The 57,671-nt window shown below is 50.9% G+C and carries 55 protein-coding genes (1 of these 55 only partly in view); 20 read left to right on the top strand and 35 right to left on the bottom strand.

The features are described 5' to 3' along the window. Nucleotides 1-159 precede the first annotated feature (159 nt). The 8 genes from trxB to H6585_07565 form a co-directional block, all read right to left on the bottom strand. A complete protein-coding gene (trxB, locus tag H6585_07600; protein MCB9448191.1) occupies nucleotides 160-1,104 on the bottom strand; it encodes a thioredoxin-disulfide reductase in 945 nt (314 codons plus the stop codon). A 61-nt stretch (nucleotides 1,105-1,165) separates the two neighbouring features. Then, complete coding sequence (gene trmD, locus H6585_07595; GenBank protein ID MCB9448190.1) at nucleotides 1,166-1,837, bottom strand: tRNA (guanosine(37)-N1)-methyltransferase TrmD; 672 nt, start codon at nucleotides 1,835-1,837, stop codon at nucleotides 1,166-1,168. A gap of 95 nt (nucleotides 1,838-1,932) precedes the next feature. Then, on the bottom strand, nucleotides 1,933-2,523 hold the full coding sequence (locus tag H6585_07590) for a hypothetical protein (GenBank protein MCB9448189.1): 591 nt from the start codon (nucleotides 2,521-2,523) through the stop codon (nucleotides 1,933-1,935). Nucleotides 2,524-2,526: 3 nt separating this feature from the next. Continuing rightward, on the bottom strand, nucleotides 2,527-3,084 hold the full coding sequence (locus H6585_07585; GenBank protein ID MCB9448188.1) for a hypothetical protein: 558 nt from the start codon (nucleotides 3,082-3,084) through the stop codon (nucleotides 2,527-2,529). Nucleotides 3,085-3,121: 37 nt separating this feature from the next. Further along, on the bottom strand, nucleotides 3,122-3,664 hold the full coding sequence (locus H6585_07580; protein MCB9448187.1) for an RNA polymerase sigma factor: 543 nt from the start codon (nucleotides 3,662-3,664) through the stop codon (nucleotides 3,122-3,124). Nucleotides 3,665-3,694: 30 nt separating this feature from the next. Further along, nucleotides 3,695-4,669, bottom strand: coding sequence for a transketolase family protein (locus H6585_07575; GenBank protein MCB9448186.1), 975 nt, complete (start codon nucleotides 4,667-4,669; stop codon nucleotides 3,695-3,697). Between the two features lie 15 nt (nucleotides 4,670-4,684). After that, the gene (locus H6585_07570; protein MCB9448185.1) at nucleotides 4,685-6,022 is read right to left on the bottom strand and encodes a VWA domain-containing protein; all 1,338 of its coding nucleotides are present in this window, start codon (nucleotides 6,020-6,022) and stop codon (nucleotides 4,685-4,687) included. Nucleotides 6,023-6,133: 111 nt separating this feature from the next. Beyond that, nucleotides 6,134-6,976, bottom strand: a complete 843-nt coding sequence (locus tag H6585_07565) for a transketolase (GenBank protein MCB9448184.1) — start codon at nucleotides 6,974-6,976, stop codon at nucleotides 6,134-6,136. 443 nt (nucleotides 6,977-7,419) lie between these two features. Between H6585_07565 and ychF the strand changes: the two genes are divergently transcribed. Next, nucleotides 7,420-8,517, top strand: a complete 1,098-nt coding sequence (gene ychF, locus H6585_07560) for a redox-regulated ATPase YchF (GenBank protein MCB9448183.1) — start codon at nucleotides 7,420-7,422, stop codon at nucleotides 8,515-8,517. 45 nt (nucleotides 8,518-8,562) lie between these two features. Here the strand turns inward: ychF and H6585_07555 are convergent, their stop codons facing one another. Together H6585_07555 and rimK are read right to left on the bottom strand one after the other, a co-directional pair. Further along, entirely contained in the window at nucleotides 8,563-9,831 is a 1,269-nt protein-coding gene (locus H6585_07555; GenBank protein MCB9448182.1) for a cation:proton antiporter, read from the bottom strand. An 11-nt stretch (nucleotides 9,832-9,842) separates the two neighbouring features. Further along, nucleotides 9,843-10,739 carry a 30S ribosomal protein S6--L-glutamate ligase gene (gene rimK / locus H6585_07550; protein ID MCB9448181.1) on the bottom strand — a complete coding sequence of 299 codons (897 nt, stop codon included), beginning with the start codon at nucleotides 10,737-10,739 and terminating at the stop codon, nucleotides 9,843-9,845. Between the two features lie 283 nt (nucleotides 10,740-11,022). On the opposite strand from rimK, the gene H6585_07545 reads away from it, so the two are divergent. Then, nucleotides 11,023-11,901 (top strand): hypothetical protein, encoded by an 879-nt coding sequence (locus H6585_07545; GenBank protein MCB9448180.1) that lies wholly within the window; start codon nucleotides 11,023-11,025, stop codon nucleotides 11,899-11,901. A 652-nt stretch (nucleotides 11,902-12,553) separates the two neighbouring features. Here the strand turns inward: H6585_07545 and H6585_07540 are convergent. From H6585_07540 to H6585_07505, 8 genes are all read right to left on the bottom strand, one after another. Then, nucleotides 12,554-13,186, bottom strand: a complete 633-nt coding sequence (locus tag H6585_07540) for a hypothetical protein (protein ID MCB9448179.1) — start codon at nucleotides 13,184-13,186, stop codon at nucleotides 12,554-12,556. A gap of 234 nt (nucleotides 13,187-13,420) precedes the next feature. Next, nucleotides 13,421-13,870, bottom strand: coding sequence for an SsrA-binding protein SmpB (gene smpB, locus H6585_07535; protein MCB9448178.1), 450 nt, complete (start codon nucleotides 13,868-13,870; stop codon nucleotides 13,421-13,423). A 7-nt stretch (nucleotides 13,871-13,877) separates the two neighbouring features. Next, nucleotides 13,878-14,984 carry a hypothetical protein gene (locus H6585_07530; GenBank protein ID MCB9448177.1) on the bottom strand — a complete coding sequence of 369 codons (1,107 nt, stop codon included), beginning with the start codon at nucleotides 14,982-14,984 and terminating at the stop codon, nucleotides 13,878-13,880. 66 nt (nucleotides 14,985-15,050) lie between these two features. Further along, the gene (locus H6585_07525; GenBank protein ID MCB9448176.1) at nucleotides 15,051-16,340 is read right to left on the bottom strand and encodes a hypothetical protein; all 1,290 of its coding nucleotides are present in this window, start codon (nucleotides 16,338-16,340) and stop codon (nucleotides 15,051-15,053) included. A gap of 6 nt (nucleotides 16,341-16,346) precedes the next feature. Then, nucleotides 16,347-17,411 carry an AI-2E family transporter gene (locus tag H6585_07520; protein MCB9448175.1) on the bottom strand — a complete coding sequence of 355 codons (1,065 nt, stop codon included), beginning with the start codon at nucleotides 17,409-17,411 and terminating at the stop codon, nucleotides 16,347-16,349. A 49-nt stretch (nucleotides 17,412-17,460) separates the two neighbouring features. Then, on the bottom strand, nucleotides 17,461-18,081 hold the full coding sequence (locus H6585_07515) for a hypothetical protein (GenBank protein MCB9448174.1): 621 nt from the start codon (nucleotides 18,079-18,081) through the stop codon (nucleotides 17,461-17,463). Nucleotides 18,082-18,388: 307 nt separating this feature from the next. Next, nucleotides 18,389-20,329 (bottom strand): ABC-F family ATP-binding cassette domain-containing protein, encoded by a 1,941-nt coding sequence (locus H6585_07510; GenBank protein ID MCB9448173.1) that lies wholly within the window; start codon nucleotides 20,327-20,329, stop codon nucleotides 18,389-18,391. Between the two features lie 64 nt (nucleotides 20,330-20,393). Continuing rightward, nucleotides 20,394-22,109: a mucoidy inhibitor MuiA family protein gene (locus H6585_07505; protein MCB9448172.1), complete on the bottom strand. Its 1,716-nt coding sequence runs from the start codon at nucleotides 22,107-22,109 to the stop codon at nucleotides 20,394-20,396. 352 nt (nucleotides 22,110-22,461) lie between these two features. Here H6585_07505 and H6585_07500 point away from each other — a divergent pair, with 352 nt between their 5' ends. The 10 genes from H6585_07500 (at nucleotide 22,462) to H6585_07455 (ending at nucleotide 33,096) form a co-directional block, all read left to right on the top strand. After that, complete coding sequence (locus H6585_07500) at nucleotides 22,462-22,758, top strand: hypothetical protein (GenBank protein ID MCB9448171.1); 297 nt, start codon at nucleotides 22,462-22,464, stop codon at nucleotides 22,756-22,758. Between the two features lie 121 nt (nucleotides 22,759-22,879). After that, nucleotides 22,880-23,788, top strand: coding sequence for a nucleotidyltransferase domain-containing protein (locus H6585_07495; GenBank protein ID MCB9448170.1), 909 nt, complete (start codon nucleotides 22,880-22,882; stop codon nucleotides 23,786-23,788). Between the two features lie 2 nt (nucleotides 23,789-23,790). After that, nucleotides 23,791-25,254 (top strand): B12-binding domain-containing radical SAM protein, encoded by a 1,464-nt coding sequence (locus H6585_07490; GenBank protein ID MCB9448169.1) that lies wholly within the window; start codon nucleotides 23,791-23,793, stop codon nucleotides 25,252-25,254. After that, nucleotides 25,233-26,039, top strand: coding sequence for a methyltransferase domain-containing protein (locus tag H6585_07485; protein MCB9448168.1), 807 nt, complete (start codon nucleotides 25,233-25,235; stop codon nucleotides 26,037-26,039). Before H6585_07490 ends, H6585_07485 begins: the two co-directional genes overlap by 22 nt. Then, nucleotides 26,039-27,436 (top strand): B12-binding domain-containing radical SAM protein, encoded by a 1,398-nt coding sequence (locus tag H6585_07480; GenBank protein ID MCB9448167.1) that lies wholly within the window; start codon nucleotides 26,039-26,041, stop codon nucleotides 27,434-27,436. Before H6585_07485 ends, H6585_07480 begins: the two co-directional genes overlap by 1 nt. Then, nucleotides 27,433-28,182: a class I SAM-dependent methyltransferase gene (locus tag H6585_07475; GenBank protein MCB9448166.1), complete on the top strand. Its 750-nt coding sequence runs from the start codon at nucleotides 27,433-27,435 to the stop codon at nucleotides 28,180-28,182. Before H6585_07480 ends, H6585_07475 begins: the two co-directional genes overlap by 4 nt. Nucleotides 28,183-28,253: 71 nt before the next feature. Then, nucleotides 28,254-29,678, top strand: a complete 1,425-nt coding sequence (locus tag H6585_07470; protein ID MCB9448165.1) for a hypothetical protein — start codon at nucleotides 28,254-28,256, stop codon at nucleotides 29,676-29,678. After that, a complete protein-coding gene (locus H6585_07465) occupies nucleotides 29,665-30,735 on the top strand; it encodes a glycosyltransferase family 4 protein (GenBank protein MCB9448164.1) in 1,071 nt (356 codons plus the stop codon). Before H6585_07470 ends, H6585_07465 begins: the two co-directional genes overlap by 14 nt. Nucleotides 30,736-30,910: 175 nt before the next feature. After that, complete coding sequence (locus tag H6585_07460; protein MCB9448163.1) at nucleotides 30,911-32,425, top strand: B12-binding domain-containing radical SAM protein; 1,515 nt, start codon at nucleotides 30,911-30,913, stop codon at nucleotides 32,423-32,425. Nucleotides 32,426-32,427: 2 nt separating this feature from the next. Further along, on the top strand, nucleotides 32,428-33,096 hold the full coding sequence (locus tag H6585_07455) for a methyltransferase (GenBank protein ID MCB9448162.1): 669 nt from the start codon (nucleotides 32,428-32,430) through the stop codon (nucleotides 33,094-33,096). On the opposite strand, the gene H6585_07450 is transcribed toward H6585_07455, so the two are convergent. The 4 genes from H6585_07450 to H6585_07435 are packed head-to-tail and all read right to left on the bottom strand — an operon-like array spanning nucleotide 33,080 to nucleotide 38,003. After that, nucleotides 33,080-34,618, bottom strand: a complete 1,539-nt coding sequence (locus H6585_07450; protein ID MCB9448161.1) for a glycosyltransferase family 39 protein — start codon at nucleotides 34,616-34,618, stop codon at nucleotides 33,080-33,082. The two genes, H6585_07455 and H6585_07450, sit on opposite strands and share 17 nt — an antisense overlap. Further along, complete coding sequence (locus tag H6585_07445) at nucleotides 34,615-35,610, bottom strand: SGNH/GDSL hydrolase family protein (protein MCB9448160.1); 996 nt, start codon at nucleotides 35,608-35,610, stop codon at nucleotides 34,615-34,617. Before H6585_07445 ends, H6585_07450 begins: the two co-directional genes overlap by 4 nt. After that, nucleotides 35,600-37,057, bottom strand: coding sequence for an O-antigen ligase family protein (locus tag H6585_07440; protein MCB9448159.1), 1,458 nt, complete (start codon nucleotides 37,055-37,057; stop codon nucleotides 35,600-35,602). The genes H6585_07445 and H6585_07440 overlap by 11 nt, the downstream gene beginning before the upstream one ends. Then, nucleotides 37,026-38,003: a hypothetical protein gene (locus tag H6585_07435; protein MCB9448158.1), complete on the bottom strand. Its 978-nt coding sequence runs from the start codon at nucleotides 38,001-38,003 to the stop codon at nucleotides 37,026-37,028. Before H6585_07435 ends, H6585_07440 begins: the two co-directional genes overlap by 32 nt. Before the next feature lie 320 nt (nucleotides 38,004-38,323). On the opposite strand from H6585_07435, the gene H6585_07430 reads away from it, so the two are divergent. The 5 genes from H6585_07430 (at nucleotide 38,324) to H6585_07410 (ending at nucleotide 44,096) form a co-directional block, all read left to right on the top strand. Further along, complete coding sequence (locus H6585_07430) at nucleotides 38,324-39,127, top strand: SDR family oxidoreductase (GenBank protein MCB9448157.1); 804 nt, start codon at nucleotides 38,324-38,326, stop codon at nucleotides 39,125-39,127. A 20-nt stretch (nucleotides 39,128-39,147) separates the two neighbouring features. Beyond that, complete coding sequence (locus tag H6585_07425; GenBank protein ID MCB9448156.1) at nucleotides 39,148-39,660, top strand: shikimate kinase; 513 nt, start codon at nucleotides 39,148-39,150, stop codon at nucleotides 39,658-39,660. A 235-nt stretch (nucleotides 39,661-39,895) separates the two neighbouring features. Continuing rightward, nucleotides 39,896-41,230 (top strand): NAD(P)/FAD-dependent oxidoreductase, encoded by a 1,335-nt coding sequence (locus tag H6585_07420; protein ID MCB9448155.1) that lies wholly within the window; start codon nucleotides 39,896-39,898, stop codon nucleotides 41,228-41,230. After that, on the top strand, nucleotides 41,227-42,588 hold the full coding sequence (locus H6585_07415) for a 4Fe-4S binding protein (GenBank protein ID MCB9448154.1): 1,362 nt from the start codon (nucleotides 41,227-41,229) through the stop codon (nucleotides 42,586-42,588). Before H6585_07420 ends, H6585_07415 begins: the two co-directional genes overlap by 4 nt. After that, a complete protein-coding gene (locus H6585_07410) occupies nucleotides 42,585-44,096 on the top strand; it encodes a glycosyltransferase (GenBank protein ID MCB9448153.1) in 1,512 nt (503 codons plus the stop codon). The genes H6585_07415 and H6585_07410 overlap by 4 nt, the downstream gene beginning before the upstream one ends. Nucleotides 44,097-44,112: 16 nt before the next feature. Here the strand turns inward: H6585_07410 and H6585_07405 are convergent, their stop codons facing one another. Continuing rightward, nucleotides 44,113-44,670: a YqgE/AlgH family protein gene (locus tag H6585_07405; GenBank protein MCB9448152.1), complete on the bottom strand. Its 558-nt coding sequence runs from the start codon at nucleotides 44,668-44,670 to the stop codon at nucleotides 44,113-44,115. Nucleotides 44,671-44,824: 154 nt separating this feature from the next. Between H6585_07405 and H6585_07400 the strand changes: the two genes are divergently transcribed. After that, complete coding sequence (locus H6585_07400) at nucleotides 44,825-45,439, top strand: hypothetical protein (protein MCB9448151.1); 615 nt, start codon at nucleotides 44,825-44,827, stop codon at nucleotides 45,437-45,439. 77 nt (nucleotides 45,440-45,516) lie between these two features. Here H6585_07400 and tnpA read toward each other — a convergent pair whose 3' ends face one another. From tnpA to H6585_07350, 10 genes are all read right to left on the bottom strand, one after another. Further along, entirely contained in the window at nucleotides 45,517-45,954 is a 438-nt protein-coding gene (tnpA, locus tag H6585_07395) for an IS200/IS605 family transposase (protein ID MCB9448150.1), read from the bottom strand. Nucleotides 45,955-46,084: 130 nt separating this feature from the next. Continuing rightward, nucleotides 46,085-46,462 carry a 30S ribosomal protein THX gene (locus tag H6585_07390; protein MCB9448149.1) on the bottom strand — a complete coding sequence of 126 codons (378 nt, stop codon included), beginning with the start codon at nucleotides 46,460-46,462 and terminating at the stop codon, nucleotides 46,085-46,087. Between the two features lie 87 nt (nucleotides 46,463-46,549). Beyond that, the gene (locus tag H6585_07385; GenBank protein MCB9448148.1) at nucleotides 46,550-47,194 is read right to left on the bottom strand and encodes an RNA methyltransferase; all 645 of its coding nucleotides are present in this window, start codon (nucleotides 47,192-47,194) and stop codon (nucleotides 46,550-46,552) included. Nucleotides 47,195-47,503: 309 nt separating this feature from the next. Beyond that, nucleotides 47,504-48,550 (bottom strand): agmatinase family protein, encoded by a 1,047-nt coding sequence (locus H6585_07380; GenBank protein MCB9448147.1) that lies wholly within the window; start codon nucleotides 48,548-48,550, stop codon nucleotides 47,504-47,506. 530 nt (nucleotides 48,551-49,080) lie between these two features. Beyond that, nucleotides 49,081-49,353, bottom strand: a complete 273-nt coding sequence (locus H6585_07375; protein ID MCB9448146.1) for an HU family DNA-binding protein — start codon at nucleotides 49,351-49,353, stop codon at nucleotides 49,081-49,083. Between the two features lie 212 nt (nucleotides 49,354-49,565). Continuing rightward, the gene (locus H6585_07370; GenBank protein MCB9448145.1) at nucleotides 49,566-49,979 is read right to left on the bottom strand and encodes a cupin domain-containing protein; all 414 of its coding nucleotides are present in this window, start codon (nucleotides 49,977-49,979) and stop codon (nucleotides 49,566-49,568) included. Then, the gene (locus H6585_07365) at nucleotides 49,976-50,956 is read right to left on the bottom strand and encodes a methionyl-tRNA formyltransferase (protein MCB9448144.1); all 981 of its coding nucleotides are present in this window, start codon (nucleotides 50,954-50,956) and stop codon (nucleotides 49,976-49,978) included. The genes H6585_07370 and H6585_07365 overlap by 4 nt, the downstream gene beginning before the upstream one ends. After that, the gene (locus H6585_07360; protein MCB9448143.1) at nucleotides 50,943-51,311 is read right to left on the bottom strand and encodes a hypothetical protein; all 369 of its coding nucleotides are present in this window, start codon (nucleotides 51,309-51,311) and stop codon (nucleotides 50,943-50,945) included. The genes H6585_07365 and H6585_07360 overlap by 14 nt, the downstream gene beginning before the upstream one ends. A 49-nt stretch (nucleotides 51,312-51,360) precedes the next feature. Beyond that, a complete protein-coding gene (locus tag H6585_07355; GenBank protein MCB9448142.1) occupies nucleotides 51,361-51,936 on the bottom strand; it encodes a DNA-3-methyladenine glycosylase in 576 nt (191 codons plus the stop codon). Next, nucleotides 51,933-53,837, bottom strand: a complete 1,905-nt coding sequence (locus H6585_07350; protein ID MCB9448141.1) for a RecQ family ATP-dependent DNA helicase — start codon at nucleotides 53,835-53,837, stop codon at nucleotides 51,933-51,935. Before H6585_07350 ends, H6585_07355 begins: the two co-directional genes overlap by 4 nt. A 139-nt stretch (nucleotides 53,838-53,976) precedes the next feature. Between H6585_07350 and H6585_07345 the strand changes: the two genes are divergently transcribed. After that, a complete protein-coding gene (locus H6585_07345; GenBank protein ID MCB9448140.1) occupies nucleotides 53,977-54,648 on the top strand; it encodes a DUF2461 domain-containing protein in 672 nt (223 codons plus the stop codon). 213 nt (nucleotides 54,649-54,861) lie between these two features. Here the strand turns inward: H6585_07345 and H6585_07340 are convergent, their stop codons facing one another. Further along, entirely contained in the window at nucleotides 54,862-56,142 is a 1,281-nt protein-coding gene (locus H6585_07340) for a divalent metal cation transporter (protein MCB9448139.1), read from the bottom strand. Nucleotides 56,143-56,208: 66 nt separating this feature from the next. After that, nucleotides 56,209-56,871 (bottom strand): nitroreductase family protein, encoded by a 663-nt coding sequence (locus tag H6585_07335; GenBank protein ID MCB9448138.1) that lies wholly within the window; start codon nucleotides 56,869-56,871, stop codon nucleotides 56,209-56,211. Between the two features lie 502 nt (nucleotides 56,872-57,373). Between H6585_07335 and H6585_07330 the strand changes: the two genes are divergently transcribed. Next, nucleotides 57,374-57,671, top strand: the 5' portion of a protein-coding gene (locus H6585_07330) for a nuclear transport factor 2 family protein (protein ID MCB9448137.1). It continues 83 nt past the right edge of the window; only the first 298 of its 381 coding nucleotides appear in the window; it begins with the start codon at nucleotides 57,374-57,376; its stop codon lies off the right edge, out of view.

The raw sequence follows: 57,671 nt of genomic DNA, 5'->3' as shown, positions 1-57,671 counted from the left end.
AGGGTTGTTATGACCTGGATTTTCTTTTTTGAAATTAGCACACATACATGTATGTATATAGCATTCCAGAGAAGGAGAATATGCTAGAGGTTAAACTTGATGGAATAAAAAAGAGGACTTCATTTGAAGTCCTCCTGATATTGAATTGGAGTGAGAAGATCAGTCCAGCCCCTTCTCCGTCAGGTATCTTTCAGCGTCCAGTGCAGCCATACAACCGGTACCTGCCGCCGTAACGGCCTGGCGGTATACCTTGTCTGCGGCGTCACCGGATGCAAAGACACCTTCCACGTTGGTTTTGGTGGTGCCCGGTTTCACCTTGATGTATCCGACCTCGTCCATGTCCAGCCACGCTTTGAAAATATCGGTGTTGGGTTGGTGACCGATGGCTACGAAGAACCCTGTTACCTTCAGTTCTTTTTCTTCACCTGTTTTGTTGTCTTTCACCTTCACACCTTCCACAGCTTGTCCGCCCAGGATCTCCAGGGTCTCATGGTTAAACATGACTTCGATCTTGGGGTTTTCCATCACACGTTTCTGCATGGCTTTCGATGCGCGCAGTTCGTCTTTGCGCACCAGCATATACACCTTGTTGCAGAGTTTGGCGAGGTAAGACGCTTCCTCCGCTGCGGTGTCGCCACCGCCTACGATCGCTACATCCTGGCCGCGGAAAAAGAACCCGTCGCACACGGCGCAGGCAGATACGCCAAAACCGTTCAGGCGTTCTTCGGATGGAAGTCCGAGCCACTTGGCCGAAGCGCCGGTTGAGATGATGATGGTATCTGCAATGATTTCCTTTCCGTCATCGAGGGTGGCTTTGTGGGGAGGTCCGCTGAAGTCCACCTTGGTGACCAGTCCGAACCGGATATCCGTATTGAATCGTTCCGCCTGTTTGCGGAAGTCTTCCATCATTTCAGGGCCCTGGGCACCGTCGGGGTAGCCGGGAAAGTTTTCCACTTCGGTGGTAATCGTCAATTGGCCACCCGGCTGCAGGCCTTGGATCATAACGGGTTTCAGGTCGGCCCTTGCGGCATAAATGGCTGCTGTGTAACCGGCAGGACCGCTACCGATGATCAGGCATTTTACTCTTTCAACTTCTTCAGACATGATTGTTTATTTGGGTACGCGAAGATAACAATAAAAGGGGCTGTTTGTTCCGGGGAGTTGGCTACAGCATATCAGGGCGGCGCTCCCGGGTGATCTTTTCTGCTTCCGAGAGTCGCCAGTCGTGGATTGCTTTTTCATTTCCCGATAGCAAAACATCAGGTACCTTCCATCCCTGGAATTCAGGTGGGCGTGTGTACACGGGTGGGGCGATCAACCCGTCCTGGAATGAATCAGACAGGGCAGAGGTCTCGTCGCCGAGTACACCCGGCAGCAACCGGATCACCGCATCGCACAGGGCAGCGGCCGGGATTTCTCCACCTGAAAGCACGAAGTTTCCCAGGCTGATCTCACGGGTTACCAGGTGGTCGCGCACGCGCTGATCCACGCCCTTATAATGCCCGCACAATACCACGATCCACTTTTTCAGTGACAGTTCATTGGCCATGGGCTGGTTCAGGACATCGCCGTCAGGACTCATATAAATCACCTCATCGGGTGTGCCGCCGGCTTTGATTTTATCCAGGCAGGCATGGATGGGTTCGATGCGCATCACCATACCTGCGCCGCCGCCATAGGGGTAGTCGTCTACTTGTCCGTGTTTGTTGATGGCATGTTCCCGGAGGTCGTGCACATGGATTTCGGCCAGTCCTTTGTCCACCGCACGCTTTACGATGGAGTGGGAGAAGGGGCCTTCGAGCAGGCCGGGATGTAGGGTCAGAATATCGATCCGCATCCTGCAAAAGTACGCATCCGGCCTGTGCGGACAAAAGAAAACCCCACAATTGCGGGGCTCATGAAGCTTTAAAAGAAGGGGAATCGGGGATGCTGTTATTCCTTATGTGGAGGTGGTCCCCAGTCTTCATGATGGTCGCCTCCTCCATGCGGTGGCGGACCGTGCATGCCTCCACGGCGTTCCCTGCCGATCTCACGAAGCAGCTTTTTCTTGAACATGTCTTCGGCATGGTACAGTTTGGCAACTTTTCGGATGGGGAGGATTGATTTGAACTGGCTGTGGTATTTCTTTTTGATATCCAACATGGCCTGTTCCGAGTTGAAATCTTCATCCACCATGGTTTCGATTTCCTTGTCGGTCATCTCATCGAAGCTTTTCCTTGCGGCATGCATGGCTTTCATCCGTTCGTCACGGAGTTTGTCCATTTCCTCCTCATACTTGTTGTATACCGGCCAGAACTTCTGGGCTTCTTCAGGTGTGAGCTCCAGCTCGGATGTGAGGAAGCCGATCTTCCGGGCTTCAATTTCCTTGTGGAATTTTTCCATATCGGGAGGCGGTGGCGGGCCGTCATCAGGCATTGCCTCGCCGTCTTGTGCCCACCCAAACATGGGCATCAGGGCCAGCATCAGGATGCCTAGCATCCAGGCAGGTTTTTTAATCTCTACGCGCACAGAGTTTGTTTTCATAACTTAATTGGTTTGAAGTTCATCAAGGATATCAACCATGGTGATGTCATGATTCACCAGGTAGGAAATAATATCTTCATCGTCCTGGTCCGTTTCAGACGGGGTTACTTCCGCCATTTGTTCCTGTTCAATGGAAAGGTTGGAAAGCCAGCCGGCATCTTCATCCTCGTCAAAGGTAAGGATGGCTTCTATGATGTCATCTTCTGCAAATTGGGAAGAGCTGATCACATGTTCAATGGGTACGGAAGGTGTTTCTTTCACACTTGCCACGGCGTTCAATTCCGATGTGGGGATGGATGGCCGGATGAGGCCTATATACAATCCGATACCGGCAATGCATGCTGCGGCAGTCAGTGGAATTGAAATACGCAGTGATTTCCAGAAAGGCCTGGATGCCTGCACGCTCATTCGTTGGCGTGTACGCGCCTCCAGGGTCTCGAAGTAGCCCGCCGGTGGTTCGGGGGCATTTCCCTTCGGTATGCCTGACAGCAATGGAGCATGTTGCTTCAGTGCATCTTCGTGATCGGTATGTGAATGGTTACGCACGCTTTCGTTTTCCATGGTTGCTATTTATTTGATGTCGGAAGATCGTTGTGGTTTAACCGTTTGATAGAAAATCTTCAATTTTTTTTACGGCATGATGGTAGGATGCTTTTAATGCACCCACACTTGTTTCCACTACTTCTGAAATCTGCTCATACGGCATTTCTTCATAATATCTCATATGAAATACCAATCGTTGTTTGGGAGGAAGTGTACTTACGGCTGCTTCAAGTTTACGAATGATCTCATCGCCAGGCAAACCTTTTTCATTGCTTTGAGGTTGATGGTTACCCGGAATTTTGTCGATCGGGATGAGATGCGCCTTTTTTTTCCGATGGTGACTCAGGCATTCATTGGAAGCGATCTTGTACAGCCAGGTGAAAAGCTTGGCGTCTTCCCTGAAAAACTCCATACCCTTCCACGCCTTAATAAAGACTTCCTGGAGAATATCATCGGCGTCGTCATGGCTGTTTACCATACGCCGGATGTGAATATACAGTCGTTGCTGATAGGCTTGCATGAGCAGCGACATGGCCTTGTTCCTTGTCGGCTGCTCCCTATAGAGCGACAGTATTTCCTGGTCGGTGGTTGCTTTCATGCACGGGATCTGGGCACCCGTTTGCCGTGGTTAAACGGCCTTTATCTCAAGTGCTTTTCGGCTGACAGCTTTTTGGGCTGCGCGAACAATGTCCGGAACATCAAGTCCGTATTTGACCATCAGTTCTTCGGGCGTGCCGCTTTCACCAAATGAATCATGCACAGCCACCATTTCCAGTGGCAGGGGCAATCCTCCGGTGAGAACGGCGGCGATGCTTTCTCCTAGACCGCCGGCACGCTGGTGCTCTTCAGCTGTTACCGCACAACGGGTTTTCCTCACTGAAGCTAAGACGGCTTCCGTATCCAAAGGTTTAATGGTGTGGATGTTGATGATTTCCGCAGAAATGCCTTCCTGTTCCAGCAGTGCACATGCCTGCATGGCGGGCCATACGAGGTGACCGGTGGCAAAAATAGAAACATCACTGCCTTCGCTCAGGGTGATGGCCTTACCGATTTTGAAGGGCATATCTGCGGGAATGAAGTTGGCCACTTTCGGGCGGCCGAACCTCAGGTACACCGGACCTTCATGTGCGGCAATAGCCAGGGTGGCGGCTTTGGTTTGGTTGAAATCGCACGGGTTGATAACGGTCATGCCCGGCAGCATCTTCATCAGTCCGATGTCTTCAAGTATCTGATGTGTGGCACCGTCTTCACCCAGGGTCAGTCCGGCATGGGATGCACAGATTTTGACATTCTTCCCTGAATAAGCCACAGACTGCCGTACCTGGTCATATACCCTTCCGGTTGCGAAATTGGCAAATGTGCCGGCGAAGGGAATATAACCTCCGATGGTAAGACCGGCAGCAATCCCGATCATGTTGGCTTCGGCGATTCCTGTCTGCACAAACCTTTCCGGGTAGGTGTCCGCAAAGTCATTCATCTTCAGTGAGCCGGTAAGGTCGGCGCAGAGGGCAACCACTTTGGGGTTTTGTTTGCCAAGTTCACTGAGGCCTTCGCCGAATCCTGATCGGGTGTCTTTTTTTCCGGTGTCGGTATATGTTTTCATGGGGGCTGGGATGACTTATAATTTAACGGGCACAGAGCTTCCGGAATCAATGCGGAAGAACTGCTCGATGGTATTCAGGGTTTGTTTTGAGTTGATGGATCGGTAGATCACGCGGTAGTTTCCGGGTTGCAGGGCAAGCGTTTCTTTCAGCAGGTCTGTCTCAAGGTTGCATACCCATTGCAGTTCATTGTCTTTTTCGAGGTACACGCTTCCATACCCGCGGGAGGGCTTAACAATGGTAACCAGTCCCGGCCGGGGGATTTCAAGGGTTGTGGTGTGGCTTTGGCTGATCCTGACTTTTTCCTGGTAGATGCGCGGCAGGGTCAGTATCTCCAGGTCATACAGTCCGGTGATATATTTTTCCCTCGTGTTGAATTGCTGAACATGCAGGGTTTTTGTTTCTCCCGACTTCCGCACGATGGCTTTGATCTGTTTAACATCTCCGGTGCCACCCACTTTCAGATCGAGGTATCCCTGGGGTGCATCAATGGGGATGATGGTGTGTTTGCCGGGTGTCAGCGTAACGCTGTCGGCTTTTACCGGTGGCAGTGTGTGCACCACAACGCGGTAGCTGCCCAGCGGGTCGATGGTAAGCGTATCCGGGTTGCCGCGATGGTTCATCGTATGCATGAAATTGTAGCGGATGCGGCCGGTGTTCAGGTCGTAAAAGGTCATGTTTACATCTGTTTCGGTCGGGTTGCCGGAAGCATCCAGGAGGTTCACCTGTGCAGTGGTGTTGTTCAGGGCTTGTGATATCACGATGCCGAGTACGTTTTTAAAGGTCTTTTCATCTGCGGCATCATAAAAATTGCCAACGCATTCAAAGCTCTTTTTGAGGTCCACGCCGAGTCCGATTCCGATCACAAAGGGTTTCAGTATGATGCCCTTTTCCTGCAACATCATGGAAACAGCACAGGGATCTCCGCTGCATTCCTCGATACCATCGGTGATCAGAATGATGACGTTTCGGCATCTGCCACAGGCAGGGAAATCGTTGGCGGCCTGTTCCAGCGAAAGGGAAATCGGGGTGGTGCCGCTGGGGGTGATCGTTTGCAATCGTTTCTTGATGGCATCGGCGGTATTGCCTCCGAAGGGAACTTCCAGTTTGGTATCATCGCAGTCTTGCGGTGGGTAAGGCTTTTGGTGGCCATATACCCTGAGGGCCAGTTGGAGGTGATCTACGTACTTCAGGCTATCGAGCATTTCCGACAGAAGGCGTTTGGCGATGTCTATTTTCTTTCCGCTTTGCCAGGAGCCGAACATACTTTGCGAGCCGTCGAATACGAACAGGATGCGTGTGGTAGGAATGTCCTGGTCTTTTCTGGTTTGAGCTTGCAGCGAAAAGGTTGCCAATAAGCACGCGAATGCAATGCAAAAGCAGGTGAGGCGATATGTAGACAGCGAACGAGTCACGTTATCTTCATTACAATGACCGGGCCAAGTACCCTTTTATTGCGAGAAGGATCAATAGTCACCCAGGGTTTCTTCGAGTTGCGACAATGCGTCGGCGAGTTGTTCGTCGTTGGGGGCAACGCCATGCCATTTGTGGCTGCCCATCATGAAGTTCACCCCGAAGCCCATTTCGGTCCGCATCAGGATCACCACCGGTTTGCCTTTTCCGGTTTCTTTTTTTGCTTGCTCCAGTCCGTCAAGTACTGCATCCATGTGGTTGCCCTGCATCGACAAAACCTTCCATCCGAAGCTTTCCCATTTGGCCTTGAGGTCGCCGAGTGCAAGTACCTGGTCGGTAGATCCATCGATCTGTTGACCGTTGCAGTCCACCGTAGAGATAAGGTTATCAACCCCCTTGGCGGCAGCAAACATGGCGGCTTCCCATATCTGTCCTTCCTGGAGTTCACCATCTCCGTGTAAAGAATATACAAGGTGTTGGTCTTTGTTCAGTTTTTTGGCCAGCGCGGCACCGATGGCAACCGAAAGGCCCTGACCCAGTGAACCGGATGCCACCCTCACGCCGGGAAGTCCTTCGTGTGTGGTTGGGTGTCCCTGGAGCCTTGAGTTGATTTTACGAAACGTAGCCAGTTCGGCAACGTCAAAGTATCCTTTGCGGGCGAGTACGCTATACCATACCGGGGAGATATGTCCGTTGGACAGGAAGAAAACATCTTCCCCGATTCCATCCATATCGAATTCCGGTTTCAGGTTCATGGCCTCGAAATACAGGGCGGTGAAGAAATCTGCACAGCCGAGTGAGCCACCGGGGTGACCGGAATTCACGGCATGCACCATGCGAACAATGTCTCTTCTTACCTGGGTTGCTATTGCGTTCAGTTTGTTGATATCTGCCATGCGCTTTCTTCTGGTTTGTCACCTGCACTTTGACGGCAGGAATTGGATTCAATCTGGAAACACCGTCTGAGACGATGGTAATATTCTTCTGGCTATGCCACTATGTTTTGCCTCAAAGACACGAAGACACCAAGATGCACAGTGTGCGTTCACGGATTACTTCTTGGCGGACCCTTGTGCCTTTGTGGCATTCTTTTCAAAAGGTTTTGCCTTCGCTCACCTTCCCGGAAGGTGCATTCCGTAGGTTCAACAGCCGTTTATCGGCCTGCGTATTCTAACTTGAAACACCTCGTCAAAAGTAGCCTTTTTTCATTTGAAGATGCCTGTCGGTTCTGATATTTTTTGAACAAGCAGGAGGATGCTAAAATGTTCTCCGGTACATTCTTTTTTGCGGTGTTCACAAACATCCTTCCTATCTTTGCCGGCCAAACATTATTTGTCATATGTCACTGAAATGCGGAATTGTAGGGCTGCCAAATGTGGGTAAGTCGACCTTGTTCAATTGCTTGTCGAACGCGAAGGCCACGGCGGCGAATTTTCCTTTTTGCACCATTGAGCCGAATGTGGGTGTTGTGATCGTGCCCGATCCCAGGATGGACGTACTGATCAACCTGGTGAAACCGCAGAACACGGTGCCTGCCACGGTGGAGTTTGTAGACATTGCCGGATTGGTCAAAGGGGCGAGCAAGGGAGAAGGATTGGGAAATCAGTTCCTGGGTAACATCCGGGAGACAGACCTGATCATCCATGTTTTGCGCTGCTTTGATAACGACAACGTGGTGCATGTGGATGGTGGTGTGAATCCGGTTCGCGACAAGGAAGTGATTGATGCCGAATTGCAGTTGAAGGACCTGGATACCGTTGACAAACGTTTGGATCGGGCCAGAAAAAATGCCAAGTCAGGTGATAAGGAAGCCGTGAAGGTTGTTGTTGTCCTTGAGGCATACAAATCCCACCTTGAGGCTGGTAAATCTGCCCGATCGGTGGCTTTGAGCAAGGAGGAGATCGCATTGGTTCCCGATCTGCATCTGCTGACCGCCAAACCGGTATTATACGTATGCAATGTGGATGAAGGATCCGTGCAAACGGGAAATGCGCATGTGGAGTCGGTGAAGCAGGCGGTCAAGGAAGAAGATGCGGAAGTGGTGATCGTGGCTGCCGCCATTGAGGAGGAGATTGCGTCCCTGGAAGATCCGGAAGACCGCAAAGCCTTCCTGGAGGAAATGGGACTGAAAGAACCCGGCATCAATATGCTCATACGTGCTGCATACAGGTTGCTTAACCTGATCACATACTTCACGGCCGGAGAAAAAGAGGTACGTGCATGGACGGTGATGCGGGGTGCCAGGGCACCTCAGGCTGCGGGTGTGATCCATTCCGATTTCGAGAAAGGGTTCATTCGTGCGGAAGTGATCAAATATGACGACTTCAGTCGCCTCGGTTCCGAGTTGGCCTGTAAAGAAGCAGGAAAGCTTGCGGTGGAAGGCAAGGAATACGTGGTGGAAGACGGTGACATCATGCACTTCCGATTCAACGTATAGTTAGGTTTACGGGGAAGGTTTTTCTCTTTCCCCGTTCCGGTCATTTTATGAATCCAGCTCTTCGAGTGCCAACCCGGGATCTGCATCGGGTGTGGACGCAATGAGTTCATCTTCATTCGCCCCGGACGTGTCGGGCTTCTTGCCGTAGATCATTCCAAGCGTCATCACCACGCTGCTTGCCAGAATGATGAACAGCAGGATGCCGCTGTCGAAATCCGGAAAGGTGAGTTCTTCGGGAATGGCATAGAAGAGGAGCACGGTGATCAGGCCGCGGGGAGCCACCCAAACGCTGGGCGTTACCTGCTTTCCAAGGAACAAGGCAAGCACCAGGAATCTCACCAGGTAAATGGATCCCAGTAGCACCAGGCTCACCACGATGACCTTGATGCTGAGCAGGCCGGCCAGCGCAATGCTGGCCCCGAAGATCACAAAGAAGAAGGTGCGTACGACGAAGGCGGTTTCCATGGTCAGGTTGTGCAATCCTTTTTCCAGGTCGTGGAATTTCTCCCGGATCAGAAACCGTTGCAGTCCCCACCTGAAGAAGAGAGGGGCATTCCTGACCATCAGTCCGAACATCAGGATAATGATCAATGGGGAGAGATGCGCTTTCTTGCTTATGGCGTAGAGCAGGAGCAGGATTGCAATCAACAGGAACAGTTTGGGGCCGGCTGATATGTATTGGAAAATGGCAATCAGAAAGTAGCCGGCGATTAACGAAACCACGAGGGTGATGGCAAATCCGCCGAGAAAGGCAGTTACAGGATGGGGGCCTTTCAGGCTAACCGGATCCAGAAAGCCCACTATGAAATAAAACAGCATGATGCCGAGGATGTCCGACAGTGTGCTTTCATAGATCAGGAATTCTTTCTGATGTTCTTCCATATGGCTCACGCTGGGAATGATGATGGCACTGCTCAGGATGCTGAGCGGGGTGGCATAGAGTACAGCTTGAGACATGTGCATGCCGGGATGGAAGACCCGGATGATGAGTGCTGCGGCCAGGACGGATACGGCCAGTCCGAGTGCAGATACCGCGGCGGATTTGAGTATGACGGGTACTTTCTTGCGGGTGAGTTCCAGTTCGAGGGCGGCCTCCAGCACGATCATGATCAGCCCCACAATGCCCAGGACTTCGAGGGCGGGGAAGAAGTTGATTTCCCTGAACCCGGCCCAGCGCATCAGGTATTGCAGGCCGATGCCCAGGCCGATCAACATCAGAACGGCCGGGATCCTGGTTTTGCGGGCGATCTGCGAGAAGAGGAATGAAAGGAGGATGATTCCACTGGCGCCGATGATGAAACCGTATGCGTCCATGTTCCCCAAAGTTATGTTTTTTGTATCCGTTTCTTGCCGGCGTTCTTTTCTATATAGGAAATGATCTCTCCGGCAATGTCGATGCCAGTTGCGCCTTCGATGCCTTCCAGTCCGGGAGAACTGTTTACTTCGAGCACAAGCGGACCTCTTTTGCTTTGCAGCATATCCACCCCGGCGATGCGGAGTCCGAGTGCCTTGGCTGCTTTCAGGGCGGCGGCTTTCTGGAGACGTCCCAGTTGAATCACGGTAGCGGTTCCACCCCGGTGAAGGTTGCTGCGGAATTCTCCCTCACGTGCCTGGCGGCGCATGGCACCCACCACTTTTCCATCCACTATGAAGGCACGGATGTCAATACCGGCAGATTCCTTGATGTATTCCTGAACAACAGCACGTGCCTTGAGGCCGTTAAACGCCTCAATTACCGAAACAGCACTTTTATTGGTATCGGCTTTCACCACGCCAAGTCCCTGGGTTCCTTCCAGCAATTTGATAATAACCGGTGCGCCTCCAACGCTTTCAACAATGGTTTCCGCATGTCGTGCATAGTTGGTGAAAACAGTTTTGGGCATGCCCAGTCCGGCCCGTGCCAACAGTTGCAGGCTTCGGAGTTTATCCCGCGATCGGACCAGTGCCTGTGATTCAATGGCGGAGAAAACACGCATCATCTCAAACTGGCGTACCACGGCAGCACCGTAAAAAGTCACGCTGGCTCCCACACGCGGGATCACCGCCTGAACGCCTTCCAGCGGTACGTCTTTGTAAAAGATGGCAGGTTTTTTCTTCTCCAGTACGAGGTTGCATTTCAACGGATCTATCAGGATCATTTCATGCCCCCTTTCCTCACCGGCCTGCATCAGGCGCATGGTGGAATAGAGTTTCCCGTTGCGGGACAAAACGGCGATTTTCATCGAATCCTTCGCTACTTGATATAAACGACTGTTATGATTTTCCACTGTTACGAAAACGCTGATTGCGATCCGCATTCCGAACGGGGTGCAATATCCAAAAAGTATTCGTGAATTCGATCATCGGGACATGAAGCCTGAGAAAAAATATTGGGTTGGGCAGACCGGACTAATTAACAGTGATATGTTAATAATCCATAACATAACATGGGTCGAAGGATATAGGAGGTCTGATACCTTTGTGCCAAACTAACCTTAAATTTAAGTTTTACTAAACTTGGTAATTATGAAAAAGAGCACACTAGTATTGGCATGTTTACTTGGATGTTCTGCGACGTTTGCGCAAGATCTCACCTCCAAGAAAGGAGAAACCATCCTGCCCGAGGCCGGCGACTGGTCTATCGGTGTGGATGCGGCTCCGTTTCTGAACTATTTCGGCAGGTTCCTGTCTAACGCAGGCGGAACAGCCCCCACATTCGAATTCCTGGATGGAAGCCTGATGCACATTGTAGGAAAGCGTTATGTAGATGAAACCACCGCGCAAAGGGCAATCCTTCGTTTGGGTTTCACATCTTCTTCATCGACTGCAATGATCGGCGATGCATCATCCACCACGCCTCCCACATTCCCGAATCTTCCCGCAATGGTAGAAGACAAAATGAAGTCTTCCAACAAACATATCGGTATTGGTGCCGGTATTGAAAAACGCCGCGGCAAAACCCGTTTGCAGGGTTTGTATGGTGCAGACGGTATGATCGTGTTCATGGGTTCGAGCGAGTCTTATGAATATGGTAACGCCATGACGGCCACCAGCAATGCAGCAGCTATTTCCAGCAATTTCGGTACCAACATCACCACCGATACCTACGGAAATGCAGCGCGTGTTACCAAAATGAAAGGCAGCTCCACTTTCGGTATCGTTGTCCGCGGTTTCATTGGTGCAGAATACTTCATTCTGCCCAAGATCTCTGTCGGCGGTGAGTTCGGTTGGGGACTGTTGTTCGGCAAGATGACCGCAACTTCAACCACCACCGAAAGCTCCAACGGTACCAACACAGGTACGCAAACCATAGAATCAGGAAAAGGCGGTGCCTTCGGTATTGATGTAGATCAGAACATGACAGGTACCGGTAACGGAACCCTGCGCCTGAACTTCCACTTCTAATCGAAGACCAATATATTGCAAAGCCCCCTGTCGCATCACAGGGGGCTTTTTTTATTCACTTATCTTTACCTGTAACTGTCTGCCTTCGGTGTTAGGTTCGCAATCACACATAAAATTTGCAATTGCAACCGCCCTGGTTGCCATTGCTGGCTCTTTGGGGCTGAAAGCCTATTCAGCCTACATACTGACCGGGTATATGTTGGCCTTTACCCTTAGGTTTTGTTGGGATTATTTCCTCGGATGGTATGTTGTATCCCGTTATGTCAGGCGCAGGCATCCGGATCTTTTTGAAAAGCATATGTGGCATCCATATCATGAATTCGGACCTGTTTTAAGTATGTTGTCAGCAGGCAAGCCGGAAATCAAGGCCTGCGTTTCATCGGATGAACGGATGTATGGTTTGTGGACCGCCCACAGGTACGCCACGGGGATATTTATGCTTCATGTCGTATGTATGGTTGTCCTCTGTCTTTACACCATCCACGAAAGGGGATTTCATTTCTGATTGTACCGCATCCGGCCCAAATGAACACGCGTCGGTTAATCACGGGACCAAATCACCCTCGTGTCCCAGGTCTCGGCGGTGCCGGTTTTTTAAAACAAAAAAACCACATCCGTTCTTCGAATGTGGTTTTTTCTGACAAGATTCCGGTCAGAAAAGAAAGCCTATCTGCAGTCCTAATTTTCCTGCCGGCTTAATGCCGTTCACCCGGTTATGGGTTGCTACCGTATAGGAGGTGGCGGCCCAATCATTATCAGATCCTGATGCAGCCAGGCCACCTCCGGCCAGCAGGTCTGCCCACAACCTTCTTTGCACAAGCACCCGCAGTCCAAACCCAATTCCCCCGGAGACATTGTATTCTTTGGTGTGTTGGGTCTCATAAAAGGGATAGTTATCTCTTTCTGTTTTTGCATAGCTGCCCGACAGGTAGTAGGCAAAAAACGGAACGACACCCTTTTGGCCCACGCCGGGGGAGATGAAATACTCTCTTCTTTGGAATTCTACAGCTCCGCCCAGTTGATGATACCCCCGGTCATTCCAATCCAAAGTGATACCTGCACTCGTTATCCAGCTTTTGTTGTAATCCGGGTTAAGCCACTCAATGCCCGCCATGAAGGTCTTATCCATAAGATAAATCGGACTGAACACAAATGATTTCCGGTATGTTTTGGCAATGTCCTCCTGGTCCTGTGCATGGGCAAACGGAGCAGAAAAAAAGAACCCGATCAGCAGTGTGAGTGCAGCAATGGCGGTTTTAAGTGATTTGGCATGTGTTGTTTTCATAGCAATGGTTTAAGGTTAGGTGTATGAATGGGTGAATGAATTCCGAATGTAAAAAATCTATGTATAAAATAGAAACAGAAGGGCAGGGGAAGGTGCGGATCAGACGGCAAAGAGGATGCGAATGCCGGCTATCAATGATCCGGTTACCGGTGTTGCAATTTACATGCCATGTTTTTCCTGGCTTGCAAAATATATATCGAAAGAAGTAATTGTATTTTACGGGAAGGGTATCAGCTACCTTTTCATGGCCCGGTCCATCTCCCGTTTGCTGTCTTTCTTTTTGAGGTCTTCCCGTTTGTCGTGCAGCTTTTTTCCTTTGGCCACGGCAATGCCCAGTTTCGCGTAACCCCGGTCGTTGATGAACAGAGACGTTGGTATGATGGTAAGTCCCTGGTCCTGCATCATCTTGGAGATCTTATCAAGCTCCCGCTGGTTAAGCAGCAGTTTGCGGTCGCGTTTTTCTTCATGGTTGGTATAGCTGGCCTGTTCATAAGGCGCGATGTGCATGCCACGTACCCACAACCCTTCGTTGATGAAGGCACAAAAGGCTTCATTGATGTTGGCTTTCCCGGCGCGGATGGATTTGATCTCGCTACCGGTCAGCACCATGCCTGCGGTAAAGGTCTCAAGCAGGTGATATTCGAATCCCGCTTTCTTGTTTTTTATATGGATCTGGTCAGCCATGGTCTGGTCAGTGTCCGATGATGGTCAGACTATAAAGTATTTTCTGAAGTTCCTCCCATGTACGTACGTTGGATTCAAGTTGGGAGCAATGACTGATCTCCACCAGGTAAAAATGGTCTTCGCTTTCGGTGACATACCCTGCGTGAACAATGTCAACAGTGGTGGGTTTGTTCTTGAACATCACATGATCTATGCTGATGGATGTACCATACATGATGCTCTTCTGGGTGGCGATGAGTTCGTCCACATTCAATCCCTGCGTAGAGATGAGGATGTTGGCAAAGCTCGGAAGGCTCATGTTGGAAAGGGCAGGAGGAAGAAGTTTTTTGTCGTATACCAGCACCAGGAAACGTTCGGCCACATCCAGGCTGTCGAAACCCACCAGTTCTTGCCGGTATTGGTGCATGTTCAGTGCTTTCTGAAACCGGTAGAAATATTGAAGGCTGTCTTCGCTGTATGCGGCCAGTACCGAATCCGGGAAATTGCTTTTGAACACATCGAAGGTGTATGATTTTTCGTAATCTTCCACCAGTGATCGCGACAACGAAGTAGACGTGCTGTCTGTGGCGTACACCCTCGTTTGGCTGTTGGGTAAATCAAAATACATGTATTCGGCATTCCATAACAGGTTACCCAGTGCGTTGTTTTGCATGGCTTTTTCCGCTGCATGTATATCCACCTCGAGGCCCGATAAACGCAGTACGTCTCTCATTCCTTTACCGGATTTGACTTCCGACCATTTGCTGCCCGGTTTGCGGAATGCGATCCCGAGCCTTGAATCAATGAAGTATTCACTGGCGGTCAGGTCGCCGGCAACGGCTATTGATGGGTCGAACAATGCCAGCGGGTTGCCACCCAACTTGAGCGACGCACCTCCCGGGCGGTTGGGATCTGATACCACCACAAACACCAGTATGCCCATGGCGAACACCATGAACATGCCCATGAACAACAGCACTCCTTTTCTCATGTATTCCCGCTTTTGCTCATTCCTGATGATCAGGTAGGCGAGCAAGGCGATGAGAAAACCAAGTCCGATGCCGCCCAGCTTAAGCACTTCCACTACGTCCAGGTTGGAGAACATGGAAAGTTGTATGGGGGGAATGATTTGCATGTCTTGTGTGTTACCGCATCAAATGTAGAAAAGAAAAGCTTTGCAGAGAAGCAGCCTCAGGCAGGGTTACTTTGAAAAGATCGCATATCCCAACTTGAGGTAACCCCTGTAGGTGAAGGACCGGTTGGTTTCGGAGTATAAGGGTGGACAAACCTCAGTGCTGGCTGTTAACTTCCACCTGCCTTTGGATATGCCCGCACCCAAAGCGAATCCGCTGGGGTTGGTGAGTGAGCTGCCTTCACGTTCTTCGGTAGTAACAACATTGTTTGTTGTTTTTACGATGGTTTCATGATAGGATGTGGTTCCGAAAAGCATGGTAAAAACGCCGGCTTCCAGTTGAACATCAAAGGTATGCATGGGGATGGTATACAGGAGCTGTGCCGCACCCCTTACCAGCGAACCGTTCATTTCACTTGTGCTGACCGTGTTGTACTGCGACGAGAACTTCTCCACATAGCTTCCTTTGGTATGGTACCGATACCACAGTAGCTCCGCATTGAGAGCCCATCTGTTTTTATACCATGGCAATGATCTTTCATAAAAAACACCACAGGTGAAATCACGGGAGACGGGATAGTTGGTGGCTTCCATGAATCGTATCTCTCCGCTGGGTTCCCTGACGTCGATTTTACTGGCGGAAAGTCCGGCAATGATACCCATCCGTTGGCTGTGACGGATGCGGATCAGTTTGATTTCACCTTGTCCCGGTGCGCAGTTTTCGTAATAGGTTGCGAAGACGGATGCCAGCGATCTTTCGTTGTAAAGCGTATTGTTCAGTTTGTTTACCACCGCCGGACATCCCGCAAAGTATACCATCAGTTGCGATACATATGCCTTGTTCTCTCCGATTCCGATCGTACTTCCCTGGGCGCCGGTTTTGTTTTTGTATACTTTGAATCGACGGAACACCAGCAGGTCATATGTTGAGTCTGTATGGATATAGTAGTGCTTTTTGAAGGTGTTATCGGTGAAAGTGTACAAGCTTTTGGGGCCGGATGCAACTTCGCGCACGAACCCGCGGCTGTGCAGCATGGACTGGTCTTTATTGAAGGTAAGAAGACTTGTTTCCGTCGGCTGCGGGTCGATATCGAAGGAGGCGCTTTTGTATACTTGTCCTTCTGTTCCGAATGCAGCAATATCAGTTGTATTGTAGGTGTCGACCCGTTCCAGTCCGTTGATGACAAAGTGAATGCTTGTGAGCGATTTGTTCCTCGGCCCGATGTCTACCTTGCCCTTGATCGTATCACCTTCATTTGTGATGATGTATCCCGGTTGGTATTGTTGACCAAAGACCGGGCTTCCCGATCCCAAAGCCCAGATAAATCCGAATGCCGGAAGTACGGTATGTAGTTTCATTTCAATTTACTTTTCATCTTCCGCTGCCTGATTACTTCCGTCGGTGACCTGGCCTTTTTCCGAAAGCATGATTGCGATGGGGCGGGTTTGGGGGAAGTGAGCGAATACCAGCACAAGAATTACGGTGATGGGAACGCTCATGATCATGCCGGTGATGCCCCAGATCGCTCCCCAAAAGGAAAGGGAAAGGATGGTGACGAGCGGACTAATGTTCAGCGAATTTCCCATGAGCTTTGGTTCAAGCACGTTGCCCACGAGCAGCTGGATGGCGCCTACAAAAACCAGTACATATACAGCCGGTAAGAACTCACCGAATTGCAACAGGGCGAACACGGTCGGGAACAACGTGCCGATCAGCGAGCCCACGGTGGGAATGAAGTTCAGAAGGAACAACAGGAAAGCCCAGAAGAAAGGAGCCTGCACGCCGATGATCATCAGTACGATGTAGCCCAGTCCGCCGGTGATCACGCTTACAAATGTTTTGAGTCCTACATAGTGGGTGATGCTGTCGCCGATCTGACCGAGCATGCCGTATACAGTTTCAAATTCCGACTTCTTGTCGAACACCGCTTTGAGTTTGGGCATGAAATACGCTTCTTCGATGAAGATAAATAGTACATAAATCACAATCATCACGGCGTTTCCAATGATGTCGGTGAGGGAGTTAAAGATGGATGCGAGCAGCTTTCCGAATTCCATCTTGCCGGCAAGATCCGTTACATATGCTTCAATATCTACATTCAGCCACTGAACAAGCTGGTCGGTCAGCAACCGGATGTTCGACTGGTAGGAAGGATAGGCACGTGCGAGGTTTTGAATGTTGTCGGAAAGGATGCGGGTGATCACCGAGAGGATCCCGAAGATCAGCAGGGAGGCAAGCAGGCTGTTCAACCAATGAGGAACATGTTTACGTATGAACGACGCCCGGTTCAGGAACTTGGTGATCTCCCGGATCAGGAACCAAACCAGCCAGGCGCAGATGAACGGAACCAGCAACGATTGTCCGTAGATCAGGATGACCACAACGGCAATCGAAATGATCAGCAGGTTGGTAAGACGATTGATTTGCATGGTGTCGGTTGATTGGCGCGAAGATATGTAAATTATCCCCGGTTGCCTGTCACAGCTTGTCTTCGTCTTTCCGGATGGCTTTTAATTTGTCGAAGTATATGCCATTTAAAAAACGGTATTGCTCCAATGCCAGCCGGTCGTACCCGGAAGTGAACAATTCGTTTCCCTGGTAAGAATAGGTGCAGGATTTTCGCCCGGCACATTTGATGCAAACCGTATCACGTCCGATGAACACATTGGATGTGACGTTGCTGCTGTCTGCATCGAACAAGGTTTGGATGGAACCGTCTTCAATCATTTGCTGAATGGAACCGTCTATCATGTAAATTTCCACATCCGGTGCATGATGGTCATCGCTGCTGTTCCGGTTATATAACCATGCACCGATCTTCTTTCCGTCCAGGTACCGTCCCCGGCTGATCTCCCTCAAATAGGTTTCGGTGGGCATGTCGGGGCCTTTTTCCCAACTCTTGTATCCGGGGTATTCCCGGTACTGGATCCACATGCCCTGCTTCCGGCCTTGCAGGTCAGTCTGGTTCAGTTGCCCGCCGTTTGCTGCGGCTTCAGAAGAATAATAGGCGGTGGCCAGGCTGTCGTAAAGCTGTTGCGCATGGGTGTGAAAACACGCGAAGAAAGCAGGCAGTATAAAAAGAATCTTTATGTACTTCATGTGAGGGAGAAACATGATGCATAAATGTACAAATTAGGAATTAGGAATTAGAAATTAGGAAAAAACGTTTCGACGTGAGATTCTTTCTTGCCTTTATAAGTAGGTTAGCAAAATCATAAACGAATTTCGAATAATCCTTTAACGCCACAGCGTCCATACAGTAAAGCGATTTACATAACCGCAAGGAGAAATTGACCGTGCAACGCATTCCTAATTTCTAATTCCTAATTCCTAATTCCTAATCTAGATAGCATATCACCATCCAAAGGAATGCTGTTTCGAATAACACAAAAACGAACAACGACTTCTACCCATCCATCTCCTCACTCAGCTTCTCCCATTCTTCCACTTTCTTCTCGAGCTGGGTTTTGAGCTGTGCGTGTTCGGCCAGAGCTTTGGCAGATGTTTCCGCATTGCCGTAAAAGGCGGGGTCTGCCAGTTGGGTTTCGATGCCTTTGATTTTGTTTTCGAGGCGTGTGATTTCCTTTTCCGCTTTCTCGATTTGCTGGCTCAGCTTTTTATTGGCTTGCTTGTCTTCCTGGGCTTTCTTGCCATTTCCTTTGGATGTGTCGGCCGGTTTGGATGTGGTTTTGGATGATTGTGCAATGCCTCCTTCTTCAAAATCGCGGAAGCTTTCCACCTGGTGGGTCGACAGGAATACGTTGATGTCGCCGATCTTGTCTTTGATGCTTTTGTTGGTGAACTCGAACGTACGGTCGGTAAGTCCGTCCAGAAAGTCACGGTCGTGCGACACAAGGATCAACGTTCCGTCATAGTTTTGCAGGGCCGACTTCAACACGTCCTTGGCGCTCATGTCAAGGTGGTTGGTGGGCTCGTCGAGGATGAGCAGGTTGATGGGCTTCAGCAGCAGGCGGGCCAGTGCCAGTCGCGATTTCTCACCTCCGCTCAGCACCTTTACCTTTTTGTCCATGTCATCTTCCTTGAACAGGAACGATCCCAGGAGTCCGCGCAACCTGGAGATGTTCCGCCAATCGTCGGTGGCGATGGAGTCAAGTGTATCATATACCGTCTTGTTCTCATCCAGCACATTCTCCTGCGCCTGGGCATAGTAACCGATCTCCACGTTGTGACCTACTTTCAGCTGACCGGTGAAATTGGTCTGCTGCATGATCATCTTCACCAGGGTCGACTTGCCTTCGCCGTTCCGTCCTACCAGTGCAAGCCTTTCACCGCGGTGTACGGTAAAGGTGAGGTCGTGGAGGATCTCCTTCTCGCCATAGGCCTTAAACAGGTGTTTCGATTCCAGCACAATATCGCCGCTGCGTGGGGCGGGCGGGAAGCGGAAGCGGATCTGGCGGTTGTCGAACTCATCGAACTCCACCCGCTCCATCTTTTCCAGTCTTTTTACTTTGCTCTGTACCTGCTTGGCCTTGGTGTTCTTGGCGCGGAAGCGTTCGATGAAGCGTTCCTGCTGGGCAATGAACTGTTGTTGGTTGTTGTAAGCGGCTTCCTGTTGTTTGAGGCGTTCCTCGCGAAGCTCTACATAGCGGCTGTATGCGCAAGGATAGTCGTAAATACGTCCCTGCACGATTTCCACGGTGCGGTTGGTGACGCGGTTCAGGAACATCCGGTCGTGGCTGATCAGCACCAGGGCCGACTTTGCATCCCTCAGGAAATCTTCCAGCCACAAAATGCTTTCGATGTCGAGGTGGTTGGTGGGCTCGTCGAGCAGCATCAGGTCGGGTTTGCGCAGGATGAGCTTGGCCAGCTCCACGCGCATTTGCCACCCGCCGCTGAATTCGGTGATCGGTCGCTGGAAGTCTTTCCGGTCGAACCCGAGTCCGCGCAACACCTTTTCGGTATGGCTTTCGCTTTTGCCGTCGTCCAGGTGACTCAGCTGTTCGCTCTTTTCGCTCAGCCGGGTGATGAGGTCCATGTACTCCTTGCTCTCATAGTCAGTGCGGGAGGCCAGTTGTTCGTTGATGATGTCGATCTCCTCATGGGTTTTCTTCACATCCTCAAACACCGAAATGGCTTCATCAAAAATGCTTTTGGTGCTGGTGTTCTTGAACTCCTGCGCCAGGTAGCCGACTTTCTTCCCGCCGGGGATCACAACCTCGCCTGATGAGGGAGATTGCCTGCCGGCGATGATCTTGAGTAACGTACTTTTTCCAACACCGTTCTTTCCCACCAGGCCGATACGGTCCTGTTCATTGATAAGGAAGGAGATCTGACGGAAGAGATCCTCTCCCGTGAAGTGTACACTGAGGTTGCTGACCGAAAACATGGTGCAAAGGTAGGCAAAGGCGGCTTACGGGCCACCGGTACCCCTTTGTTTTTGCGTGATCCGGTTAGAAATACCGTACGTTTTGCGACCGGATCTGCTGTGTCTCGATGGGTTTGTTCTTCGGGTATTTGACGGAATAGCCGAAGTTGAATGCCTGGCTTTGTCCGGCCGTTACCGACTGGTGCCACTTCAGTTCGCCCGTGAGTGTATTGTGTTCGGCGCCTGCAAGGTCGCCCGGACTCACCTCGATTTCGCTGTTCTGAGATACGGGCAACTGGTCCAGCACGGTCAGGTCGATGTTGCCGCCCCGGGTATTTTTGACCGTGATCTTATACCCATACGATTCCTTGACGTTGGCGCCGATGGTTTTCTTTGAAGTGAATTCCTTCACGGTCTCGCGGCTTACCATCACCTTGCTGTCGCGGCCCAGGGAGATGTCAAGCGTGTCGGTAATCTCTGCTGTGTTGATGAACGACTGTCCCAGGTACGTTCCGTCGAAATAGATGTTGGCGTAACCGGTCACCAGGTTCATGTTTTCCCATCCGCTTACACGCGCCAGGAGGAAGGCGGCACTCTCCACCTTGGGTATGGCGAAATGCTGGTAGGTGGCATTGAGGGTGTGCTGGCCGACCTCCACCATATAAGGTTTGGTGTCGGATGGGATGGTGTATTTATCCTTGATGTCGAAGCTGATGTTCAGGTCGGCGATTTCGAGCATGGTGCCCTGGTTGTGAGGCAACATCATACGGGTTTCTCCGTATCCGCTATCCTTCCGGATCTCATCCAACGTGACCCCTTCATTGCCGTACGCTTTGCGTGGTGCGGCTTCTTCCCTGGCTTTTTGATCCGGCACCATCAACATTTCCGGTTCCTGTTTATTGAACGTGCCGAAGTTCGCCATGGCTTTACCACCGATGTTGCGGTATGCCAGGTACCACGGATTCAGCTCCGGCTTGCTCGCCTGTTGAGACGGGTTGGCGGTGGAGAGGGTGAGGGGCACGTTCTTCCAGTCGATCTGGGAATTGTTAAACACTTTGGCCTTGTAGGTAAGTTGGATGGGTTGGTTGGCGTCGGTGGCGCGGATGTCGTACACGGGTACCCAACCGGCGTCGCGGATCATGTAGCTCAGGGTGATCCTGGTGCTGGTGGTGCGGGATGCGTTCACGGTGATGGTTACTTCGCCGCGCACATACTGACTTTTGGCGTTCAACTCATTCAGCTGTTGCTGCAGGCGGTTGCGGGTTTTGGTGAGTTCAGTGGAGCGCTCGTTCAGGTCGGAGATGGCATTGTTGATCTCGCGGATGCGGTTGCGGAAGTAGTCGGCTGCCAGCTTCAGATCGGTCACGGATACCCCGTTGTTTTGCCCACCCAGGCTCTGGTTCTTGAGCAGCATGTTCTTTTCGGTGTTATAGGCGTCGCGGTCGTCGTTGACGCGGGTCAGCTGCCGGTTCACTTTCTCCACAGAGTCGCGCAGCATGGCAATACGCGGCTGGCTCTCCTCATGGTCGAGGTAGTTGATCTCGTTGTTGATGGACAGGATGCTCAGGTCTTCAGCAGAGGTCACCCGGATGCTGGAGGGGTTGACCTGTGGGGAGAGGCCTTTGAACAGGATGCGGTTTCTGCCGGAAGCAAGGTTCACGTTGGCTTCCCTCGTGATCTCGGCACCGTCAAGGTAAACGGTTACATGCCGAATGTCGGATTTGGCAGTGATGTCCGTTGCTTCCTGTGCGAAAACCGGTTGTGCCAGGAAGGCGGCAAGAATGAAGATGAGCTTTTTCATGTTTGGTACGGATTGGATTTTTTAGTGAGATGCAGGTGTTTGATGGATTCCACAAAATTACGAATGACGGATGGGTAATGGTTGATAGTTAATAGTTAATAGTTAATAGTTAATAGTCAATAGTTAATAGTCAATAGTTAATAGTCAATAGTCAATAGTCAATAGTCAATGGCCTGCCCGTCCGTAACACAGTGAAGGCGGGTCAATAGGTGGTCGGATGCCATTGACGCGACCAACGGGAGCCATTGACAGCGCAGCGTATTGACTAAGGACTAACGACTAACGACTTCTGACTAGCATCGCTTCTTTTCAAAACTTTTCTACCTTTGAGAAGATCACAAAACACGCAATCATGGAAGCTACTTTGGCTCAAACCACCGACCAGATCATTGAACGTTTGAAACGGGCACAAGCCGACCTGGAAGACCTCCGGGATCAACTGCGGAACAACCAGCCTTCTGACGAACTGAAGTTCGAAGGCATCCGCAATCGTTTCAATACCTTCCTGGAAGAAGTGGCGCTGATGTTCGACAACCTGAATGAACTTCGCGATAAACTGGAAGCACAGAAATCGGAACAACCCTGGGAAAACATCCACGTGGATCTGGAAAGGTCGTACGAGGAGATGAAGAAACTCTTCAGGGTATAACCTGCAAGGTACCGCTCCTGCTTTTTCCGATGGCCGCACACACACTTCCCTCGCCTTGATGGCGCATGGCGACATACGTTTGCCTGATGCCGGAACTGAACAGCATTTGAAATCGCTGGATATGTCTATCCTGCGTGCGCTGGCTTACTTTGACGTTTTCAAATATCCCCTTACGCAACCTGAAATAGGCCGCTTTCTGCCGGTTGTTGAAAAAGATCCGGCCAGGCTGGATGCCGTTCTTCAGCAACTGGTTGTTTCCGGCAAGGTTCACAAGATAGGTGCGTACTATTCGCTTCATGGTGATCCGGCGTTGGTTGCCCGCCGGGAAAAAGGAAATGCCATGGCGGCATCCGTAATGCCGGTCGCTTTGCGCAGGGCCAGACTGATCACCGCTTTCCCGTTTGTGGAATGCGTGTGCCTGTCGGGATCCCTATCGAAAAACTACTTTGACCGGGATGCGGATGTTGATTTCTTCATTGTTACCCGCCCGGGCCGGTTGTGGATTGCACGCACATTGCTGATCGCTTTCAAGAAGGTCTTCCTCCTGAATTCATACAAATACTTTTGCCTGAATTATTTCATTGATACCGATCACCTCCGGATCGAAGAACAAAATCATTTCACGGCAACCGAGCTGGCAACACTGATGCCCCTTTCAGGTGCAGAGGTATACCGCCGGCTGATGGACGCCAACCCGTGGATGCATGCGCATCTGCCCAACGCATTGTCTGCTGCGGAAGCAACCCTTTCCGACCCTGCACGGAAGGGATGGTGGAAGCGCATGGGTGAATATCTGCTGAAGGGCGCATTCGGTGATTTTCTTGATCATCGCTTCATGCGGATCACCATGCGGGTGTGGGAAAAGAAATTCAGTCATTTCAAAACGGAGGATTTTCAGGTGGCCATGAAATCCAGGCGGTATGTGTCGAAACATCATCCGCAACATTTCCAGAAACGCGTACTCGGCCGGTTCATGGCCCGCGTGAAAAAGCTGGAACAGGATCTTGCCATCCCACTAGAAATCCCATAGGCATGCTTCGCGTCCTCCTGTCACATGCTTACTTCTATCAACTGGATCCCAAACAATGGGCCACGGCAAAACCGTATCCTCCATTGGGTACGCTGTACGCCGCATCGGTGATCCGGTCGGAGGGATTTCCGCTGGATTTTTTCGACAGCAACCTGGCCGCGGGGCCTGACGGCATTGCAACTCATCTTTCTTCCAAACCGGATGTGCTGGTGTTGTACGACGACGGATTCAACTACCTCACCAAGATGTGCCTCACCGCCATGCGCGATGCCGCGTTTGAAATGATCCGCATGGCCAAACAGAGGGGGTGTCATGTGCTGGTTTCCGGTTCCGATGCCACCGACCACGCCGCCATGTACCTTGAACAGGGTGCCGATGCGGTGATTATCGGTGAAGGAGAATACACACTGAAGGAAGTCCTCCATGGTTTGGAAAGCGGAACGTACAATCCGGCCGGAATACCCGGACTGGCATACCTGGAAAATGGGACGTTGAAAAAAACAGCGCCACGTGAGGTGTTGCGCGACCTTGATGTGTTGCCCGATCCGGCCTGGGACCTGGTGAACATGGACGCGTACCGGTCGATATGGAAAAAGGCGCACGGATACTTCTCTCTCAATATGGCCACCACACGCGGTTGTCCGTTTAAATGCAACTGGTGCGCCAAACCCATCTACGGGAACCGCTACCATTCGCGGTCGCCGGAAAGAGTGGCAGCGGAAATGGCCATGTTGATGAAGGAACACGGTGCCACTCATTTTTGGATGAGCGATGATATTTTCGGACTGAAGCCTGGATGGGTGCAACGTTTTCGGGAGGCATTGGATAAAGAAGGTGTGCGTCCGCGGTATAAGATCCAGTCGCGGGTGGATCTGTTGCTACAGGATGACACCCTCCAGGCGCTGGCATCGTCAGGCGCCGAAGAGATATGGGTGGGCGCCGAGTCGGGATCGCAGCATGTGCTGGATGCCATGGACAAGGGAACCACGGTTGAACAGATTCATGCCGCAACCAGGGCCATGCAACGCCACGGCATCCGTGTGGGATTTTTTTTACAGCTGGGCTACCCCGGAGAAACCAGGGAAGACATCCGCAAAACAATGGCCATGGTGGATGAGCTCATGCCGGACGACATCGGCATATCCGTTTCCTATCCCTTGCCCGGAACACCGTTTCATGAAAGGGTAAAGGCCGAGCTGTCGGCCAAGGCCAACTGGGTGGATTCGGATGACCTGGCATTGATGTTCCGCAGCACGTTCCCTCCGGAATACTACCGCCGGTTGCATCGCTATATGCACAAAAGGTTCAGGCGCAGCCAGGCGCGCAGAAAAATGAAACAGTTGCTGGTGTCACCTGGAAAGATTGAACGCAATTCCCTGAGAACAGCTTTGTCATTGTTGTATTACTACCCTGCTTCCTGGCTGGATGCAGGAAGCATGCGAAAATGGGAAACAACGGAAGCATAAGCGCGCCTTTTGATGGTGTGGCAGATGCCTATGATACGGATTTTACGCAAACCCGTATCGGCAGGTACCAGCGTGCCATGGTATGGGATGCGCTGGACCGGCATTTTCCCGGAACGCTTCCTCTTCACATCCTGGAGTTGAATTGTGGAACCGGAACCGATGCCATGTTCCTGGCCAGCCGCGGACACCACGTGACTGCCACGGACCGGTCAAAACCCATGCTGGATGTAGCGAGAACCAAAAGCGAAAAAGCAGCCATTCATGGCATCCGTTTCAGGCAGCTGGATATGTGCAATACGGATGATGTGCTCCCTCCCTCTGATGCGGTGTTTTCGGATTTCGGCGGATGGAATTGTTTGTCGCCCGCCGACCTTGTTTCGCTTTCTGCCAGGTTGTATGAAGCGTTGCCGGCAGGCGGATTGGTGGTGGCGGTGATCATGCCGCCCGTATGCCTGTGGGAGATGTTCTACTTCGCTGTGCGGTTGCGATGGTTGTCCATGGGCAGGCGATGGAAGAAGGGCCCTGTGCGGGCCAGGGTAGGAGATGGACATGTGGATACATGGTACTATACGCCGGCCCGGATTGGCAAACTGTTGTCACGGCATTTTTCGATCATTGAAACGCAACCGGTGGGATTCTTTGTGCCACCCTCCTTTATGGAATCTTATTTTAATGAGAACCCCGATGCCTTGTCGTCGCTTGCACGCAGGGACCGGAATCTGATCCACAGATCGTTTCTTTCCTACCTGTCGGATCATTACCTGATTGCACTCAGAAGAAACTGATGGATATCCTGCTGACACACGGTTATTGCCTGGCGGATGATCCCAGGGAGCAGAAGATCATGAAGCCATATCCTCCACTGGGTATCCTTTATGTGTCGGCATACCTCAAACAACAAGGGTTTTATGTGGATGTGCTGGATACCACGTTCTCATCCTTTGATGCACAAAAAGCATATATCCTTGAAAAGATGCCACCGGTGATCGGACTGTATGCAAACCTGATGACGAAGCCCCGCATTGTTGAAATCATGAAGTGGATCCGGAATGAACCTTCGTTGCAGGGAACACGCATACTGGTGGGTGGACCCGATGTGACCCACAACCTGGAAGGATACCTAGGTCACGGCGCTGATGCTGCGGTTGTGGGAGAAGGTGAGGAAACGGCAGCTGCGCTTCTCGCAGCGTGGCGAAGCAACGATACAGGGTGGTGTTCTCTTCCCGGCATTGCCTGGATGAAGGATGGAAAAGTAGTGCGGAACCCTGCCCGCGAAAAAGTAAGAAACCTCGATGTGTTGCCTTATCCCGACCGGGAGTCGGTGGACATGCAGGCCTATCTTAATACCTGGAAACACCACCATGGTCACAGTGCCATGTCGGTCAGTACGCAGCGCGGATGCCCGTATACATGCAAGTGGTGCAGTACGGCGGTATACGGACAAAGCTACCGGCGCCGTTCTCCCGCACACGTTGCAGATGAACTGGCATACCTGAGTGAACGTTTTGCGCCGGATACCTTCTGGTTTGTGGATGATGTGTTCACCGTCAGTTACCGTTGGCTGGCTTCGTTGGCAGAGGAGTTGTCATCGCGCCGGTTGAAAGTGAAATTCGAATGCATCACACGTGCCGACCGGATGAACGAAGAAGTATTGGGTATCCTGAAAGCCATGGGGTGCTTCCGGATATGGATCGGTGCCGAGTCGGGGTCGCAGGATGTGATTGATGCGATGGACCGCCGTGTGGACGTGTTGCATGTGCGGGATATGATCAGGGCTGCACGCCGCCATGGGATCGAGGCGGGTACTTTCATCATGCTGGGGTATCCGGGAGAAACCGAAGCGGATATCCGGGAAACGGTTCGTCATCTTAAATCGTCATTGCCGGATCAATTTACCATCACGGTGGCCTACCCGATCCGGGGAACATCCATGCACCGGGAGTTGGATGGAAAGGTGCTTGCTTCGGGCGACTGGGCGACGACCACCGACAGGGATCTTGATTTTATTCGAACATATCAAAGAAAATATTACGATTTTGCAGTTCGCCATGTGGTGAACGAAGTGGAGTGGGAGAAGGCCCGAAAGCAAGGGCATGCATTGCGTCCGTACGCGATAAAGAAGAGATTGGCTTCAGGCGCAGCACGCCTGGGAATGTGGTACTACAAAACGTACGGAAAATGAATCATGAGTTGGAAGTTGTGAACGGTGTTCGTTTGCTCAGCAAGCGGCTCCCGTTCGAAGAAGTTTACCTGAAAGTAAGGGAACGGGAAAGCAGGCTGTATACCGACAAGGAGGTTTGCGGACTCCCCGATCTGCCCAAACGCCATGTACATGCGGAGGAGTGGCAACTGAGAAAAAAATCAATGATGCGTTTCCTGAATTACCTTGGTACATGTTCACCCGGTCGCGTCCTCGACCTGGGGTGCGGAAACGGTTGGTTTTCTTTCGCCATGCGCAGAAAGATCAATACCGAAGTGGTCGGCCTTGATATGAATACCGTTGAGCTGGAACAGGCGGCAAGGGTATTCAAGGGTGCAGGTATCCATTTTTGTTACGGTGATGTTTTTCAGGACATCTTCCCTCCGGCATATTTTGATGTGATCATACTGAACAGCAGCATCCAGTATTTTCCGGATGTGCCTGCCCTGTTGAACCGATTGAAATACTTTGCTACCCCGGGCGGCGAACTGCATGTGCTGGATTCACCTATGTATAAACAAACGGAGGTGGATGCTGCCAGGGAGCGGAGTCGTAAATATTACGAAAACCTGGGTGTGGAGGCGATGTGTGAACGTTACTTTTGTCACGGATTGTTTTCATTTGAGCCTTATCCGGTGGAAGTTATGTACTGGTATGGTGGCTGGAGAAAGGCCCTTCGGTGGAAAGATATTCCGTTTCCCTGGCTGAAAATCCGTCTTGGGGAGTGAAATTTGTTTTTCGTTTGCCCGCCGTCATATCCTAATTTCTAACATCTAAAATTTAACATCTAATTTCTTCTGTGAACTGGATCAGGAAATACGGTGTAGAGTGTGCCTTCGGACTTGTGCTGGGGCTTTGGTTCGGGCTACGTCTGACCGGGTTTAACGGACTTTATGGCCAGGACAGTCATACGTATTTTCATTATGCCCTGGCCATACGTGATTACCTGAAAGGCGGGTCACATCCAGGGGCTTTCTTCTGGCCCGTGATGTATCCTTTGATTGGTGCGCTGGCCTCCTGGTTCACCGTGCACACCGCTGCTGTTATGCAGATGGTATCCATGATGGCATTCGCCGTGGTGATAACCTTGGTGGTTCAGCTGATACCCAAGATCCACAAAACAACCGGCCCTCCGGTTCAACTCTATGTAATACTGACATTGTTGTTTGCCCCATACTTTATGCGGGCATCTTTGTTTGTGATGTCGGATATGACCGCTACGGCCTTTTTTATGCTGGCATTGGATCGACGGATCCGGTTTTACACAAGCGGCAGGTCATTGGATATCTGGCTCGCTGGTGTATTTGCCATGGCTGCGGTATGCACGCGGCTCCCTGTGGCTGTGTTGCTGGCACCGTTGCTGTTGATGCAGGTAGGTACGGGTGCCACAGAATGGAAAGTGAAACATGTGGCCGGTGTGATTCTGGCCGCGGTGCTGGTCGCATTGCCGCAATGGTGGTTTAATCGCTCGGGGCCTGTGGTGCAAAGCCATGAGCTGTTGCAGGAGTGGTCGCCCTTCAACCTTTTTAAAAACACATTCGATGCAACAGGCAGGATGCAATATACCGTACCCAATGGCATGTATATGCTGTCGGTATTCGGGCACGCGGGGTACCTGATGATCAGTGTGCCGTTGCTGCCTTTTTTGAGAAAAAAGGACTTCTCCAAACGCCCGGCCAACTGGTTGTGGTTTTCGGTGATTTTATATGTAGTGTTTCTCGGAGGCATCCCGTTCCAGAATCAGCGGTTTTTCGTTCTGGCTTTTCCTGTGGTTGTGTTGCTGTTCTATCCCGCTTTTACAAGGGCCTGGAACTGGTTCAGCCAGATGGCCGGTTTGCGTGTGTTCGGATGTGTGGTTTTGCTGTTGTTGCAGTTCGCCTTGTTTGCCTATTCTTTCTCTTCGTTTGTCAGGTATTGCAGGGAAGAAAAACAAGCGGCCACAGAGGTCATTCGCCTGGTGCCTCCGGGCCACACTTTGTACGTGTTTGGTATGCAACCTGCATTAACCACATACGGGGTGAAGAATCCCATGACAGATATCTGGCAGGATGATATTGGTATTGTTCAACCCGGCGATTTTCTGCTGCTGAACGGTGATGTTTTCTCGTCTCAATGGGCCGGTCAAAACCCGATGCGTCACTGGCAGGAAATCAAAGACCAGTTTGAACTTGACCATGTGAATGCATCATTGGCCGAAGGATGGATCCTCTATGAAATCCGTTGATCACATTCTTTTTGTTGTCCCCGGATTCCCCGCCGATGAAAATGACACCACGTGCGTACCAGGTGTACAGGACCTGGTGTTCGGGTTGCAACAGGCGGCTCCGGGTGTCAGGCATTCCGTGATTACCTTGCAGTATCCATATACCCGCGAACCGTACGACTGGCATGGCATCCGTGTGTATCCTTGCGGCGGAGAAGATCGGCGCTTTCCATTCAGGCTGATGGCATGGGCACAGGCCGGTCGCTATTTCCGATCGATGCCGAAGCTGACCCTCATTCATTCCATGTGGCTGACCGAGGCAGCCTGGCTTGCATCCCGATGGTCAAAGCGACACGGAATTCCCCATGTATGCACGATGATGGGGCAGGATGCATTGCCATCCAATGCCTACCTGAAACTGCCAGGCATGCGTTCGGTTCATTGCGTGGCTTTATGTAACCGTCAGGACCAGGCCTTTGCGAACACAACGGGCAGGCGGGCTGATGCAGTGATTCCGATTGCGCATCATATACAGCTGAGTGAGGGTGGCATGGAAAGGGATGTGGATGTGCTGGGTGTGGGATCCCTGGTGCCGGGCAAGGCCTTCGGAGATTTTGTGGATGTGGTGGGAACACTCATAGCCGGTCATCCAAACTTGCGTGCAGTGATCCTGGGCGACGGGCCGGAACGGTCGATGCTTATGCGGAAGATCAACGACGCGGGTTTGCAAAAGAACATTGTGCTTGCCGGTCAGGTGCCGCGTGATGAAGTGATCAGGTGGATGAAGCGAAGCAAAGTGCTTTTGCAACCCTCCCTGTACGAAGGATTCGGCATGGTGCCCTTCGAGGCATTGAGCCAGGGCATGCGGGTGGTGACCCGCCCGGTAGGAGATAACGCTGTGGGCGATCACTGGCATGTCGGGAACACCTGCCCTGAATTAGCGGATGCAGTGCAGGCTTTTCTGCAGATGCCTCCACGTACTTCCGGGAATATCGTGCATTCGGTTGCATCGATGGTGGAATCGTACGGGAGGGAGTATGAACGATTAAGTCGTAAGTCATTAGTCAATAGTCAATAGTCAATAGTCATTGGTAAATGGGTGGCGGAACGTCATTGACGCGACCGGAGGGAGCCATTGACCGCGCAGTACATTTACGGCGTAGCATAGTTACGCGACCGATAGGGAGCTATTTACCGTGCAGCGCATTGACACCTTCCGCGGCCAACATTTACTTCCTTACCTTTGAGTCCTTATGCAAACAGGCAAGGTCATACTGTTCAATCCGCGAAGCGCCGGTGCCAAACACAGGATCCCCAATTCCATCCTGCAGGTGGCTGCTTCCATTCACGGGCAGGTTCCGTATGTGTTTGTTGACGGCAACCTCGAACCGGATCCGGAGGAAGTCATAGATGCCTACCTGGCAACAGGTGAATACGCTGTGCTGGCGCTGACCTGTATGCCTGGTCCGCAACTCCGTCAGGCCATTCCCATTACCAAACATATGAAGGCCAGGTACCCGGAGCTTGTGGTTATCTGGGGCGGGTATTTCGCTACAAACCAATATAAGACGGTGATGGATTCGGGTTGGGTGGATTACATCATACATGGTCCGGGAGACCATGCATTCCCGACATTGTTGGAAGCGGTGAAGGCGGGCAGTGATGTGTCGTCCATTCAAAACCTGATCTACAAAAAAGAGGGTCAGGTCATCCGGAATCCGGCCGCACAGTTGCCGGACATGGATGCGTTGCCTGCGCTGCCGTACGATTACCTGTCGGGTTTTTACGACATGCATCGTTACCTCGGGCGGACTTTTCTTGGCAAGCGTACCATTGCGTATCATTCCAGCTTCGGGTGTCCGTTCACCTGCTCGTTTTGCGCGGTGGTGCCTATATACAAGGCAAGGTGGAAGGGTATGTCTGCAGAAAGGATCCACCGTGATGTGATGCACCTGAAAAAAACCTACGGTGCCGACGCCATTGAATTTCACGATAACAACTTTTTTGTCAGCGAAGCGCGTACGGTGCGGTTTGCGGAACTGATCGCATCCGAAGGCATGCAATGGTGGGGCGAGGGAAGGATTGATACGTTGCACAAGTACAGTGATGAGTCGTTGCAAAAAATAAGAGATGCCGGTTGCAAAATGATTTTTTTCGGTGCCGAGACCGGCAATGATGAGGTGTTGAAAAGGATGGATAAGGGCGGTACGCAAACCGGGCAGCAGATCAAAGACTTTGCGGCGCGGTTGAAACGCATCGGGATTGTTCCGGAATATTCTTTTGTGTTGGGACTTCCGGCCGAAACGGAAGTAGAGGTACTGAAGCAGATTGATGAGGACATTGCGTTTATCAGGGAGATCAAAGAGATCAACCCAGAGGCGGAAATCATCATCTATACCTACAGTCCGGTGCCGACCGAAGGTTCTGATTTGTTCAAAGAGGTATCAGAGGCAGGGTTTCAATTTCCGCAGCACCTGGAAGATTGGTTATCTCCCTCCTGGGAGAACTTCGACCTTCGAAGGAATCCGCTGACGCCCTGGCTCACACGAGCGGCGGTAGATCGCATCCGCAACTTCGAGACCGTGCTCAACGGTTACCATCCCACCGCATCTGATTTCCGTATTCGCGGATGGAAGAAAACGGTGATGCGCATGGCCTCGGGGTGGCGCTATCACAGTGGCATATATGAACAACCGCTGGAAGTAAAACTCCTGCAAAAAATATGGAAGTACCGCCGCCCTGAAAAGGAAGGTTTTTACGCCGAATAGCCATGGTGACCGATTTGCTGAAACGTATGGTTCATCCGGTGCTGAAAAAAGGTGCTGCCTGGTACTTTTCAGTGCCTCGTAAATACAGCTATGGTGAAATCCGGGTGGTGATCAAACCGGGTGTGTTTCATCCCTCTTTAACCCATTCAACCCGGATTTTGCTGGACATGCTGCAGGGTATTGATCTGTCAGGGCTTCGTGTGCTTGAGCTGGGTTGTGGTTCGGGCATTCTGACCGTACAGGCCGCATTGAAAGGAGGTGCATGTTATGCCTGTGACATTCACCCGGATGCGGTGCGGAATGCGATGGAGAATGTTTGTGCAAATGGTGTGTCTGCCTGCGTATGTGAATCGGACCTGTTTTCGGCATATACCGGAATGGCATTTGATCGTGTACTTATCAATCCACCCTATTACGCCAAAGATCCGGGTAACCTCAGTGAGCACGCTTGGTATTGCGGCCGCGAGCACGACTACTTCAGGAATCTGTTTATGCAATTACCCTCGCATCTTTCAAAGGATGGATTTGCATGGATGATCTTGTCGGAAAACTGTGATGTGCCATTGATAGGTAACCTGGCTGAACAAAACGGGTGTACGCTGCAGTTGACGGAAAAAAATAAAAAGTGGCGGGAGCAATTCCTGCTTTTCCGCGTTACGGCGTGTCGTTGACGGATGGGGTGTTGTCAAAACCGTTGTACGGACTTCCATCCGCCTTTTTGGTCATGTCGCAAATGATCACTTCCTGCTCATCCGGTGCCATGACTTTCTTCCATGAGAAGTAAGTGATGAACTGCTCGAACTCGCCACCCGGCAGATCGGGTCTGTGAAGTATGATGTACCGGCAACCTTCCTGGTAGAGTTTCAATGCGATTTTTGCTGAAAGGTCCTGGGCCGGCACCGACCAACCGGTGCGGTCGGCTGCATAGAGGATGATCGGGCAATGAACGGTGAGTCCGCCTGATGAAACGAGTACCAGTGAATTCGGCGGTGTTTCCTGGTTGATGACATGTCCGACTGAATAAAGGCCATCGGGTTTGCCGTAATAGTTCTGTTCGGCGAACAACAGGTTTTCGCCGGTAATGGCCATCAGGATGATGGCAATGGTAAGTCGTTTGTCACTGCGGGATGCGAATGCAAGGCCGCGTTGGATACCTACGGATGCAAAGATGGCGATGAGCGGCACGAACGGGATCTGGTAATAATTGTGAATCACATTCAGGTTGAAGAAAATGACAAGGTAAACCACAACCCCTAGCAGCCAGAGCAACAGGGTCGCATTTTTTTTGATCCGGAGGCTGAAGAACACACCCAGAATCGCCAGCCCGCTGGTGATCCAACCGGCTGCTTCATTTTGTAGTCGCCGGATGAGCAACAGCCAGTTTTCCGGGTCGGTTCGTTGTTGCCATGTTCCGTAGTACCAATGACTGTTGTCGTTGAACAGCCGGTAGTTTGGAATGAAATGCCAGTCGGGTGCCTCCCCGTTTACCTGGTATACATGGCGGGTCCAGGCCCAGAATGCAGCAATAGGAATGAGCAGCAACGGAGACCTGAACAACAGCCATTTTTTGTTGGGTTGCCGGAAGTATTCCCATGCCAGTGGGAACACCATATAAAAGACATAGGGTGCTTTCACAAGCCAGGCGAACAGGGCGAGTGCGGTACCGATGAGCAGATGCTTCATGTTGTTGTTCCGGATGGCAAGCAAGTAATGGTAGGTCATGCCGAGGGAGAAGCACATGGCGGTGAAGTCGACGTGTACGGCACGTGAATAAAACAGCGACAGGGGTGTGATGAGGTAGATCAGCAGTGCAACACGGCCTGAGGGAATGTCGAGCAGTTCAACGGCGATGAGGTACAGGTAGCGTGCGCTGAAGACAAAGAACATGAGGGCCACCAGTCGTGCGGTGATGAGTGAGGGTCCCATCAGGCCGGATAACAAGGCAGTAATGGCCTGGTAAATGGGGAAATCGAAGATGAGGGTTTTATGGTTACCCATCCAGCATACCGCCGGGTGCAACAGATCCACGCCATGGCGGTAAAAATCGCGGATTACAAAGGCCACATCCGACTGTCGCCATACATGCGGGTTGTCAAGTTCCGGTCCGAAATGAAAAAAGCGCAGCGCAATCAACACCATCGCAGCGGAGGTATTGACGATCAGGGGAGGCCCGTATTTCCGAAATACGTTCAATGTGTCAGGCCATGTTCTGATATGAAATCGGCCACCACCTGCTGACCATAGGGCGTCAGGTGAGGATCATTGGCGAAATAAACAGCCTGTTGTTTTTCTCCTGTCCTCAGCGCCAGGGTGGCATCCAGCACATGCACGTTTTTGTTTCGGGAGAAATGTTCGGCCAGCTGATGGGTGAACGAAGAGGGCAGGGTATCGATCGCTACATCACCGGTAGCGCCCAATTGCCGCCATCTTTGCCAGTAAGAGCTATCAACCTGCATGGCATGAGGAATAATCAAAAATAAGGTTTGGGTTCGGGGAGACACCACATCAACAATTTCATCAAAGCTATGGCAAAGTTTGTTAAAATCCTCATTTCTTTCATTCAGCAGGGAGAGGGTAGAGGCAACCAGGTCCGGTTCGCTGGACAGGATGATCTTTTCACGGGGTGAGTAGTCATCCGGAGAAAAGGATTCTTTCTGTTTGGCCTGTATCAGCAGGCTGTCATTTTCTCCCGTGGCCCACAGTGCAAGCTTGTAATTGATCCAGCCCAGTACCCGCATATGGTCACTCATTTGCCAGTACAGGTTGCGCAGGCGGCTCGGCGATGTATAGCTGTGACGGATATCCCAAAGGTCGTTGCCGCAGTATATCTGGCAGATCAAAATGTCCGGGTTGAATGTTGCGATTCGGCCGGGCGCCATGTAGCCGGCTTGTATGACACACGTTCCCGGTACGGCACTGTTCACGAAGCGGTATTGAGGGTGACGTTTCCGGAGTACATCCACATAGGAGGGTGCCGATGCGGAAAAGGAGTCGCCCATTACCAGAACGGTTTTGCGTGTATTGTCAGGCGTCAGGTCTTTGGGTGGGTTGAGGTGAACAAGTTCTGTTTGGTAGAAGTCGAACCATTGATAACGGTATGCCGCTTCTGTGAGTGCCATCAATACCAGGCACCAGACGGTCCACAGCAGGTAGCGCCCTATACCTTGCCGACCTTCAGGCTTCATGGGTTCGTGCGTTCTTCAGGTCCATGGCTGTAAGGCCGCCCAGGGCACCAAATACAAGTACGGCCATTTTATCCTGGTCAATGAAGGCATTGAAGAGTCCGTGGATCATGAATGTGGTGAGGGCGCCGGTCAGTGCCAATGCCAGCCAGCGTTGTTCGGGTGTGGCAGCCCGATAGATGTTTCTCAGTCCCATGGCCATCGCATAACCGCAGATAACCAGGAACAACAGGAATCCGGGCCAGCCGGTTTCAGACAGGTAGGTCAGGTATTCGGAATGGGCATTGCCGCGGTTGCCATACCGCGTGCTGATATAGGTCATGTCTGACAGGGTCTGGAATTGTCCGTACTGAAACTGGTAGGTGCCGGGCCCCCATCCGGTGAGGGGTTTTTCCTTGAACATGCGCCATGCACATGTCCATCGGTTGATGCGTTCCAGGTTGGAAGCATCTGACCGGATGTTGGTCACGGAAGAGAAGTGTTCGGACACGTTGTGGCTGTTGCTGACCGATTCATTCTGTCGTACCTCGTTGTAAATATCCACCCATTTCACATAAGTGATGCCTCCCAGGGTGATCAGGATAACAAGGATCTGCCAGAAACGAATCCTTAAACGGATCAGGCCGAACAGCAACAGCGTCAGCAAGAGGCTCAGGATGGCGGCCCGGGAATATGACAGGATCAATGCGATGATGAGAACGGCCATGGCCAACGTAGCCATCCATCGGACCAGCATATAGGGTGAGTGAAGTCGTGCCATTTTACGGAAGTACCATGCAATGGGAATGACAAAGGCCAGTGCCGCTCCGTACACCGTGTGGTCCGGATAGAACGGTTGCGGGATAATAAAGGAGACCTGGGGTACGAAGTCGTACGTAGCATGTTTCTGCAATACCATCACAATAACGGCCAGCATTCCGATGATGTACAATCCGAAATATTTTCCGACAAGACGGGAGGACCCTGCCATCCGGATCATACCCATGTAGAACAGGGTCATAAACAGGATACGCATGATCAAGCGTTTCACCGAAGCTTCCGGAAGTGTGCTGGTAATGGAAGCGATGGTGATCCATGCAATGTCACAGAGGAGCAGAATGGTCATCGGGTGAAACCAAACATGCCCGAGCTTTTTGTCCCTGATCACTGAAAGCAGCAGAAGGGGGCCCAGCAGGAAGAGGATGAACTCGGATGGAAAGTCGAGGATGTTTCCGCTGTTGAGCGGATCGAGGGGTTGCGCCAGGGGGATGGAGACCAGGCAAATGGTGTATAACAGTTCTTTGCGAAACAGGAGCAGGTACCCGGTTAGTACTGCACCGAAAAGCATGGCGATTTTGATAAGCCCGGACGGGTTTTCCTGGTACATATAGTAGAACCAGCCGATCCAGGCTGCCAGGAATACAACACCGAACAGCAGGTCAAGCCACCCTATGAGCGCCAGCTTCCTCACGTACTTCGGTTTGCAGAGATTGCCATTTACGTCTGAACAGCAGTACGAGGATCACCAGCAGGAGGCTGCCCAGTGTTCCGATGAGGCAATTCAGGGTGTATGAGGGGTATGATTTCTTATAATAAGGTTTGGCCCGGTCGATCACGTAGTTTTTTGGGATGGGTCTTTCAAGGGCGATCCGCGCACTCTCATTGGCATCGGTCAGCGCCTGCAGTCGTGCCCTTTGGTAACGGTATGTGTTGATCAGGTTTTCCAGCTCGGTGCTGTTCACATAATCATACGCTTCCTTGGGTACATTTTGCTGGCTGGCCATGATGAAATAATTGGAAAGCAGGTCTTCGGGACCGGTTGGTTTCTTGATGGCATAGATCCGTTCGAGCAAGGAATCGACCGTTGCTTTCTTCTGTACATACAGTGTGTGCTGGAACTCGTATTCTCCGGTCATGTTCTCGCGCAGTACTTTTTCCTGGAACTTGTCCACCAGGTCGATGATGTCGTTTACAATGGCGGCAGCCTTTTGCGGACTGTGCATGTTGGCTGAGATCACGATGGACATATACTTGGACCGGAAAAAGGTGATGTCTTTTACAAACTGCTTGTCGAGCCTGAGCTTCCAGTCGAGCGCCAGGGTATCAATGTCGTAATATTCGATCAGTTGGTGTTTGTCGATGATGGTGTTGCGGATGTATTCCGATTCCAGCAGCTGCATCATGCGGTCTGCGTCGATCTCATACCCGAATTGAGGATTGCTCAGCAATTCGTTTCGGGTGTTGCTGTTGGTGGGGAAAATGATGCCAAATGCCAGGTACTTGGGCTGGATCATCATGGTGACACAAAACGATGCTACCAGGGAAACCAGGCCAACGATGGTTAGCAGCTTCCTGTGGCGGAACAGCAGCGCCAGCATTGAGAGTGCATCTCGCGATTCTTGGGGGAACAGGGTCATTGCAGCATATTAGGACCGCAATATTAGGAATTTATTTGGGGTAGGCGTAAAGGGGTAAGGAGGTAAAAGGGTAAAGAGGTAAAGAGGTAAAGAGGTAAAGGGGTAAGGAGGTAAAAGGGTAAAGAGGTAAAGTGGTAAAGAGGTAAAGTGGTAAGGGGGTAAGGGGGTAAGGGGGTAAGGGTGAAGAATAGTAACCGCCTCCCACTTACGTGACCGGAGGGAGCACCTGACCATTTACGACGCAGCCCTCTTACGCGACTGAAAGGAGCCATTGACAGCGTAGCGCTCATACCAAACTTTTTACTTTCTTTGGATCGGTTATGGGAAAACTGCAAGGAAAAGTCATTGTGATCACCGGTGCCACCTCAGGTATCGGAAAGGCATTGGCCATCGAGTGCGGACGGCGTGGAGCCCGGGTTGTGGTAACAGGTAGAAATGCAGACCGGTTGAAGGAAATCGAAAGTCGGCTGACCGCTGATGGTGTTGATACCCTCGCGCTCCTGTCGGATGTGACGTCAGAGGAAGATGCAAAAGCACTTGCGCAAGCGACGGTGGATCGGTTCGGCGGCATAGACGTACTGATTAACAATGCCGGTATTTCCATGCGGGCATTGTTCGCCGAAGTGAACCTGGATGTGATTCGTCAGGTGATGGATATCAATTTCTGGGGAACCGTTCACTGCACCAAGTATGCCCTTCCTTATATACTTGGGGCCAAAGGCAGCGTGGTAGGTATGTCATCCATTGCCGGATACAAAGGCCTGCCCGGTCGTACCGGCTATTCCGCATCCAAATTCGCCATGCACGGCTTCCTTGAATCTTTGCGATGTGAGAACCTGAACAACGGATTGCACGTATTGATAGCCTGTCCGGGATTTACGGCCTCGAACATCCGCATGTCTGCATTGACAGCCGACGGTTCCCAGCAGGGTGCTTCACCCAGGAACGAGCAGAAGATGATGACTGCGGAGGAAGTTGCGGTGTGCGTTGCGGATGCAATTGAAAAGCGCAGGCGAAAGCTCGTGTTGACGACCGACGGTAAACTGACCGTGTTGTTAGGAAAGTTCTTTCCTGCCTGGTTGGATAAAATGGTGCTGAAGCATTTCGCCAAGGAAGAATCCTGACTTTTCTTTTTTGGAATCAGATGAACATTTTCCTCATAGGATACATGGGCTGTGGCAAAACCACCATCGGCAAGAAGCTGGCCAGGAAACTGGGATGGCAGTTTGTGGATATGGACGCGTGGATTGAGGCCAGAACAGGCATGTCTATTCCCGATATCTTTGAGAAAAAAGGCGAGGAGGTATTCCGAAGCCTTGAGCACGAAGCCGTGGTGGAATTAAGTGTACGCAACCGCCTGGTGGTGGCAACAGGGGGAGGAGCACCATGTTTTAATAACAACATGGATCTGATGAATGACGATGCCATTACCATCTACATCAAAATGACGCCTGAAGCCCTGGTGTATCGCCTGCAACATGCAAAGGAGGTGCGCCCACTGGTGAAAGGAAAATCCCCGGACGAACTGCTGGCATATATCAAGGAACATCTCGCTTCACGTAAACCCTTTTACGAACAGGCCGCATTGGTGGTAACGGGTGAAAACCTGGAACCGGAACAATTGCTGCACGCCATCCGAAGGGTGGTCGCATTGTAAGTCTCAAGTTTCAAGTCTCAAGTCTCAAGTTGATCCCGGGCATAGCGGGGAATCAGTTATTGGTTGTTAGTTATTAGTGGGTGGATGTTATTTACGCGACTGCAGGGAGCAACTGACCATTTACGCGACAGGAAGGAGCTATTGACGGCGTAGCGCCCTTACGCGACCGGAGGGAGCATCTAACCATTTACACGCCCGCAGGGCGTAATTCACCATTCGTCACTACATTTGTTCCATGCGCAGGATCGTCATCATCGGCAATGGCATTGCAGGCATTACTGCGGCAAGGCACCTCAGGAAATGGGGAGATGATGCCATCACCGTCATTTCAGGAGAAACATCCTCATTCTTTTCCAGGACCGCCCTGATGTATGTTTACATGGGGCAACTCCGGTTCCGGGATATCCAACCTTATCCTGATTCCTTTTGGACACAAAACCGCATCGATCGGGTGCAAGCCTGGGTCAACCGGGTGAATGTTCATGAGCATGAACTCTGGCTCGACAACGGTCAGGTTGTGGCGTATGACTTACTTATTCTGGCCACCGGATCCCGGTCTGTGAAACTGAATGTGCCGGGCGCAGAACTGGAAGGTGTGCAAGGACTTTATTTCAAGCAAGACCTGGAACGCATGGAGGCCCGAACGCAAGATACATCGCATGCGGTGGTGATCGGAGGGGGATTGATCGGCGTGGAGCTGGCCGAAATGCTTCACAGCAGAGATATCCAGGTGACCTACCTGATTCGCGAATCCCGGTTTTGGAAGCAGGTACTGTCGGCCGGAGAAGCGGGCATGGTGGAGAAGCACATGAGGGGCAAAGGAATTGCCGTGCATTTTGATACGGAGGTCAAAGCGTTCCACGGCCGGGAAGGAGTTTTGCGTGAAGTGGAAACCAGTCGGGGTGAAAAGATCGCCTGCGGATTTGCTGGCGTGGCCATAGGTGTTGAACCCAACGTGAACTGGCTGCATGGAAGTGGCATTGAAGTGGACAAAGGGATCCTGATCAACGAACGTTTTGAAACCAACCTGCCCGGCATATATGCCATCGGTGATTGTGTGCAGCACCGCTATCCTCCGGCTGGTCGCAGTTCGGTGGAGCAGGTCTGGTACACGGGAAGGGAGATGGGGAAAACGCTGGCGCGTATACTCAATGAAAAGGAAGAAAAGTACGCACCCGGCCCCTGGTTCAACAGTGCAAAGTTTTTTGGGCTGGAGTTTCAAACGTATGGAGCAATCCCGGAAACATCGACAAATGATGTGCATCTTTTCGAGTGGGTGAATGCGTCGTCGGAATGTTCGTTGCGAATCGCCTATGCTTCGTCCGGACAAAAGGTGATGGGTATTCAATCCATCGGGATGCGGTTGCGCATGGATGTTTGTCTGCGCTGGATTGAAACGGGCGCTTCCCTGGGGCAGGCCGTGAGCGAGTGGAAAGACGCGTCGTTTGATCCCGAATTTTCGAAAGATCATACAATGGCATGGATGGCGCAACTCCAAAGCCAAACGGGTCTGCAGGTAACGCCACAACAAAAGAATTGGAAAAGAATCATGAACGCCATCAGACGATGAGTGAACCCTCCAATATGGCACTGACCACGGGTGACCGGAAATCCACCCCCTGGCAATGTACCTCGGGTACGGGCCTTGTGGTAATCGCTCTGGCCCTGATGGCACTTGCTACAACCCGTGCGGAAATAACAGGTGCCATATGGATGTGGGCCACCCTGGGTATGTTGATTACCGGTTCCGTTCTCTATGCCTACGGAACCTTTGTTGTAAAACAGGTCGGGGAACCGAACAATGGTACCTGGTTTGCCCCGCTGACCAGTCGCGGAACATGGGCATGGGTGTTCGGAGCCATGCTTACCTTGTTTTATGTATTGCTGTACTGGTATCCTGAAATGCTCGGATTGGGTGAACAAACCAACACCGGCCTTGTTGCTTTGTTCGATCCGTTGGCCATGTTGTTTCACGGTTCGGGAGCGAAAGCATCGCAATGGTTCATGTACGGAACCTTATATACCGTTCTCATCCTGACACTCGGAATTCGGTTCATTTTCAAGTACCGCAGGAATCGTTACCAGGTGATACGAACCATTGTGTTAATGGCTGCACAAACATGCCTGGCTTATCTTGTTCCGGAAATCCTGGAAGGATTGCAAGATGGCAAGGCATACTTCGCCAAGGATATCAAATATTTCTGGCCATTGAATTACTACTTTTTTGAGGACTGGCACCTGGATGCCATGCGTCAGGGAGGAACATTGGGTATGGTATGCCTGGTGTGGGGCATTATCGGGTTTGCGTTGCTCACGCCTGTGCTAACTTACTTTCTCGGCAAGCGATGGTATTGCTCCTGGATTTGCGGCTGCGGCGGATTGGCGGAAACCGCCGGAGATTCGTTCAGGCATTTGTCATCCAAATCCATCCGCGCCTGGAAACTGGAGCGTTGGCTGATTCATGGTGTACTGGTATACATTGTTGTTGTGACCGCAGTGGTACTGTATGGTTACTTTTCAGGATCGGGCTCCATTGCCGGTGTGGATATTTATACCTGGTTCCGCCGACCCTATGGATTTTTAATAGGTTCCATGTTCTCCGGTGTGATCGGTGTTGGTTTCTATCCTCTGCTCGGAAGCAGGGTGTGGTGCAGGTTCGGTTGCCCGATGGCAGCTTACATGGGGTTGTTCCAACGACGCTTGTCGAAATACCGCATCACCGTTAACAGCGGTCAGTGCATTTCATGTGGTCAATGTTCTACGTATTGTGAACAAGGAATCGACGTGCGCTGGTACGCCATGCGGGGCCAGGATGTTGTGCGCGCATCCTGCGTGGGATGCGGCATTTGTTCCACCGTATGTCCACGGGGCGTGTTGAAGTTGGAGAACGGCCCTATGGAAACCCTGCAAAGGGAGGCCAGAACATGATGTATGCCGTTTACCTCTCAATGGTTGTCTACGGTGGTATGCTTTTGTTTATCCTGCTGTACAGCATCGTTCAATTCACCCTGTTGCGTGCCTATATAAAAAGGAAACAGCCGGTAGAACGCGAATATCATGATGTGATGTATCCCATGGTAACCATTCAGCTTCCGGTATACAACGAGCGATATGTGGTGGAGCGATTGCTGGATGCAGCTGCATCGTTTGATTATCCGGTTGACAGATTTGAGGTGCAGGTGTTGGATGATTCCACCGATGATACGGTTCAGCTGGTGAAAGCCAGGATAGACGCATTGAAACATACCGGTGTGCACATATCTCATGTGCGTCGCGGGAACAGGGATGGCTTCAAGGCGGGTGCGCTTGCATATGGACTTGCATCCGCCAAGGGAGAATTCATTGCCATCTTCGATGCGGACTTCATCCCGGATCCCGACTTTCTGAAAAGAACACTTCCGCATTTTTCAGATCCCCGAACCGGTGTGGTGCAATGCAGGTGGGGGCATGTGAACAGGGAGTACTCAATGCTAACAAGGTTGCAGGCTTTCGGATTGGATGCACACTTTACGGTTGAGCAAGGAGGTAGGAATGCAAAGGGGTATTTCATTAACTTCAACGGTACGGCAGGTGTGTGGAGGAAGAGTTGCATCGAGGATGCAGGAGGATGGCGGGCAGATACCCTCACCGAAGACCTCGACTTGAGTTACCGGGCACAACTGAAAGGTTGGAAATTCAACTACCTGGAAGATGTGGTTTGTCCGGCCGAATTACCAGGCACCATGGATGCGCTGCGCTCGCAACAGTTCAGGTGGACAAAAGGCGCAGCGGAAACAGCCAGACTTTTGCTTCCTCAAGTGATCAGAAAAAAAGGGTTGTCACGCGCTCACCGGTTGCACGCTTTCTTTCACCTGATGAACAGTTTTGTGTTCGTTTGCATTTTGGGTACGGCGTTGATGAGCATACCCATGCTTACATTCAAACACACCTTGATAGGTGATCACTGGGTGTTCAGATTCGCAGGTGTATTCCTGCTGAGTTTTGTTGTGCTGCTGGCTTTTTATTATGCTGCCTGGCATAGATCCGGAAAGGCTAAGAACAGATCCTTCCTGCCGCAGTTCATTATGTTTCTTTCTTTGTCGATGGGGATGTCTTTGCACAATGCACTTGCAGTGATCGAAGCTTGGTTGGGAAGAAAAACACCTTTTGTTCGTACACCGAAACTCAACATCGGGAAGGGTGATTCCGGTGGCAACATATTGTACCGGTCCGCACGGGTGTCCTGGCTTACATGGGTGGAATTGCTCTTTGCGGTATACTTCGCATGGGGCTGTCACCTGGCGTGGGTGTATGGCGACTTCGGATTGTTTCCATACCATGTGCTGTTGTGCGCCGGTTTCGGCAGTGTGTCGATGTATGGCATTTCACATGCGTTGATCGCCCGACGGAAATGGATGCATGCGGATGAACAGGTGCAGATAACCGCACGTTCATGAATGAAATGAAGAGGTTTTAGTTCATGGATGGGTTGTCGGGGAAATTGGATAGGATCGCATATTCATTCCCCATTCCGCTCAGTAAGTCTTTCCATAGTGTAGTGGTGGGTTCCTGCATGATTTGTTTTACACGTCCGTTGGCAACCACCCACGATTGATGACCGAGTTCGTTTTCCAGTTGCTGGGGCCCCCATCCTGAATAACCTATAAAGAAGCGTACCTGGTGAGGCTGGATTTGTCCCGTTAATGCATAGTCTTTAAGCTGCTCAAAATTTCCTCCCCAATACAATCCTTTTTTAATGTGGATGGATCCCTCAATCTTGTCACCGAACGTGTGAATGAAGTACAGGGAATCGTTACGCACCGGTCCGCCGAGATACAGGTTGGAGTCAAAAGTTGGAAAGTCGTCGACTGCTTCATTGATGGTAAGTGAAATGGGCTTGTTCAATACGAAGCCGAGCGATCCTCCTTCATTGTGTTCTGTCAGGAGGATGACTGATCGCTTGAAATGAAGATCCGTCAGGAATGGTTCCGACAACAACAGCCTTCCGATTTTCGGTTCGAGTTTATCCATGACGGTTGAAATAGAATAAGCACATCAGGGCAATCACTTGTTATAATATGAAACGCATCGTTGATTCTTTTTGTTTCAGCATTCATGTGATGAAAAACACGGTGGATGAGTGGTTGAAGAAGGTAAAGAGTTTTTACTTTCGCAAAAAAAACGCATGACTTCTTTTGCCCGACCACAAGATCAACGTCCGGTTTTTGATCCCGGAAACATAAATGCCGAAGTGGATCCGATGAACCGGTTGATGCGTTTGTTGTCAGATGCCATGCAGCGAGAACCCGGATTTCATCCGGAAGTGATGATGGAAAAGGAAATGCATTTGCAAATGCTGGACCTCACCGATTGTCAGCAAAAGGGAATCTCCATGTATGGAATTCGATTGCAGGAAACAATGATGGGAGCAGGTAACGCATCGTTGCGTTTTAACTTCGGATCCGGCAGCGGGCATGTGCATGTGGAGGGAAGGATGTATCCGATTTCGGAACCTCAATGCGATTTGTATTTTCATCAGCTTTCCAGGGAACAACAAATTGAGACGTGGGTGCGCATTGAAGAAAAGAACCTGATGTCAAGTGAAGCGATGGATCGGAAGAAAAGTGAACTGGAACAGATGTTCGGTAACAGAAAAGTTCCCCGGCCTGACGGATACATGGGATACATATGTGTGCCGGAAGTAATGACCTTTATATATACGTTCCGTTACGGGTGGCAGGTAACAGATCGCTATGATCGGTTAGATGCGGGATGGGCATGTGACCGTCGCGTAAAGTAATTCAATCCGGAAATTTTCAGACTAAACCACGTATGCACTAAAAGTGCATAGGTTGAAACATGGGACGAATGAAATTCTTATTCAAGGATAATGGTATTGTTGTCACTGTTTGATGGGCCCCTGTGATGTTCAAGATATTCCTGAACCAGGTCATCTGTGATGTTTCCGGTACTCCACACTCCATACCCTATCGCCCAGAAATGTTGGCCCCAATACCGTTTCCCAACCTCCGGAAATTCTTCCTGTAGACGGCGAGATGTTCTTCCTTTCAACCGTTTTACAATATTGCTGATGCTCTTAGATGGAGGGTATTCTATGTGCATATGAACATGATCTTTGCTGACAACACCTTTCAGGATTTTCACATCCTCCGCATCACAGATTTGCTTTATCAGGTCACGGCAACGCTTTTGAACATCGCCTTTCAAAACCTCATATCTATATTTGGTAACCCAAACCACATGCGCCGTCAGCCAAGACACCGTATGGCTACCTCGTCTTTGTTCATTACCCATTCACCAAATGTACGAAGCTGGGTAGCAACTGAAAGTCTTGCACTAAAAGTGCATAGTTTTAACTAGCGATTGGGACAATAAAAAAAAGCCCCACGGGACCGCAGGGCTTTTAAATACAATTTGCTCTTGCTTACTTCTTCTTAGCAGGAGCTTTCTTTGCTGCGGGTTTCTTTGCTGCTGGTTTCTTAGCAGCGGGCTTCTTAGCAGCAGGTTTTTTGGCAGCCGGTTTCTTAGCAGCGGGCTTCTTTGCTGCTGGTTTCTTGGCGGCCGGTTTTTTAGCAGCTGGTTTCTTTGCAGCTGGTTTTTTAGCAGCTGGTTTCTTTGCTGCTGGTTTTTTGGCGGCCGGTTTTTTGGCAGCCGGTTTTTTAGCAGCAGGTTTTTTCTTTGCTGCTGTAGCCGTTTTTTTAGCAGCGGCTACGGTAGTGGCTTTCTTCTTCCGGGGCCTGGTTACTCCAGTTGACCCGGCAGCTCTCTTGCCTTTCTTGGTACGTTTATCACCTTTTCCCATGATAAAAAGTTTTGGTTTGACGTAAAGGTAGTGCGAATTAGTACGAAAAAAAATCAAGAAGGTTGACAGTTTATCAAAAACCAATTGTTAATAATGCAGGTGGTTTTTGAGCCATTCCAACTTGATTTCAAGACGTTCTTTTTCGGAAAGTTGCCACCTCGAATTTGATAATCTCAAACGTTGTGTAACCTGAAACATGCACAGGGCTGCGGATACAGAGATATTGAAACTTTCGGTGAACCCATACATCGGAATGCGGATCATGTCATCCGCATGCGACAAAACCTCTTCGCTCAGGCCTCTTTTTTCTGTTCCGAAAAAGAGTGCAAAAGGACCTGCATTCACATCAAAATCCACCAATGAATTTTCTTTTGCGTGTGGTGTGGTGGCGATAATGCGATAGTTGTTCTTCTTCAAATGTTCGATGCAAGCACGCGTGTTGTTTTCTTCCGAGTTGTATCGATGCATGTCTACCCATTGATACGAACCCAGCGCCACATCAGGGTTGATGCGATACGTGTTTCTGTTCTCGATGATGTGTACATCCATGATGCCGAAGCAATCGCACGTGCGCAGAACCGCACTTGCATTTTGCGGCTGAAAGATGTCTTCGAGTGCGATGGTCACATACCTTGTTCGTTGCTGCAACACATCATCAAAACGACGGTTGCGTTCTTCCGTGATGCATGAAGAAAGTTCGTTGACTTCGTTTCGGAGTTGTTGTAGATGCAAGGTTATTGGTTATTGGTTATTGGTTGTTGGTTGTTGGTTATTGGTTGTTGGTTATTGGTTATTGGTTATTGGTTGTTGGTTGTTGGTTGTTGGTTATTGGTTGTTGGTATGCCAGTCCGTAACGCAGTGGAGGTGGGTCAACGGTGGCCGGATGTCATTGATACGGTCCGGGGGTATTTACAGCGCAACGTATTCGCGCCGCCGCCAACCCAAGAATCATTTGTCAGTGGCTTGCTTTCATGCACCTAAATGTGTCTATACGTAAACGATGGATGCAAAAGCTAATAACCAATAACTGACAACCAATAACTAGAAATGCAACATCATGTTCGCCATTCGGAATAGCAACCTTGCACCCACGATCGCATCGAACCGGTCGCCGTCTTCTTTTCCGAAATGCGGATCGGATGTTTCGTTGATGTCGAAACCGATTACTTTTCTTCCTGATTCAAAAACCATTTGAATCAGGAACAGTGCTTCTTCAAATTCAAATCCTCCCGGTACCGGTGTGCCGGTATGCTGGCAGAGTTTCGGATCCAGTCCGTCTATGTCGAAACTGATATACACTTCCTGGGGCAATGCTTCCACGATGGGTGTGAAAATTTCCTTTTTGCTTTTCCCTGTATACTCCGCTTGTTTGAGGTCAAGGTCAAAATAGGTTTTGATGCGATCGGGCATGGCGGCGATCATGTCCGTTTCTTCTTTGCAGTAATCCCGAATTCCGACCTGCACCAGTTTTCCTATTTCCGGAATACGCGTGATGGCGTTGTGCATGATGCTTGCATGTGACCAGGTGAATCCTTCGAATGCATGACGAAGATCCGCATGCGCATCTATTTGCAGAATACCCATGCCCGGGTGTTTTTCCGCGAGTGCGCGCATCAGTCCGAACGGCGTGCTGTGGTCGCCGCCGATCATGGCCACTTTCTTTCCTTGTTGCAGCCAATGTTTTGCGCGTTCATATATATAGGTGTGGAATGCTTCGCATCCTGCGTTCACCGGTTCCTTCTTCTGAATGGTTTCAGGGTGGAGTTCTTTGCCGGAAGTGAGATCATGCAAATAGGCGACAGCCTGTTTGCGAAGCGAGATTGCTTTTGATTTCCAATCCTCAGGAATTTCATCCAACGCCAATCCTTTTTTCCATGCCATGCCGCAAACCGGATCGAGGAGGTCTACCTGGTAAGAAGCCTGTAGGATCGCCTCAGGCCCGTGAATGGTTCCGTCGCGGTAAGAAACGGTCACGTCCCACGGTGCAGGAATCACCACCATGGAAGCGTCGGATGTGGAATAGGGAAGCCCGAAAATATTTCCATTTTCTTCTGCCCATTTATCCGGATCAAAGTCTGTATGCGCCATGTCTGTTTGGGGTTTGATTTGATGTGAATGAAATAGCTCAGGTCGCGAAGTAAATTCTTTTTTTTCAGGATCGGGCAGGACGGCGTGTTTTTTTGGTAAGTCTCAAGTTACGGGTGGCGAGTCTCAAGTTTAAACGATATGCATGGATATTCATGTCCGTACATTTTATTTTCTAGATATGATGCTAAAGAAGATGGCTGATCGCCCGTTTGTTGTTGCGTAAATATGCAGTGCTGTAAACAACTTCCTCCAGTCTCGTCAATAATTTCCGTTGACTATTAGCCTCTCGTGCAACACAGCTACATTCCAATGATGGCCCCATCCCTAATTCCTCATTCATTGTAGCACGCAATCGCGTATCGTTGAATGTATTCCATCCATGTGCTACTCCCGCGGAACAGGTCAAGCCTTATCGTTGGCAGCCAACTCACGACTCGCGACTTGAAACTCGCGACTACCATTCATCCCTTCCCAACAAAAAAGCCCCCCACCGTCGGTGAAGGGCCCTGATGCGATTTTGTTTCGTTTACTTACTTCACTTTGGAAGCGAGGTCAGCACCTGCTTTGAAACGAACTACTTTCTTTGCAGCAATCTTGATCTCTTTGCCAGTTTGCGGGTTGCGGCCTTTGCGGGCAGCTCTTTTGGAAACTGAGAAAGAACCGAAGCCAACGAGAGAAAGACGATCACCTTTCTTCAGCACCTTTGCGGTGTTGGTGATGAAAGCTTCCAATGCTTTCTTGGCATCAGCTTTAGAGATTTTCGCATCTTTTGCGATTGCTTCAACGAGTTCTGCTTTGTTCATGGTTAGGATTCATTAAGTTAAACAATGGATTTAGATTAATCGAAGATATGCTGTGACGAACGCGGATATTCTTAATACCATTTGCATGCAAATATAGATATCGCAATGTAGCTGTCAAGTTTTACAGTATTAAATCGCGATTTTTGTTGATAAATCAGGGGTTTTGTTGATAATCCCGGCTGAATCCCTTGCCGTGTAAGCGATTTGGTACTTCACTTTTTCGGTTCCACCAGGATTCGATCAGGGGTGATTAATCCTGGAGAAAAAACGGAAATTGCCTTCAAAGGGGTGTCCCCTGTTTTTTTTACCGCATGGTGTGTGCCGGGAATCATCACCAGCACCTGCCCGGGATGTATCGCAAAGGTAGAATCGCCCAACTCCATGGTGCCTTCTCCTTCCAACACATATACGGTTTCGGTGTGACTGGCATGATAGTGCAGCGGAATTTCCTTTTCTACCCAGGCCACAAATACCGACACGGTTGAGTCGGAATGCAGTTTTTCGATGCAGCTTTTTTCGCAGGGAGAAGGTTCAGGCAGGTTGTTGACCTGCACCTGGGCAAGTGCGGCGTCTGTTGTGCATACAAGGGTGCACACCATGGTGGAAATCAGGAAGCGGATTTTCATGAAGCGTTTTCTTTTGGGGATGCGATGCGGAACGATGTGCTCATGCCGCGCAGCAAGTCGGCAACGGGCATTCTTTTTTTTCCTTCCAACTGAACCTCGGTTGGCAAGATCCACCCGTCACTGCATGCAATGGAAAAGGAAACGTGGTTGTCTGCCATGTATACTTCTCCGGGTAATGTTGCGTGGGGTTGCAGCCGCACTTCCGCAGCATAAATTTTTAAGAGCAGACGTTTCCCGTTGTCGGTTTCTATGTAGGTACGGGCGCCCGGGTACGGGCTCATGCCACGAATCAACCGGTCTGCCTCAACTGCACTTTTGTTCCAATCGATCACACAGCTTTCGGGATAAATTTTCGGAGCCTCTTTACCCGGACGGGGAGGAGACTGCTGAACCTGCTGGTAGTTTCCTTCGGCAATCGCATTCACCGTTTTCACCAGGAGATCCGCACCGGTTTTCATCAGCTTGTCGTGAAGACTTCCTGCCGTTTCATTTCCATCAATCACAACTTCTTCCCGGAACAACAGGTCGCCGGTGTCAATCACATCGTTGATGAAAAATGTGGTGACACCGGTTTTGGGTTCACCATTTATAATGGCATGGTTGATTGGCGCCGCACCGCGATAATCCGGAAGGAGGGAGGCATGCAGGTTGATGGTGCCATGTGTGGGCAGCGACCACACCACTTTGGGTAGCATGCGGAAAGCAACCACCACGAACAGGTCGGCATGCAGGCGTTGCAGGCGGTTGATGAAGCCCTCATCCCTGAGCCTGTCGGGTTGAAGCAGCGGCAGGTCGTGTTCGAGTGCATACTTTTTCACGTCCGACATGTGCAGCGTTTGGCCACGACCGGCCGGTTTGTCTTCTGCGGTAACCACACCCACAATCTGGTGTTCGCTTTTCCGGAGGGCATCCAGCGAAGCCACCGCAAACTGCGGCGTACCCATGAACACGATCCGGAGTGGTTTATCGCTTTTCAATGGAAAGAATGTTCACAATGGTTCCGGCCATGCAAATGCTCATGGCACTTTTGTTCACTTCGTAGCTGACCCTCACCTTCAATCCTTCCACCCGCATGTCTTCCTTCAGGTTGAGGGGTTCCAGCCGGGTGCTGTCTGTCAGCTCAATCAGGAAGCTGCAGCCGTCCAGCTTGCCGTTCATGTCTCGGATCGTTCCGTCTGCCGTAATGGTATCACCTTTTTTGTTGGCTGACACCGCCACGGGTGCGGTTTTTTTTGGAGGAGCATCCGGTTCGGTTTGTGCTTTTTTTCCTCCGCATGCCGGTGCGAACAACACCGGTACAATCAGAAGTGCATACAAGGAGAATTGTTTCATGGTTCGGACTTTTGACGGCAATGCAGCCGGATGCCGGTAAAAATACATCTTATAATGAAAGGCGGAAACGGTAAGGCAATTTTGCGTCTTCACCGGCATAGTCGACCCCAACCCTGGGGCCAACAGTGATCTGATCTTTTGAGGGTCGGATGCCCCGGTCTTCCAACCATATCACATGCCCGTTCAGGGATGTCTTGTTGTGTTTCACGGTGATACCCAATGCCTGTGAAAGGGTAGCGGGTCCACCGGATAACCGGGGTCCTTCCGTTGTGAGTTTTCTTCGTTCAAGCATGAGGTCGATTCCTTCCGAAGGTTGAACGGCGCGTACCAGGATCGCATGCGGAACATCCTTTACATTGGTAACCACATTGAACAGGTGATGCAAACCGTAGCAGAGGTAAACGTATGCAAGTCCGCCGTTTTGGTACATCGTTTCGGTTCTCGCGGTGCGCCTGTTGCCGTATGCATGACTGGCCCTGTCGTTCACGCCGGCGTATGCTTCCGTTTCGGTGATGATGCCGGATGTTCGCGTACCGTTGATGTTCGTCACCAGAAATTTTCCCAGCAGGTCTTCCGCCAGTGCCACCACATCGGTCTGGCGATAATAGGAGGGGGGGAGTTTCAGGATATCCACGACAACAGATTTTCACGTGTGTGTTTGATCTTTCCATGGTCCATCAACCATTGGATCACCTTGATGACCCTGTCTTGATTGGAGCCTTCGATGTGTTGGATCACATCCGACAGTGACATGTTCTTTTCCTTTAATAAGGTCTTAAGCTGACCCGATACCTGTTCGAATTCAATGTCGTTTAGTTGAAGTGGATTCCGGTCGATGCAAACATCGCAAACTCCGCACCGTTTTGCATCCTTTTCACCGAAGTATGCCTGAAGCATGATGCTGCGGCATCGGGTGACGGAGGTCACATAATAGATCATCGACTCGGCCCGACGCATGGCCAGTTCTTTTCTGTTTTTCAGAAATTCAGGGGGGATGTGCAAGTTTTTTTCGTGTAGCCTCTCTTTCGGAAAATATACCTGCGGTATTTCTTTCCGGGGTTGATAGTCTACCACCTCTTCCTTGTGCATCCTGGTCAGTGCATCTCTCACTTGCTGTGGAGCGAGGTGTGAGCGTCTGGCCAGGTCTTCTTCCCGTACCGGCACCAGGTCATCGAACAAGCCGGGGTACGAGCGCAAAACCAATTTGATGAAAGCATCCATGGATTGATGGGATACCTGGTAACCGTAAAGTTCTTGCCGGCTCAACAGGAACTGCAGACGCGACGGTTGGAACATGTCTTCCCGCAACATGACATAGCCGGCTCTTTCAAGGACACGGAGGCAATGGAATACATGTGCCGGTTTGTATTGAAAGCGTTCACAGAAAAGACCGATGTCAAAATCATGCGAAGTGTCTTCACCGCTTCCCACGGGTAATTGAAAAAAGTTGCCGAGTGCCTGGTATACCGCACGGATGTCTTCAAAAGGCGGGTGACTGGCATTGATGCGTTCCAGCAGCTCAATGTGGTCGGCGCGGTTATGCAGCAGCATCGCAACCGCAGGTTTTTCATCCCTGCCGGCGCGACCTGCCTCCTGCATGTAACTCTCGACCTGGTCAGGCATATCCATATGAACCACAAAGCGCACATCGGGTTTGTCGATACCCATGCCGAATGCATTTGTGCACACCATGACCTGGATCCGACCTGCCATCCATTGCTCCTGTCTCATCTGTCGTTCTTCACCAGGCAAACCGGCATGGTAAAAGGAAGCTTTGATGCCCGCCCTGGCCAGCAACGATGCAATGTCGCGCGTGTGTTTGCGTGTGCGCACATACACGATGCCGCTGCCTTTGTTTTTCCGGATCCATTGCAACAGGTAACCTTCTTTGTCTTCCGTGTTTTTTACCTGGTACGAAAGGTTGGGACGGGCGAAGCTTTTACGCAATACACGGGTATCATGCATGAGTAATTGCTTCGTAACGTCGGCAGCCACCTCTTCGGTAGCGGTGGCGGTTAATGCCAGCAAAGGTGTTTTCGGCCAGAACTTCCGGATGGATGCAATCTGCAGGTATGCCGGCCTGAAGTCGTGCCCCCATTGAGAAACGCAATGTGCTTCATCCACCGCCAGCAGGTTCACCTTCATTTTTGCCAGCCGTGCCTGAACAAGGGGTGAAAGCAATCGTTCGGGTGACAGATAAAGCAGTTTGATCTTACCATATATACAGTTGTCCAGAATCGTATCCACTTCCCGGTGTCCCATGCCAGCAACCAATGCTTTGGCCGAAATGCCTTTTTTGACCAGCGCTTCGGTTTGGTCTTTCATCAGTGCGATCAGTGGAGAGATTACGATGCATATACCCGGCAGGGTGAGGGCGGGAACCTGGTAGCAGATCGATTTGCCGCCACCTGTAGGCAGCAACGCCAGCGTGTCTTTTCCGTCAAGAACAGATTGAATGATCTCTTCCTGCAAGGGGCGGAAGGATGAATAACCCCAATACTGTGTAAGGATCTGTTTCGGGTTCACGTGTGTTGTGTTGATGTGAAGATAAAGAAAATGGTTATCGCGGCGATGGATGCATCATCGGTTTGCGGATGCCGGGACGGGCGACTAACTTTGGCTCCTCATCATTCACATTCACCGCCCTCATTAATCCACATACAACATGTCAGCTATTTCCACTTCCACCCTTCGCTTTCTGAAAGACCTCAAGGCAAACAACAACAAAGAATGGTTCCTGGAAAACAAGCAGCGCTATGAAGATGCCCGCGTGGAGTTCACCGCGTTTGTGGATGACCTGATCCGCTTGATCGCGAAATTCGATCCGGCGATTGCGCATCACCAAGCCAAAGATTGTGTGTTCAGGATTTACAGGGATGTGCGATTCTCAAAAGACAAATCCCCTTATAAAGCACACCTGGGAGCGCATATCACGTCGGCCGAAAGTCGTTCAGAAATTCATACCAGAGCCGGGTACTACCTTCATATCGAACCGGGCGCTACCATCCTGGCCGGAGGTGCATACCTTCCGGAGGGTCCATGGTTAAAGGCCATCCGCCAGGAGATCGACTACAACGCTGCCGGATTTCAGAAGCTGATCGGATCGAAGTCGTTCCGCGAATACTTCCGTGAGGTACAGGGCGAAAAACTGAAAACCACGCCGAAAGGGTATGACGCCGGCCACCCCCAGATCGAATGGCTCCGGCACAAGAGCTTTCTTGCTGTTCATGATTGCGCAGATAAGCAGGTGACGTCCGCTGATTTTTTACAGCATTGCGGAAAGGTGTACAAAGCGTTGAAGCCGTTCGATGATTTTTTGAATGAAGCGAAAGGTTGATGGGATGCGTGGTAATTACGCTGCGCTGTAAGTGGGCTTCGCCGTAAATACGCTTCGCTGTAAATGGTTCCCTTCGGTTGCGTGAGAAGGGTGTAATGTTTTTTTGAGGATGTGCCCTTTTACTTCCTGGCTGGTACCTCCTTACCTCCTTACCTCCTTACCTCCTTACTTCCTTACTTCCTTACCTCCTTACCTCCTTACCCCTTTACTTCCTCACGATCCCCCTCTATTCACCAAAAAATACACCGAGAACGCCAGCAGGAACAGAATCCCCAGCCAGCTGAGGGTGCGCAACCATAAGGGTGGGACCGCTTCTTCCGAAATGTACTTTTTGGTTACCAGGATGTGGTTGGCAATGGCGATCACAGGTGCGATCAGGAACGACATGGTTGTGGCGAAATCCACCAACTGTTTCATGGATTTTCCGAACAGTACGATGATGAGGAGCGATCCCAATCCCACCACCAGCAGGCTGCCGCTGTAGAACTTTTTGTGCAGGTTGCTGTCGTTGGCTTTGTCGCCCGACAGAAACAGCAGTTCGGTGGTACGTTCGATGGACCTTGCATATCCGTCGAACACGGCGATGGAAGTTCCGAACATAATTGAGAATGCAGATGCGGCAATGATGACATACGTCCAGTTGCCCATGGTTTGTGTATAAAGGGTTACCACGGCGTTGGCGAATGCGCCGCTGCTTTCGGGCATCACCTTGCCTGAGCCGAAGATCATGTAGGCGCCGAGTGTTACAAAGCAGATGGCCAGCAGGGAGGTGACGATGTATCCCAGGTTAAAGTCGAGCAGGGTTTCCTTCAATTTCGGTTTGTACCCTGTTTCGCGGATGCGTTCGATGGTCCACAGGCTGTTCCAGGTAGACATGTCCACGGCGGTGGGCATCCAACCCATCAGGGCAATGATGAATGCAATGTCGGTGCCCTGCCATTCGGAAGGGGGGAGAAACCAGGAAAGTTCTGCGGCCGGACCTTTGTGCAGCGACAGGAAAAATGCGCCGAGGGTAGACAACAGCATCACCACACCGATGACTTTCATGAGTCCGTCAAGCGCATTGAACTTCCCGATCAGCAGGATGCCGATGCAGCTGGCGAACAGCACGATGGTGGTGATCATGGTGCCGTTGCTGATCATCTGGCTTACCCCGAACAGGTTGTCGAGAAAACCGGCGGTAACAGCACCCACTGCGGCACTCACGAAGAACATGGAACCAAGTGTGATGAGGAAGTACAGCCAAAGCATGCCGGTGTGCAATCGCTTGTAGCCATCGATCAGGCTCTTGCCGGTGGCGTTGGCATAGCGTGATCCGAATTCGAAAAACGGGTATTTGCACAGGTTGGCCAGGCATACGGCCCAGAGCAAGCCGTATCCATAGTTGGCGCCAGCCCGGGTGGATTGTACCAGGTGGGAAACACCGATGGCGGTGGATGCGAAGATAAGGCCGGGGCCGAGGGTTTTAAGAAAGTTGGATACGTTGGGTTTCATGAACGGGTGTTCGTCTTCGTTTTTCGTTGTGAACTCGACTTGCGACTAAGGACTAAAGACTTACGACTATAAATATGTTTCCATCACTTCCGACAGCGGCTTACGCACCAGGTCGGGTACTTGTACATCGTCGGCCGGGTAACCCACGGGAAGCAACAGGAAGGGGCGTTCATTGTCGGGGCGGTTCAGGATTTTGGCGAGGAAGTTCATCGGGCTGGGGGTGTGGGTAAGGGAAACCAGCCCAGCGTTGTGCACGGCTGCCAGGAAAAATCCGGCTGCCAGTCCGACCGACTCGCTCACATAATAGTTGTTTTTCTTTTTGCCATCCACATTTTCATACACCCTTTTGAACAGCACCACGATCCACGGGGCCACCTCTAGGAACTCCTTGTGCCAGTCGGTTTGCAGGGGCGCCAGGTCCTGCAGCCATTCTTCGGTCATTCGGCCGTTATAGCTTTCATATTCTTCCTTTTCGGCTGCTTCGCGAATGGCTTTCTTGATGGCGGGATCGCCGATCAGGCAGAACGTCCAGGGTTGTTTATGTGCACCGGATGGGGCAGTGGATGCGGTTTTGATGATGTTTTCCATCACCTCCCTCGGCACTTCCCGATCAGAAAAATGGCGGACCGATCTGCGGGTATCCATCCATTCATAAAAGGAGGCCGAACGTTCGATCATTTCTTCCGGCGAATACGTGTCGCGGGTGTAGGTGATGAAGGGATGTTCCATGGGAGTCTTTAGTCGTAAGTCTTTAGTCCTTGGTCTTTAGATGGTGGCGGACAGATTAGCTATGGGTTTCAACTACAAACCGTTCAAATGTATGAAAGGATTTGAAATCTGTATTTGGTAGATGGAATTAGTTGTATTGGGACAAGCCGGACATACCGCCGGTTGGTGTGTCAGAAGAACTGAAAGGTAAAAGTGTTTGAACCGCATAGGCACATAGTGCACTTATACTATGTGATTTTTCTATTGTGGCCTGCATGTCCATGTGGTTCAACAATTACTTCCATTTTCTGTCTACGGTCATTTAAAATCGCCGTATGCATGTTTCCGGATCGTTAACAAATCGGGTTGCGCTTATTTATCTCTTGAACCGGAAAGGAGTTGTACTTAACTTTCCGTACAAAATTCCGTCCCGGGATCGGGACCGGAACAGGAGGTGTCGTGCAGCATTCACACGGTGCGGGCGTCCCTCTTGTGTTTATCATCAAATTCAAAACATAACCACATGACAACAGAACAAGTAGCCAAAAGACTGGTGGAGCTTTGCCGCCAGGGTCAATTCGAATCAGCCATAAAAGAGCTGTACAGCAAAGACATTATCAGCATCGAACCCGAGGGTGCGCCTGTGAAGGAATCCCGTGGCATCGAGGCAATCATCGCCAAGAACCAGCAGTTTGCCGAAATGGTGCAAGAAATTCATGGCATGGAAGTGTCTGATCCGCTGGTGGCCGACGATTATTTTGCGGTGACCATGAAGCTGGATGTGACTTATAAAGGTGCACCCCGCAGCAACATGAATGAGG

This window comes from Flavobacteriales bacterium (assembly GCA_020635855.1).
In the GTDB taxonomy this organism is placed as follows: Bacteria; Bacteroidota; Bacteroidia; order JACJYZ01; family JACJYZ01; genus JACJYZ01.
This window is presented reverse-complemented; position numbering and strand designations above follow the sequence as displayed.

Coding starts and splice junctions, on each gene's coding strand:
- trxB (MCB9448191.1), bottom strand. CDS start 1,104: ATGTCTGAAGAAGTTGAAAGAGTAAAATGCCTGATCATCGGTAGCGGT.
- trmD (MCB9448190.1), bottom strand. CDS start 1,837: ATGCGGATCGATATTCTGACCCTACATCCCGGCCTGCTCGAAGGCCCC.
- H6585_07590 (MCB9448189.1), bottom strand. CDS start 2,523: ATGAAAACAAACTCTGTGCGCGTAGAGATTAAAAAACCTGCCTGGATG.
- H6585_07585 (MCB9448188.1), bottom strand. CDS start 3,084: ATGGAAAACGAAAGCGTGCGTAACCATTCACATACCGATCACGAAGAT.
- H6585_07580 (MCB9448187.1), bottom strand. CDS start 3,664: ATGAAAGCAACCACCGACCAGGAAATACTGTCGCTCTATAGGGAGCAG.
- H6585_07575 (MCB9448186.1), bottom strand. CDS start 4,669: ATGAAAACATATACCGACACCGGAAAAAAAGACACCCGATCAGGATTC.
- H6585_07565 (MCB9448184.1), bottom strand. CDS start 6,976: ATGGCAGATATCAACAAACTGAACGCAATAGCAACCCAGGTAAGAAGA.
- ychF (MCB9448183.1), top strand. CDS start 7,420: ATGTCACTGAAATGCGGAATTGTAGGGCTGCCAAATGTGGGTAAGTCG.
- H6585_07555 (MCB9448182.1), bottom strand. CDS start 9,831: ATGGACGCATACGGTTTCATCATCGGCGCCAGTGGAATCATCCTCCTT.
- rimK (MCB9448181.1), bottom strand. CDS start 10,739: ATGAAAATCGCCGTTTTGTCCCGCAACGGGAAACTCTATTCCACCATG.
- H6585_07545 (MCB9448180.1), top strand. CDS start 11,023: ATGAAAAAGAGCACACTAGTATTGGCATGTTTACTTGGATGTTCTGCG.
- H6585_07540 (MCB9448179.1), bottom strand. CDS start 13,186: ATGAAAACAACACATGCCAAATCACTTAAAACCGCCATTGCTGCACTC.
- smpB (MCB9448178.1), bottom strand. CDS start 13,870: ATGGCTGACCAGATCCATATAAAAAACAAGAAAGCGGGATTCGAATAT.
- H6585_07530 (MCB9448177.1), bottom strand. CDS start 14,984: ATGCAAATCATTCCCCCCATACAACTTTCCATGTTCTCCAACCTGGAC.
- H6585_07525 (MCB9448176.1), bottom strand. CDS start 16,340: ATGAAACTACATACCGTACTTCCGGCATTCGGATTTATCTGGGCTTTG.
- H6585_07520 (MCB9448175.1), bottom strand. CDS start 17,411: ATGCAAATCAATCGTCTTACCAACCTGCTGATCATTTCGATTGCCGTT.
- H6585_07515 (MCB9448174.1), bottom strand. CDS start 18,081: ATGAAGTACATAAAGATTCTTTTTATACTGCCTGCTTTCTTCGCGTGT.
- H6585_07510 (MCB9448173.1), bottom strand. CDS start 20,329: ATGTTTTCGGTCAGCAACCTCAGTGTACACTTCACGGGAGAGGATCTC.
- H6585_07505 (MCB9448172.1), bottom strand. CDS start 22,109: ATGAAAAAGCTCATCTTCATTCTTGCCGCCTTCCTGGCACAACCGGTT.
- H6585_07500 (MCB9448171.1), top strand. CDS start 22,462: ATGGAAGCTACTTTGGCTCAAACCACCGACCAGATCATTGAACGTTTG.
- H6585_07495 (MCB9448170.1), top strand. CDS start 22,880: ATGTCTATCCTGCGTGCGCTGGCTTACTTTGACGTTTTCAAATATCCC.
- H6585_07490 (MCB9448169.1), top strand. CDS start 23,791: ATGCTTCGCGTCCTCCTGTCACATGCTTACTTCTATCAACTGGATCCC.
- H6585_07485 (MCB9448168.1), top strand. CDS start 25,233: ATGGGAAACAACGGAAGCATAAGCGCGCCTTTTGATGGTGTGGCAGAT.
- H6585_07480 (MCB9448167.1), top strand. CDS start 26,039: ATGGATATCCTGCTGACACACGGTTATTGCCTGGCGGATGATCCCAGG.
- H6585_07475 (MCB9448166.1), top strand. CDS start 27,433: ATGAATCATGAGTTGGAAGTTGTGAACGGTGTTCGTTTGCTCAGCAAG.
- H6585_07465 (MCB9448164.1), top strand. CDS start 29,665: ATGAAATCCGTTGATCACATTCTTTTTGTTGTCCCCGGATTCCCCGCC.
- H6585_07460 (MCB9448163.1), top strand. CDS start 30,911: ATGCAAACAGGCAAGGTCATACTGTTCAATCCGCGAAGCGCCGGTGCC.
- H6585_07455 (MCB9448162.1), top strand. CDS start 32,428: ATGGTGACCGATTTGCTGAAACGTATGGTTCATCCGGTGCTGAAAAAA.
- H6585_07445 (MCB9448160.1), bottom strand. CDS start 35,610: ATGAAGCCTGAAGGTCGGCAAGGTATAGGGCGCTACCTGCTGTGGACC.
- H6585_07435 (MCB9448158.1), bottom strand. CDS start 38,003: ATGACCCTGTTCCCCCAAGAATCGCGAGATGCACTCTCAATGCTGGCG.
- H6585_07430 (MCB9448157.1), top strand. CDS start 38,324: ATGGGAAAACTGCAAGGAAAAGTCATTGTGATCACCGGTGCCACCTCA.
- H6585_07425 (MCB9448156.1), top strand. CDS start 39,148: ATGAACATTTTCCTCATAGGATACATGGGCTGTGGCAAAACCACCATC.
- H6585_07420 (MCB9448155.1), top strand. CDS start 39,896: ATGCGCAGGATCGTCATCATCGGCAATGGCATTGCAGGCATTACTGCG.
- H6585_07415 (MCB9448154.1), top strand. CDS start 41,227: ATGAGTGAACCCTCCAATATGGCACTGACCACGGGTGACCGGAAATCC.
- H6585_07410 (MCB9448153.1), top strand. CDS start 42,585: ATGATGTATGCCGTTTACCTCTCAATGGTTGTCTACGGTGGTATGCTT.
- H6585_07405 (MCB9448152.1), bottom strand. CDS start 44,670: ATGGATAAACTCGAACCGAAAATCGGAAGGCTGTTGTTGTCGGAACCA.
- H6585_07400 (MCB9448151.1), top strand. CDS start 44,825: ATGACTTCTTTTGCCCGACCACAAGATCAACGTCCGGTTTTTGATCCC.
- tnpA (MCB9448150.1), bottom strand. CDS start 45,954: ATGGGTAATGAACAAAGACGAGGTAGCCATACGGTGTCTTGGCTGACG.
- H6585_07390 (MCB9448149.1), bottom strand. CDS start 46,462: ATGGGAAAAGGTGATAAACGTACCAAGAAAGGCAAGAGAGCTGCCGGG.
- H6585_07380 (MCB9448147.1), bottom strand. CDS start 48,550: ATGGCGCATACAGACTTTGATCCGGATAAATGGGCAGAAGAAAATGGA.
- H6585_07375 (MCB9448146.1), bottom strand. CDS start 49,353: ATGAACAAAGCAGAACTCGTTGAAGCAATCGCAAAAGATGCGAAAATC.
- H6585_07370 (MCB9448145.1), bottom strand. CDS start 49,979: ATGAAAATCCGCTTCCTGATTTCCACCATGGTGTGCACCCTTGTATGC.
- H6585_07360 (MCB9448143.1), bottom strand. CDS start 51,311: ATGAAACAATTCTCCTTGTATGCACTTCTGATTGTACCGGTGTTGTTC.
- H6585_07345 (MCB9448140.1), top strand. CDS start 53,977: ATGTCAGCTATTTCCACTTCCACCCTTCGCTTTCTGAAAGACCTCAAG.
- H6585_07340 (MCB9448139.1), bottom strand. CDS start 56,142: ATGAAACCCAACGTATCCAACTTTCTTAAAACCCTCGGCCCCGGCCTT.
- H6585_07335 (MCB9448138.1), bottom strand. CDS start 56,871: ATGGAACATCCCTTCATCACCTACACCCGCGACACGTATTCGCCGGAA.